Here is a 57,671-nt window from a genome sequence, read left to right as displayed (position 1 = left end):
TCCCTGATGATGTTCGCCGTGCCGGTCATCAACACGCTGTGCGCGACGATCCTGCTCGGCGAGTCCTTCGGTGCGTTGCAGGGGGTGGGCGCGTCGGTGCTGCTGTCGGGGGCCGTGCTCGCGGTCACACAGGGACGGTTGCCGTGGCGGTCGACCGCGCGACCGGGGCCGCGCGAACCGGCTGACGTTGAGCGGCACGCCGACGTGCCGTCGTCCAACTCGGATGAACCCCAGCAAGGTTGACCGAGGAGAACCGACCTGAGACGTCCCCAGGGCACCCGACGGCGTACGGCCCCCACGGGGGTGCTGCACGGGACCCGGCCGAATGCGGCCCGACCGCCGGATTCGCAGGTATCAGCAGATTCCGGGGCGGCGCTCGCCGAGCCTGCGGCGGACAGAGCGGCCGTGGCGAAACGTCAGCGTGACTGCCGACCCCGCCTGCGGTTCCTCCGCTGGGCGAAGTTGACTCGCAGTACCAGCAGTTGCGGTACGAGTACCTCAGTGAAGGCGCCGGGCTGCGGGCGCGCGTACTGGGAAGTCCGTGCAGTGGGGTTCCAGGCCGAGCGGGTGAGCGGGACGGGCGACGGGGCTGGCTGCCGGAAGGACGGCGATCCGTCAGGGTCGTCGCAGCAGTACCAGCGGTTCGCGGTATCCGAAGTAGCAGTTCCGGTCAGTACACCCAGAGGAAATCGGAGGGGACCGCAGAACCCCCAGTCATGAAGGACGGTGGTTTCCGGTCACGCATACGCGATCCCCGCAGGCCCCTTCCCCCGGGGCAGTGCGGAACTGAAATAGCCGGCCACGGCCGGCAGATGGTGATGCAACCCTTTCGGGGCCCCGGAGCCGCAACGGTCCGGGGCCCCTCGCCGCGTCCCTGGCCCACCCCGTGCAGAGGTGCAGAGGGACCACAGTGACGGGCCGTTGGCTTATCGGCGTCTTCGGTTCCGCAGCCGGTCTCTAGTGGCTGAACAGGCCGACGACGTGGCCGTCGTCGTCCACCACCGGCCAGGCGTCCAGGCCGCGGGCATGCATGGCGGCGGCCGCGGCACCGGCGGGCATGTCGGCGGTGGCGAACGGGGCGCGGTCGTGCACGATGTCGCGTATCGGGGTGCGTTCGGTGTACCAGGACCGGGCCTGGAACGGTGCGAGATGCAGGCGGGTCAGCAGCCCGGCGCAGCGGCCGTCCTCGTCGCGGACCAGAGCGTGGTCCGCGCCGGAGCTGAGCAGGATGTCCATGGCCGTGTCGACCATGACGTCGTCGCTGATCTGCAGCTCCGGGTAGGTCATGAGGTCGCCGACCGTGACGGTGGCAGTGGGGTGTTCGAGGGTGATGCTCATGGGGGAGTTCCTTCGCGTCGGTCCCGCCGGGGCCGGCGGCGATCAGGGCGCTGGTAGCGGGAACGTGGGACGGGCCGCCGCGTCGACGGTGGGCCCGTCGTCCGAATCCACCATGGATGTCGGGCCGCCGCGCCGGGCTCAAGTCAATTGTCTGCGGCGGAAGTTGGCGGGGCGGGTGGCGTGCCTCGGGGCCGACAGCTTCCCGTTCTGTGGGGTCGGTGCGGCAGTTGGGTCTCGTCCGCCGGTGACGATGGTGGGCCCGACCCGCCGCAACGGTCCGGGCCCATCCGGGCTGTTACGCGGCGAGGGCGACGCGCCTGGGTGCTGCGCTGCGGCTGCCGGTGTTCTGGGGGTTGCGGCCGGTGGACGTGGGGCGGCGGCGGCCGCGTCCCGCGGAGGCGCTGCGGCGGGGGCGCTCGACGACGGGGTTGGCGATCACGGTGGGGATGCCGGTGGGCACGCGGGCACCGGTGATGCGGGCGAGTTCCTCGTCGCCGGCGTTGACCCGGGTGGTGGTGGGGGTGATGCCGGCGTGGGTCATCATGCGGGCCATCTCGCGGCGCTGGTTGGGCAGGACGAGGGTGACGACGGTGCCGGACTCGCCCGCCCGGGCGGTGCGTCCGCCGCGGTGCAGGTAGTCCTTGTGGTCGCTCGGCGGGTCGAGGTTGACGACCAGGTCGAGCCCGTCGACGTGGATGCCACGGGCGGCGACGTTGGTGGCGATGAGCGCGGTGACCTGGCCGCTGCGGAACTGCTCCAGGGTGCGGGTGCGCTGGGGCTGGGACTTGCCGCCGTGCAGGGCGGCGGCCTTCACGCCGCTGGCGAGCAGGTCCTCGACCAGGCGGTCGGCGCCGTGCTTGGTGTCGATGAACATGATCACGCCGCCGTCGCGGGAGGCGATGTGCGCGATCGTGGCGTTCTTGTCGAAGTTCTGCACGTGCAGGACGTGGTGCTCCATGGTGCTGACGGTCGCTGCGGATGGGTCCACGGAATGGGTGACCGGGTCCTTGAGGAAGCGGCGGACCAGCCGGTCGACGTTGCGGTCCAGGGTGGCGGAGAACAGCATGGTCTGGCCGCCTTCGGCGACCTGGTCGAGGAGTTCGGTGACCTGGGGCAGGAAGCCCATGTCGGCCATCTGGTCGGCCTCGTCCAGGACGGTGACGGCGACTCCGTCCAACTGGCAGTCACCGCGCTGGATCAGGTCCTTGAGCCGGCCGGGGGTGGCGACGACGATCTCCGCGCCCCGGTTCAACTGCTGGGCCTGGCGGCCGATGGACATCCCGCCGACCACGGTCGCCATCCGCAGGCGCACGGCGTGGGCGTAGGGGGTGAGGGCCTCGGTGACCTGCTGGGCGAGTTCACGGGTGGGGACCAGGACGAGGGCCAGCGGGCGGCGGGGTTCGGCCTTCTGGCCGGCGGTGCGGGCCAACACGGCGAGGCCGAACGCGATGGTCTTGCCGGAGCCGGTGCGACCGCGCCCGAGGACGTCGCGGCCTGCCAGCGAGTTCGGCAGTGTGGCGGCCTGGATCGGGAACGGCGAGGTGACGCCCTGGCGGGTCAGCGTGGCGAGCAGGGCCTGGGGCATGTCCAGCTCGTCGAAGGATTCGACGGCCGGCAGTGCGGGGGTGGTGCTGACGGGCATCGCGAACTCGCCCTGCGGCGAACTGCTCTGACGGCTCCTCGAACCGAAGGAGCGCGGGGCGCCGCCGGAGCGGGAACCCGTGCCGGCACCGCTCGCCGAGCGGGATCCGTAGGAGCTGCCACCGGAGCGCGAGCCCGCGGCGGAGCGGGAGTTGGAGCTCTGGTACGAAGAGCGACTGGAGCGGTTCATGCGGGAAACCTTCCTCGGGGCGGCACGTTGCGAGGAAGGATCCGCAGCGCGCGGCGCCGGCGGAGATCGCAAGGAACGGGCCAGAAGTGTGACGGGCGGGGCGTGGACGGGAGAACCGTGCGGCACGTCACCTGCGGTCGCCGCTCACCCGGAACAGCGGGAGCGGGGAACCTCGAACCGTGAGATCTCACGGCAGGGCGCCGATCCGGACGCGGCGCTTGGCGACTCGCGTGGGGATGGCTGCCGGTGGCGGAGCCAGGGGGCCTGAACGGCCGGGTGTTGCATGGCGCAATGCCGAGGGGCCCGCACCGGGCGTGTACGCGGTGCGGGCCCCTCGCTGCTAGGCAGGTGCCGTCACAGTAAGAACTACAGCGGACGAATGTTCTCGGCCTGCGGGCCCTTCTGGCCCTGCGTGACGTCGAACTCGACCTTCTGGCCCTCGAGCAGCTCGCGGAAGCCGTTGGCGTTGATGTTCGAGTAGTGGGCGAAGACGTCCGGGCCGCCACCCTCCTGCTCGATGAAGCCGAAGCCCTTTTCCGCGTTGAACCACTTCACAGTGCCATTAGCCATAAAGAAATCTCCTTCAAGGGGCTGTCCGGAGCCCGCACGGTGCGAACTCCGAGTGCCGCGATGATGACCCACCCGGGGAAGAGCCGGGGAAACGAAAATGCGCCTGCGATACATCAGCAGGCGCACACAAAGTTCATGGGAACCACTACTGCAACTAAGAGGACTCTAGCAGTTCCGGGGTCGCCGCAGTGGATCAATTTTCCCCCGGCGCTTCCAAGGCCTGCGCCCGGGCCCGTGCTCCTACCGTCACGAGACCAGCAATGTCCTTGTATTTGAAGGTAGTTGATGGCATCGGGTGCACTCCTGGCGCAACGAGCGCCGCCGGGACGGCGATGAGGTGGGCGCGGTTTGCTGTGCCCACGGCGGCCTGTGGTGCCGGTCACGCGCAGAACACCCAGCGACACAGCCGTCCCCGCGGCGGCGACGGCAAAATACGCATCCCGAATTCCGACCCGTCTGAATCCGGCTCGCCTGGAGAGGTCAACTTCCGTGATTCCCGGCGCATACTGGACGTGATGACAAATTCAGCAGGACCCCGCCGCCCCCTGTCCACCAGCCCTTTCAAGGTCCGGGTCGAGGCACCGTTGAAGCGTTTCGCCGTGGGTGACAGGGTCACTCACGACCGGTACGGCCTCGGCCGGGCCGTCGGCGTGGAGGGGGACAGCGACATCGCGGTGCTCGTCGACTTCGGTTCACGACGGGAGCGGATCACCCAGCCCTACGCCGCCATGTTCAAACTCTGACCCAGCGGGCTCCGGCGCGGGCCGCCCGTCGCACCGGCTGCGCCGTGTACCTCGCTGCCCACCGGTCGGATACGGGGCCGCAGGTCCGGCGTCGGCTCTCCGTGCGCGCCGGGTGAGGGAGGGCGCCGTTCTGCCATGAGGTGTTCTCTCATTGACGGACGCGTGGCGTCCCGGGCCTCGGGGTGGGTGTCGGGTCTTGACCGAGGTGCCCTCATCTGTGGGTCATGTCGAACCTTGACGTGCTGCTCGTCGACATCGCCGCGATGGTGGAGTCCGAGCACGGCAACCAGATGTCCTTGACGCTGGTGATCCCCGGTGCGGTGATCACCGGCAGGCTCGCGCCGGTGGCCTTGTGGGGGAGCGGGTGGCGGAGGTCCTGGAGGCCTCGGAGCGCCTGAAGCCATTCGCCGCGCTCTTCGCCCGGCCCCCGCCGAACGCCCGGCACGACCCACGCATCTGAGGATGCGTCCCGCAGTGCGTTCTCGCAGTGACGGTGCGCTCTTTCGGCTGAGCGCCCAGGCCGGCGGAGGTCGGACTTCTGAGGCGTCAGACGGCCGAGGCCTGTGCCCCATGTGCGCGAGCGGGCCGCCCGTTTGCGCGCTGGGCTCCCGCCCGATCCCCCGGTTCCCTCGCTCGCCTCCCGTCCGCTGTCGCGGGTTGCGGGGCGCGCGGCCGCGGCTCCTGCGGTGCGATCAACTACCTCCCCCTCGAACACTGAAAAATCTGTGCTGACTGAAGTAGACATCGCACACTGTCATGGTTAGTGTTTCTCTCGTCAGACGCAGTCGAGCAGTATCCGCCAGAGATGATCCGGCGGGATGAAGTACGGAAGTTCGCAGGTCGGCACGGTCGTGGGGTTCTGAAGCCAGGTTGGTGCAGTACGGCGACGGGACCGGCGTCCGGGCCGGGTGGCCCGCAGTGATCAGGGGCCGCCACGAGCGGTATCGCTGGTAGGTGCAGTACCAGAAGCACGAAATCGCGGTACGCCGTGAGAGCAGTCGCGGTACGAGGTATTCCGGTAAAGGCGCCAGGGCTGCGGGCGCGCGTGCCGGGAGTCCGGGCAGTGGGGTTCCAAGCCGAGCAGGCGAGCAGGACGGGCGACGGGGCTGGCTGCCGGACCACGAAGTGGAAGTTCAGCAGGACCGAGAAGTACCCGTGTGAGCAGTACCGAGCAGTTCGCAAGGTCAGTACAGAGGATGAACGGAGGGCGCAAGCGCCATCAGGATCGCCCGGCCCGTGACGCAGTCACCCGGGCGGACACCGCAGACCCCCTTTTGAGTACGAAGGACGGTGGTTTCCGGTCACGCATACGCGATCCCCGCAGTCCCCCTCCCCCGGGGAGTTGCGGAAAAAGAAGCCCGGCCCAGGCCGGTAGATGGTGTTGTTCCCCTTCGGGGCCCCGGAGCCGCTATGGCGCCGGGGCCCCTCGACGCGTTCACCAATAGCCAAGAGAGGTGCAGTGACTACGACGACCGACCGGCCCCACTCCCCAGCCGCCCCCAACTCCTTCGACGACGACGACTACCCCGCCTACACGATGGGCCGGGCCGCCGAGATGACCGGCACCACCGCCGGCTTCCTGCGGGCCCTCGGTGAACAGGGACTCATCACCCCGTTGCGGTCCGAGGGCGGCCACCGCCGCTTCTCCCGCTACCAGCTGCGGATCGCCATGCGCGCCCGCGACCTCGTCGATCAGGGCACCGCGATCGACGCCGCCTGCCGCATCGTCATCCTTGAGGACCAGCTCGAAGAGGCCCTGCGCCTCAACGAAGAACTCCGCCGGTCCGCCGGCGGCCCGACGCCGACCGCGGACACCTGACCCCGCACGGCAGGACCGGCCCGGGGTGAGCAGGCAGTCGCTCCCCCGGGCCTCTCGCATGTTCGGAGTCATCGTCCGGGAGCGGGCTGTTCCGTCTTGGACGGTCATGAGGTGTCGGCTCTGGTGGCGCCTGCACGCCTCTTCCGAGGTCGGTTCGGAACATCGACTGCGTGGGACGCCGCCGCGACCGGTGGCGCCGGGGGTGGGAGACGACGAGGCCGGGCCTCCCGGCCGCTTCCGGTGCGGGGTTCGGAACGTGGAGCGACGCCCATCAGGGGCAGGCGCCACCGCAGGGCCTCGTGGGGCGCCCAGGCGGTGGCGCTCGATTTCCGGGTGAATCCGTCGAAACCGACGACGGACGGTCCGTCCGTGACCTCCTCGGCCGGTCAGGTGCCGGTGCATCGCAACTAAAACGAGTCCATGCAGCCCGTTCAACCAGGTGGGGAGGGGGAGTCGGAGGGGGAGTGCGGAATGGGCGTCGCCCGCTGTCCGTTGCCGGTGGTTCCGTCAGGGCGGCGGCTGGAGGTCGTGCGGCGTCTGGTTGCCGAGGCCACCGCGGCGCATGCCGCCCGTGACGGGGACTGGCGTGAGTTGCTGCTGGTGCGCAACGCCGCGATGGTCACACTGGCGATCACTACGGGCTCCCGTTCCGGGGAGGTATCGGCGATCGACCTGGCCGACTGGCACCGGCGCGCCGTCACCCTTCGCCGCGAACCGGCTGACCGGACCGGCGTTCCAGGAGGAACAGCCGCTGGACGACAGCACGACGGCGCTGCCGCGGATGTGGCCGGCCCGTCGCACCCGCGTCCTTGCAACCTTGGACGGGGCGACGTCCCCGCCGTGTTCGTCTCGCTGCGTCCGAACTCACGCGCGGGCGTGCTCTGGCCGGCCGGGATGCGGCTGCACCGCTACGGCGTCCGCGACGCCTGGCGCCGGATCGCACTTCGCCGGCGCACCGACGGCGACAGTGGACCTGGGTACCGACCCGCCTGGAGCAACTGCGCCGCCCCGGACCGGCCACGGTCACCCCTGCCCGTCATGGCCCGGCCGGCCCGACGAAGTCGGCCTGCGGGCTGGTGACAAGGTCTTGAAACCGCCGCCCCGTCGACCGCCGACCCGGGCCCCGCTGAAATCCCGGTGGCGGGCCGCTGTGCTCCGACGGGGCACTGCGCTGTCCGGCCTCGGGCCGGCGTCGTTGTCGCCGTTGCCGGGACGCCGAGGGGCCTGTTCGAGGTCCACGATGACGGCCTGCACGGCGGTGCCCGGTCGGCCACCGCCGTGCAGCTGCTCGGCCGCTCAGTGGAGGTCGAACCGGTCGAGGTCCATCACCTTGCTCCACGCCGCCACGAAGTCGTGGACGAACTTCCCGTCCGAGTCGTCGCAGGCGTAGACCTCGGCGAGGGCACGCAACTGGGAGTGCGATCCGAAGACCAGGTCGACGGCGGTGGCGGTCCACTTCGGCTCGCCCGTCGCCCGGTCCCGACCCTCGTAGACGTTCGCATCCGACTGCGACGCCTTCCACTCCGTGCCCATGTCGAGCACGTTGACGAAGAAGTCCGTGGTCAGTGCCTCCGGACGCTGCGTGAAGACGCCGTGCCTGGAGCCCTGGAAGCCGGTGTCCAGCACTCGCATGCCGCCGATCAGCACGGTCAGCTCGGGCGCGGTCAGCGTCAGCAGGTTCGCCCGGTCGAGCAGCAGAGTCTCCGGCGACAGCTTCTCGCCGGCCCGCAGGTAGTTGCGGAATCCGTCCGCCCGCGGTTCGAGCACGGCGAACGACTCCACGTCGGTCTGCTCCTGCGAGGCGTCCGTGCGCCCTGGTGCGAACGGGACGGTGATGGTGTGTCCGGCGTTCCGGGCGGCCCGCTCGACTGCAGCACAGCCCCCCAGGACGATCAGGTCGGCGAGCGAGACCTTGCTGCCGCCGGTCCGCGAGCCGTTGAAGTCCCGCTGGATCTCTTCGAGCCGCTGCACCGTTTCGGTTACCTCGGGCAGGTCGTTGGCCTCCCAGTCCCTCTGCGGCGCCAGCCGGATCCGTGCCCCGTTGGCCCCACCCCGCATGTCGGTGCCGCGGAAGCTCGCCGCCGCGGCCCACGCCGTGGTGACCAGCTGGGCGATGCCCAGGCCGGACCGGGTGATCCGGTCCTTGAGCGCCGCGACGTCCTCGTCGGCCAGCGGTTCGCGGCCGGCTGCGGGGACCGGGTCCTGCCACAGCTGCGGTTCGGGGACCCACGGTCCGAGGTAACGGGACAGCGGGCCCATGTCGCGGTGCAGCAGTTTGTACCAGGCCTTGGCGAACGCCTCGGCGAGCTGGTCCGGGTTCTCGTGGAAGCGCCTGCAGATCGGGGCGTAGACCGGGTCCTCCCGCAGTGCGAGGTCCGTCGTCAGCATCATCGGGGCGTGCCGCTTCGACGGGTCGTGCGCGTCCGGAACGGTGCCCTGCGCGGCGGGGTCGACGGGCTTCCACTGACGGGCCCCGGCGGGGCTGGTGGTCAGCTCCCAGTCGAACCGGAACAGGTTGTCCAGATAACCGTTGTCCCACTTCGTCGGCTCGCTGGTCCACGCTCCTTCGAGCCCGCTGGTGAGCGTGTCGGCGCCCTTGCCGCTGCCGTACGTGTTGTGCCAGCCCAGGCCCTGCTGTTCGAGGGGGGCGGCCTCGGGTTCCGGGCCGAGGTACGCCGGGTCGACGGCGCCGTGGCACTTGCCGAAGGTGTGGCCGCCGATGATGAGCGCGGCGGTCTCCTCGTCGTTCATGGCCATGCGCCCGAAGGTCTCCCGGATGTCGCGGGCGGCGGCCAGCGGGTCCGGATTGCCGTTGGGGCCCTCCGGATTCACGTAGATCAGCCCCATCTGCACGGCGCCGAAGGGGCCGGTGAGATTGCGGTCGCCGCTGTAGCGCTCGTCCCCGAGCCAGGTGTCCTCGGGACCCCAGAAGACCTCGTCGGGTTCCCAGACGTCATCGCGCCCGAAGCCGAAGCCGAAGGTCCTGAACCCCATGGACTCCATGGCGCAGTTGCCGGCGAACACGAGAAGATCGGCCCAGGAGATCTTCCGGCCGTACTTCTGCTTGACCGGCCACAGCAGCCGCCTCGCCTTGTCCAGGCTGGCGTTGTCCGGCCAGCTGTTGAGCGGCGCGAAGCGCTGGGCGCCGCTGCCGGCCCCGCCCCGACCGTCCGCGATGCGGTACGTGCCGGCGGCGTGCCAGCTCATCCGGATGAACAGCGGTCCGTAGTGGCCGTAGTCGGCGGGCCACCAGTCCTGCGACTTCGTCATCAACTCGATGACGTCCCGCTTCAGGGCGTCCACGTCGAGGGTGGCGAACTCCGCCGCGTAGTCGAAGTCCTCGCCCATCGGGTCGGATCGGGGCGAGTGCTGGTGCAGTACCTGGAGGTCCAGCTGGTTGGGCCACCAGTCCCGGTTCGTCCGGGGGCGGGTGGAGGTGGGGGCCGGGGAGGGAATTGCTGGGTTTTCGCTTTCGCTGCCGGACACGTTCGCCCCTCTCGTGCTTTGGTTTGCGTTGCTTTGTCCGCATCGTCCCGCATTGTGGAGCGTACGGCGGGAAGAACACGCGGGCTGCCGCCAGGTCACCACGCCCCCGTCGCGAGTCGACCGTGTCGACGCGGGAGGCCGGGCCTGTCCCTTTCCGGTGGGCGCGTTCCGGGGTGCTCGAAGGACTGTGCGCGGGGCGTGGTTGCGGAGCTGGTGCGGGCAGGAGCAGGTGATTCACGCATGCGTCGTGGCCCTGTCCGCCTGCCGACCGGCGTTCGGTTCGTCGGCGCCGCCGCGCTACGCCGCTGATTCCTCGGACTGCGTCCTGATCGGCACCGGGAGGATCCTGCGGTACAGACTCCTGCCTCATCAGCTTGACGGGACCCCCCAGGAGCCCGGGCGCGGCTACGAGGACTACGAATCAGGAGGGTAGGTGCCAGGTGGGTGCGCAGCCGTGCCAATTGGCGGAGCCCTTCATCGCCGACCCGAACTCCTCTCCGGAGGGCCCGGTAGCCCCTCCGTGATCACCGACTCCGTTGCGCGCCAAGCAAGTTGATTTCTTGCGTAACTCCATCAAAGCATTGCGTAGATATGTTCATCGGAATACCTTGGCTCCTGCTCGTCGCCGTCCGAGCGGCTCCGCGCCACCCGCCGAGCTGCCGCCCGCGCACGCCCCGGAAGGGAACCGATGACACCCCCACCCGCCGCGCTTTCGCGCGCCCGCACCGCGCTGATCGCCGCGGCTGTTCTCGCCGCGACCGCTACGACCGCCCTGCCCGCCGCAGCCGCACCCGCCCTCCCGGCGGCTCCCGCCGCTGCCACGCCTGCTGGTGCGACGCTGCCCTTCACCCCCCTCGAAGCCGAGGCCGCGGCGCTGGTCGGCGGCGCGAGCACCGTCGCCCTGACCGCCTCGCCGACCACCGCCTACTCCAGCGCCGCCGTCGAAGCCTCCGGCCATGCGTATGTACGCCTGGCCGCCACCGGGCAGGGCGTGCGCTGGACCAACACCACCGGCGCAGCGGTGAACGCGGTCAACGTCCGCGAGTCCATCCCCGACTCCGCGACCGGCACCGGCACCACCGCCACCCTGAACCTGTACGTCGACGGTGTGTTCCGCCAGGCGCTGAACCTCAACTCCAAGCAGAGCTGGTTCTACGAGGGTGGCGACGGACACTACAACGGCAGCAACCAGAACCCCGCCGACGGCAGCCCCCGCGACTTCTTCGACGAGTCCCGTGCCTTCGTCGCCGGCGCACCCGTCGCGCCCGGCTCCACCATCGAGCTGCGCAAGGACGCCGCGAACTCGGCCGCGTTCTACGACATCGACGTCCTGGACGCAGAGAACGTGGCGCCGCCCGCAGCGCAGCCGGCCGGATCCCTGTCGATCAGCGACTGCGGTGCCGTCGCCTCCACCACGCCGACCAACGGCGCGGCCGCGCCCGGCGCCGTCGACTCCACCGCCGCGATCCAGAACTGCATCAACCAGGCCCAGGCCACGAACCGCACCCTGTGGATCCCACCGGGCACCTTCTACCTGCGCGGCGTCGCCGGACTGAGCGCCCAGAACATCACCATCGCCGGAGCCGGCCCCTGGTACTCCACGGTCTACCGCGACGTGCCGCTGCCCAACAGCACCCCGCTGGCCGCCATGTTCAACCTCACCTCCAGCCGCGTGCAGGGCTTCCGCGTCGACTCCAACGCCCTCAGTCGCGAGATGCCCGACGGCGCGGGCGGCGCCATGGACACCACCGGCGCCAACTGGGTCGCCGACGGCATCTGGAGCCAGCACGTCCTGTCCGGCTACTGGGCCTCCGGATCGGGCGGCACCGTCCGCAACGCCCGGGTGACGGCGGTGTGGGCGGACGGCATCAACGTCAACAACGTGTCGCTGGGCGCCGACCACGGCAACGACCTCACCGTCACCAACAACTTCGTGCGCGGCACCGGAGACGACGCGCTGGCCATCAACTCGGTGAACTACAACACCGATTCGGCCGGTAACCGCACCTACTACACGCCGATGGCCCGCATCACCGTGACCCGCAACACCGCCGTCGCCCCGTGGGGCGGCAAGGGCATCGGCATCTACGGCGGCAGCGGGCACCTGGTGGAGAACAACCTCGTCGCCGACACCGCCCGCTACATCGGTCTGGGTGCGGGCCGCTTCGGCGTCAACGGCAGCGACCTCCTCGGCGCCACCGTCCGCGGCAACACCGTGATCCGCTCCGGCGGCAACGGCTACAGCCAGGGCCAGCCCGCCCTCCACGTCGGCAACGGCGGGGACGGCCAGAACGTCGGCATCGTCGACAACGTCACCGTGACCGGCAACACCGTCATCAGCTCCCTCTACGACGGGGTCGGCTTCTCCGCCTCCACCAACACGCTCGTGCAGGACAACACCGTCACCGCGCCCGGCCGCAACGGCTTCGCCATCGCCCCGCCGTTCTACCCCGCCGCCACCGGCTCGGCGACCCTGACCGGCAACACCGTCACCGGTCTCAGCGCCCCCGGTGCCGCAGCCTTCGTCAACAACTCCCCCGCGTTCACCGTCACGGCCGCCAACAACAGCTGGAACGGCGGCCCCACCACACCGCAAGGCCCCTACGGCGGCGCCCCCGCCCAGGTGCCCGGCACCATCCAGGCCGAGAACTACGACACCGGCGGCCCCGGAGCCGGCTACTTCGTCAATACCGTCAACGGCACCGGCAACACCTATCGCGCCGACGGCGTCGACCTGGAAGCCACCACCGATACCGGCGGCGGCTACAACCTCGGCTGGACCTCGAACGGCCAGTGGCAGCGCTACACCGTCGACGTCGCCGCCCCCGGAACGTACATCGCCACTTTCCGCTACGCCGCCCCCGCGGCCACCACAGGTGCCCTGCACCTGTCCAACGCCGCCGGCGCCAGTCTCACCGGGCCGGTGAACCTGCCCGCCACCGGCGGCTGGCAGACCTGGGGCGAGGCCACCGCCCAGCTCACCCTGCCTGCCGGACGCCAGACGATCACCCTCGCCCAGGACGCCGGCGGATGGAACCTCAACCACCTGCGCCTGGCCTCCTCCGGCACCACCACCCCGTCCGGGGACCTCGCCGCCGCCCGCCCCGCCACCGCCTCCTCCCACTACGACGTCTACAGTCCGGCCAACCTCACCGACGCCGACCGCAACACCTACTGGGAGAGCGTCGGCGCCTTCCCGCAGTGGATCCAGACCGACCTCGGCACCGCCCAGCAGGTCGCCCGCATCGTCCTGCGCCTGCCCACCGGCTGGGGCACCCGCACTCAGACGATCACCCTGACCGGCTCCACCGACGGCACCACCTTCACCACCCTCAAGGCCCAGGCCGCCTACACCTTCGACCCCGCCACCGACAACACCGTCACCCTCACCTTCCCCGCCACCACCGTCCGCCACCTGCGCGTGAACATCAGCGCCAACACCGGTTGGCCCGCCGCCCAACTCTCACAGCTCCAGGCCTACAACCAGTAGCGGCACCCAGACACCCCGGCGGCCCCACCCGGGCCGCCGGGGTGTCTGGCTTCGGGCGTGTGATCGTCGAGTTGGAGTGGTACGACGGACCGCGCGTCGGCTGCCACGGCAGGGAGCCGCAGCCACGTGTGACCGCGTCCGGCGAACGACCTCGCCGCGTCGGAGCGTTCAACGCCGGCGAGCAACCGCAGGGCAACCCCGGTAGTCGGCTTCAGCCACGCTCCGGCCTGGCGTCGTCGCCGGCCCAGGCCGGCGGAAGCCGGAGCGGAAGGACCGTCCCGTGGGGACGGGGATCCGGAGAGGAGGCGGCCCGGTGCAGGGCCAGGACGGGACGGCACACTGACGCCTGCACCGAGGCGCTCTGAAGACGGTTCGTCAGGGGGCGGCGCAGGATGGCCTGCCGATGACGGCTGCCTGCGCGATGACCGTCCTGACGCGGACCTCCTCGGCGGCTCCTGGACGGCGCCGAGGAGGACCGGCGGGTGCCCGGCCAGAGCCTCGTCGAGTTCGTCGAGCCCCGTAGAACCGAGGTCATCGCCGCGCAGCGCCCGCTTAGCCACGTCGTCCGCCCGCCCGGGGCAGGCCCGGCCGCGGTACACCGACGTACGCGCCCCGGCCCAGGATCGGTACACCCGCGATGTCCCACCTGCGGGCGGCGCCCACGGGGAGCAGCGCGACGCACGTCGTCCCACTGCCCATGCGAGGACACCCCGTCGAGCATGGACGCCAGGTACCGATCGACCGTCTGCAGTTCGCTCGTCCCTCGCGGTGCTCCGGTCCAGGTGCAGGTAGCCGATCTCCCCCCGGCTTGTTGGCCTTCTGGATTGGCCCGTCCTGGCGCTGTACCGCGTGGGACCTCTCGGCCTGCTGGGCCGCGCCGGAATGGGCTCGTCGGCTGCGCCTGGCGGGTGGAGCGGGTGGAGCGGGTGGCGTAGGAGGGGGGGCGGTCCACGGGGCCGGTGCGGTGCACCGGTCGGAGGTCCCACTGCTCATCCGACCGGTGCACCGCGGCTCGGGGGTATCAGCTGGGGGTGGTCCACAGCTGGTTGGCGGCCGCGTAGCAGGTCCAGATCTGCAGCCGGGTGCCGTTGGCCGAACTGGGCCCGGCGGCATCCAGGCACTTGCCGGACGCGGGATTGACCAGCTGACCGTTGGACTGGTGCTGCCACACCTGTGCACCGGATCCGTTGCAGTCGTAGAGCTGCACCTTGCTGCCGTCCGCGGTCCCCGCCGCGGTCACGTCCATGCACTTGCCCAGCGCCTTCACCGTGCCGTCGGTGCCGACGGTCCACTGCTGGGCACCGGTGCCGTTGCAGTCGTACAGCTGCACCGCCGCACCGTTGGTGGAACTCGCACCCGCCACGTCCACGCACTTGCCGCCGTACCCGGTGATCCGTCCGGTGGCGCCGCCGGGGGGCGGGGTGACGGGGCCGCTCTGGCCGGCGGCCCACGCGATCTCCTGGAGGAGGAGCTGGTTCTGCTGGGCGCTGGCGAACGTCGACGACAGGGCGGTGTTCGTCGTGTAGTTCATCGCGTTGTGGCCGAAGTTGTTGTACACCATGTGGAAGTTGCGATTGGTCCAGGTGATCGGGTAGTAGCCGCTGTACCAGGTCTGGTTGGGGTCCGTGCCGATCGGGAACGTCGAGGGGTCCATCGAGGCCAGGACGTCGATCGCGGGGTTGTTGCGCAGGTCGTTCTGCCAGCTGTACCACTCGCTGACCGACGAGGTGATGGTAGCGGGGAGCCCCGCTGTGGCCGGGTGGTTCCGGTCGTCGATGCGCAGCGTCTCCTGCGTCGGGCCCCAGGTGTTGGTCTGGAAGGTTCCGGTGCCGAGGAACGTGTTGTGGTACCAGGGCCAGTCGCTGCTGTCGGTGTTGAACGCCGAGACGTGGAACCCGACGAAGCCGCCGCCGTTGGTCACGTAACTCTGGAACGCCGAGCGCTGGGCGGCGGTCTGCGGATAGTTGTCGAGGAACATCACCACCTGGTACTTGGCCAGGTTGGCGGTGTTGAGCTGGCTCCAGTCGGTGGTGGCGGTGTAGGTGAAGCCGTGGGTGGCGCCCTGCTGCGGGAACCAGGAGTTGGCCTCGCGGTCGAAGCTGATGTGCGCGGCGTCGTACGTGCCGTCGTAGAAGGCGAGCACCTTGAACGGCGTGGCGGCCCGGGCATGGTGCGCCGGCGCCGCCTGCAGTCCCAGCACGACGGCGCTCAGGGCGAGGAGCCGGAGCAGCAGCGTGCCCGTCCGGCGTATGGTCCGCCGGGGTGTCCTCGGGTGGGGTCTGGTCATGGCAGTGTCCTTTCCTCGGGTCGGACAGCGGTCGAAGGGGGCGGTGCATCCGGTGCTGCTCGGGGCGCGGACCGGGCGCGCCCCGCGTGGCGTCGCGGCCGGCCGCTCCGTCCCGCCCAGTGCCTCGTGGTTGCCGGGCCGGGCAGGCCGCAGGGTTGACGGTCCGCCGTGCAGCCTGCGGGTCGGCAGCCGAAGACCGGCTCGCCGCCGGGAACTTCGGTGGCGAGCAGACCGGAGTCTGCGCGTGTGCACGACACCACGTCAATGCTTTTGACAGGAAACCTTCCTGACAGTCAGTCTTGTCAAGGCTTTGACGCACTGCGGAGCGTTTGCGACCTGGGCCTTCACAAGTCGCACGAAAAGTTCGCCAGTTTCCGCTACCAGGCTTGGCTTCCCTGCAGAGGTTGAATCCCCGGCGGCGAGTCGGTGGGAGTGCGACCCCCAGGGGCCCGCCGCCGAGGAGGGCGGCGGTCAGTTCCTCAGGGCGCCGGCACCGGTTCGGCGGGCGGCGAACTCGCGGCGCGAGTGACACCGAGCTGCCGGCCGCCCTCGACGAGGCCGAGCCGGTCGTCCCGGCGACCGAATGGCCCCGTACCGGCAGGCTGACCCGGCGGCCCTGGTGGGCCATCCCGTCAACCCACTGCTGGTCGACTACCGCACCAACCTGAACCCCGAACCCTGGCACGCGGCCGGTTGGACTGCCCGCCGGCTCGGACCCCCCGGCAAGTAGCGGCAGGTCATGGAGCCTCTGGGGGCCGGCAGCCGCTTCGAGGCCGGCATCAAGGCCGCCCAGAGGCCGGGAGCGGAGAAGGCCGGCGGTCACACGAACGGGTGAGCCGTGTGCGTCTCGGGCATTCGCTGCCAGAGGATTCCCCGTCTCAGGTCTAGAGTCCGTTGGCGTGTCACAGACGATCTCCGACGAGTCCGTTCCCCCGTACATCGACCCGACGCGGCCGAGCATCGCCAGGGTGTACGACGCCTTCCTGGGCGGCACCGACCACTACGAGGTGGACCGTGATGTGGTTCGAGGGGTGCTGAAGGCCGCCCCCGAAGCCGTGGACCTCGCGGTCGAGAACCGCGCCTTCCTGATCCGCACCTGCCGGTACCTGGCCGCCCAGGGCAAAATCACCCAGTTCCTGGACTGCGGCTCGGGCCTGCCCACCGCCGAGAACACCCACACCGTGGTGCAGCGCGCCAACCCGCAGGCACGGGTCGTCTACGTGGACAACGACCCGATGGTGCTGGCCCACAGCCGCGCCCTGCTGGAGGGCGACGAGCGGACCGCCGTCGTCGCCGGGGACATCTTCGACCCCGAGGCCCTGCTGCGGGACAGGACCGTACGGACCGCACTGGACTGGGACAGACCGATCGCGCTGCTTCAGCTGGGCACGCTGCACCACTACAACGGCGAGGGCGTACGCACCCGCCAGGACATGATGCGCGCCTACATCGACGCGCTGCCGTCCGGCTCGTACGTGGCGATCAGCCACTTCCTGGACCCGGAGGACGAACACAGCGGGACCGCCCGGAAGATGGAGGACATGTTCCTGCACAGCATGATGGGCAGTGGCGTCTTCTCCACCCACGACGAGCTGGCACGGCTCTTCAACGGCCTGGAGCTGCTTGCTCCCGGCCTCGTCCGGTGCTGCGACTGGCGGCCCGACGACCCCCGGCCGAAGCCGCTGACCGCCGGCCGGCGCTGGAAGTCGCCGACGGGCGCCCCGCCGGCGAAGACCACTGGTACCGCAGCGGAGCACGGCGCCGGCGCCGCATTGTCCACGGGCTTCGCGTCGGCGTGCGGATCGCACCCGGGATCACCGTCAACGGCATCCAGGAAGGGGACACCGAGGAGATCCATCCCGCGCTGATCACCGCCCTGGCCGATACCGGACTCGCCTACCTGCACGTGGTCTTCGCCGATCCGGACCAGCCCCCCCTTCCAGGAGATCCGAAAGACCTGGACGGGCATGCTGATCGCCAACCCGGTCCTCGGCTGGGGACAGCCCCTGCCCGCCGACGGCGGAAAGCGTGAAGGCGAGCGACTCCTCGCGGCAGGAGCCGACCTGGTCTCGCTGGGCCGCTCCTTCCTCGCCAACCCCGACCTGGTCGAACGACTGCGCATCGGTGCGCCGGTCAACCAGGTCAGGGACGAAGGCCTGATGTACACGGGCGGCGAGACCGGCTGCACCGACTGTCCGGCACTGGCCCCAGCTGGGCACCGAACTGCGATTCCCGAGCCCGTTGGACTGTGAAGCCACAACTCCTCCTGGCACGCCGCCAGGCGGTGTACGGCGCCGGGGCCGCGCTGCTGCACCGCGCTCAGGGAACTGCGGAGGTGCATGCGGACCTGAGCATCGACAACCTGCTGCGCCTGCTCCGCGACGTCTCCTCGGTGGCTTTCCCCGGCGAGACACCGCACAACAGGATGTCCCGCCCGGTGGGTGGGCCGGGCGGGACGGGTGTGCGTTTTCAGGTGCGGCGGTCGGTCAGGCGGCGGTGGGGGTGGTTCGTAGGGCGGTGCGGAGCAGGGCGGTGATGGCGTCTGCGTGGTCTTCCAGGAAGAAGTGGCCGCCCTCGAACAGGTGGAGGGCGATCTCCCGGGCGGACCAGTCCTGCCAGGCGGCGCCTTGGGCTCGGGAGACCCGTGGGTCGCGGGTGCCCACCAGGACGCTCACCGGGCAGTGGACCCGGCTGCCCGGTACCGGGCGGTAGGACTCGACGGCCCGGTAGTCGGTGCGGACCAGCTCCAGGGTGTACCGCAGCAGCTCCCGGTCCTCGGTGATCAGCGGGCCGACGGCGCCGAACGCCTGCAGTTCCGCGAGTAGTTCGGCGTCGCCGAGCTCGTGCACGGTGTGCGGGCGGCCCAGGCCGATGCCCGGGGCGGTGCGGCTGGAGACGATCAGCGCGGTCGGAGTCACACCCAGGCGTTCGAGGCGCAGGGCGGTCTCGAAGGCGATGCTCGCCCCCATGCTGTGGCCGAACAGGGCGAGCGGCTCGTCCAGGTGCGGTTCGAGGGCTTGCACCACGAGGTCGGCGAGCCGGTGGATGTCGGTGACCGCCGGTTCGTGGAAGCGGTCCTGGCGGCCGGGGTACTGGACGGCCACCACCGGGAGGTCGGGGGCGAGCGCCTGTGAGAGGAAGCGGAAGGCCGACGCGGATCCGCCGGCGTGCGGTAGGGCGACCAGCCGGGTGCCGCCGCCTGTCGTGCTGGTGAAGCTCCGTAGCCAGCTCGGGGTCGGAGTTGGAGTCGGAGCCGGGGCCGGGGCCGACCCCCGGGCAGGGGCAGGGGCAGGGGCAGGGGCAGGGGCAGGGGCAGCGGCAGCGGCAGGGGTCGCGGCCTCGGTGAGGACGGGTGTCACAGGGCCCTCCCGGCGGGCTGCGGCACGGTCCAGGAGTCCTGGCCGGCGAGCAGGGTGGCCAGGTCGCCTTCGCCGTGGCGCCGGACGGCTTCGTCCACTTGCGCGTTGAGCTGCCGGTCGTAGGCAGGGCGCTCGATGTCGCGCAGTACACCGATCGGGGTGGGGGTGGAGAGCCGGGAGAGGGCGAAGGCGCGGGTGGGGTCGGGGTCGGTGACGTCGTGGACGGTCTCCTCGCCGTCCGGGGTGAGCCGGTACGGCTGCCCGTGTTCGAGGCGGAGCAGGGCGGTGTCGCGGGTGGCCGGGTCCTTGAGGGTCTCGAAGGCGCCGTCGTTGAAGATGTTGCAGTTCTGGTAGATCTCCACCAGGGCGGTGCCCTCGTGCTGCGCCGCGGCCCGGAGTACGGACTGCAGGTGCTGGCGGTCGGAGTCGATGGTGCGGGCGACGAAGCTCGCCTCCGCGCCGATGGCCAGCGACAGCGGGCGGAAGGGTTCGTCCAGTGAGCCCATCGGGGTGGACTTGGTGATCTTCCCGGCTTCGCTGGTCGGGGAGTACTGGCCCTTGGTGAGGCCGTAGATCCGGTTGTTGAACAGCAGGATCTTCAGGTTGACGTTGCGCCGCAGCGCGTGGATCAGGTGGTTGCCGCCGATCGACAGGGCGTCGCCGTCACCGGTGACCACCCAGACCGAGAGGTCGGGGCGGGCGGCGGCGAGGCCGGTGGCGATGGCCGGGGCTCGGCCGTGGATGGAGTGCATCCCGTAGGTGTTGAGGTAGTAGGGGAAGCGGGAAGAGCAGCCGATGCCGGAGACGAAGACCATGTTCTCCCGTGCGATGCCCAGTTCCGGGAGGAAGGACTGGACGGCGGCGAGGATCGCGTAGTCCCCGCAGCCGGGGCACCAGCGCACCTCCTGGTCGGACTTGAAGTCCCTTGCCGTGAGCTGCAGTTCAGTGGGCATCGGTGGGCTCCAGGCCGATCTCGGACTCGATGGCGGCGGCCAGCTGGTCGGCCTTGAACGGCATGCCGGAGACCTGGGTGAACGATCGGGTGTCGACCAGGTACTTGGCGCGCAGCAGCAGGGCGAGTTGGCCGAGGTTCATCTCGGGGACGAGCACCCGGTGGTAGCGGCGCAGGACGGCGCCGAGGTTGGCGGGGAAGGGGTTGAGGTGGCGCAGGTGGGCCTGGGCGACCTTGCCCCCGCCGGCGCGTACCTGGCGTACTGCGGCGGCGATCGGGCCGTAGGTGGATCCCCAGCCGAGGACCAGGACGCGGGCGTCGCCGTCCGGGTCGTCGACGTCCAGGCTGGGGACGGAGATGTTGTCGATCTTGGCCTGCCGGGTGCGGACCATGAAGTCGTGGTTGGCCGGGTCGTAGGAGATGTTGCCGGAGCCGTCCTGCTTCTCGATGCCGCCGATCCGGTGTTCGAGGCCGGGCGTGCCGGGCACCGCCCAGGGGCGGGCGAGGGTGGCGGGGTCGCGCTGGTAGGGCCAGAAGGTGCCGTCGGGCCGGTTCGGCTCGGTGGCGAACTCAACGCGAAGGTCGGGGAGTTCGTCGAGCTCGGGGATCCGCCAGGGTTCGGAGCCGTTGGCCAGGTAGCCGTCCGAGAGCAGGAAGACGGGGGTGCGGTAGGCGAGGGCGATCCGGGCTGCCTCGACGGCCATGGTGAAGCATTCGCTGGGGGTGGCGGGGGCGACGATCGGTACCGGGGCCTCGCCGTTGCGGCCGAACATGGCCTGCAGCAGGTCGGCCTGCTCGGTCTTGGTGGGCAGGCCGGTGGACGGGCCGCCGCGCTGGACGTCGACGATCAGCAGCGGGAGTTCGACCGAGACGGCGAGACCGATGGTCTCGGACTTGAGCGCCACGCCGGGGCCGGAGGTGGTGGTGACGCCGAGGGCGCCGCCGAACGCCGCCCCCAGGGCGGCGCCGATGCCGGCGATCTCGTCCTCGGCCTGGAAGGTGCGTACCCCGAAGTTCTTGTGCTTGGACAGCTCGTGCAGGATGTCGGAGGCCGGGGTGATCGGGTACGAGCCGAGGAACAGCGGCAGTTCGGAGCAGCGGGCGGCGGCGACCAGGCCCAGGGAGAGGGCCAGGTTGCCGGAGATGTTGCGGTAGCGGCCCGGCCGGAACGCCTTGGCCGCCGGGGCGACCTGGTAGGAGACGGCGAAGGACTCGGTGGTCTCGCCGTAGTTCCAACCGGCGCGGAACGCCGTGATGTTGGCCTCGGCGATGTCGGGCTTCCCGGCGAACTTCCGGCGCAGGAAGGTCTCGGTGCCGTGGGTGGGCCGGTGGTACATCCAGGACAGCAGGCCGAGGGCGAACATGTTCTTCGCCCGCTCGGCGTCCTTGCGGGCCAGGCCGCTGTCCTTCAGCGCCCCCACCGTCAGATGGGTGAGGGCCACCGGGTGGACGCGGTAGGCGGTGAGCGTCCCGTCGTCGAGCGGGTCGGTGGTGTAGCCGACCTTGGCCAGCGCGCGCTTGGTGAACTCGTCGGTGTTCACGATGATCTCGGCGCCGCGCGGCAGATCGGACAGGTTGGCCTTGAGCGCGGCCGGGTTCATCGCGACCAGCACGTTCGGCGCGTCGCCGGGCGTGAGGATGTCGTGGTCGGCGAAGTGGAGCTGGAAGGAGGAGACGCCGGGCAGGGTGCCGGCGGGGGCGCGGATCTCAGCGGGGAAGTTCGGCAGTGTGGAGAGGTCGTTGCCGAACGCCGCCGTCTCGGAGGTGAAGCGGTCACCGGTGAGCTGCATGCCGTCGCCCGAGTCGCCGGCGAAGCGGATGATCACCCGGTCCAGCGACCTGACGGGCTTGGCGGCCGGCTCGGACCGCACGGGACTCTCGACGATCATGGCAGTCCTTAGACGAAGACGAGTTGGGTGGCGGCGTCCCAGGACGACAGCGGGACGTAGCAGTAGCGGGCGCTGGCGGTCGAGATCAGCGGGACGCTCTCCTGATCGGCGAGCAGCACCGAGTGGCAGGCCGCCAGCACTTCGGACCCGACCACCCGCCGGTCGACGCAGCCGGCGTACAGGCTGCCCGCGGTGAGCGCGAAGTCGGCGGTCGGCTGGCGGATCTCGATCCCGGGGCGGTCGAGGAGATCGCGCAGGGCGTCGGTCCCGTCGTCCGGGTGGTCGAGCCGGCACTCGTTGTCCCAGCAGGTGCGCATGCTGGAGCTGACCGAGAACGCGGCCATCGGGACGGTCAGGTGCAGGTCGCCGGTGCGCACCTGCTTGCGGAGCTCGACCGCGGCCGGCGAGTGGCCGGACGCGAGCTGGTACAGGGCTCCTGAATCGACTACGGCGTGCCGGGTCTCGGTCGCCGACGTTCGGTCCATCGCTACCACCTGTTCTCCAAGCGATTCGTGATCGGTGGGGACGTGCGCGCGCCGGGCCGGCTCAGCGGCTCTCGACGCGCATCGTGCTGGTGACCGCCCGGACCTGGCTCAGCCCCGCGACCGCCTCGACGGTCGCGGCCAGGGCGGCGTCCGTGGCCCGGTGCGTGACCACGGTGAGGGAGGTGCCTGTCGACCCGCGGTGTTGGCGGACGGTGTCCACCGAGACGCCGTGCTCCGCGAAGACCGCGGCCACCGCGGCGAGCACACCGGGGCGTTCCTCGACGTCCAGCTCGATGTGCCGGCTGGTGACCACCTCGCCCATCGGCCGGACCGGGAGCTCCCGGTAGACGGCGTCGCCCGAGCCGGCCGTCCCGGCGAGCCGGTTGCGGCAGGCGCCGACCAGGTCGCCGAGGACGGAGCTGGCGGTGGGGGCGCCGCCCGCACCGGGCCCGTAGAACATCAGCCGGCCGGCCGCGTCCGCCTCCACGAGGACGGCGTTGTAGGCGCCGCGGACCGAGGCCAGCGGGTGCTCGCGGGGGATCATCGCCGGGTGGACCCGGACGGTGACGGACTCGCCGTCCGGGTGGCGCTCGCAGATGGCCAGCAGTTTGACCACGCTGCCCATGGCCCGGGCGCCGGCCATGTCCGCGGCGGTCACGCCGGTGATGCCCTCGACGAAGACCTGGTCCGTGGTGACCCGGGTGTTGAAGGCCAGGCCGGCCAGGATCGTGGCCTTCGCCGCGGCGTCGTGGCCCTCCACGTCGGCCGTCGGGTCGGCCTCCGCGTAGCCGAGCGTGGTGGCCTCCTTGAGCGCCGCCTCGTACTCCTCGCCGGTGGAGTCCATCTTGTCGAGGATGAAGTTGGTGGTGCCGTTGACGATCCCGATCACCCGGTTCACCCGGTCGCCGGCCAGCGACTCCCGCAGCGGCCGGAGCAGCGGGATCGCCCCGCCCACGGCGGCCTCGTAGAAGAGGTCGGTGCCGGCTTCCCGGGCGGCCCGGTGGAGTTCGGCGCCCTGGGCGGCGATCAGCGCCTTGTTGGCGCTGACCACCGAGGCACCGTGCCCGATCGCGCTGCGGATCAGCGCGCCCGCGGTCTCGATGCCGCCGATGGCCTCTACCACGACGTCCAGGTCGCCCCGGGCCACCAGGGCGGCGGCGTCGGTGCTGACCAGGTCCTCGGGTACGCCGGGGCGGAGCCGGTCGGGCCGCCGGACGGCGATGCCGACCAGTTCCACCCGGGCCCCGATCCGGGCCGTCAGGTCGTCCTGGTGGAGCGCGAGATGACGCGCCACCTCGGCGCCTACGACGCCGCATCCGAGGAGAGCTACTTTGAGTGTGCGCACCTTTCCGACCCCGTTCTGCTGTGGAAGTTGGGTTGTCGCAGCCGTTGCCGGCCGGGTGCCCGCCGGTCAGGCGAGCTGGGCGGCCAGGGCCTCGACGGTCGGCGTCCGGAAGGCCTGGGTGAGCCGCAGCCGGATCCCGGTGGACCTGCGGATCTCGCCGATCACCTGGGTGGCCAGCAGGGAGTTGCCGCCGAGGTCGAAGAAGCTGTCGGTGACCTCGATGCCCTGTTCGGGGAGGTCCAGGAAGCGCGCGAACAGGCCGACCAGCAGCAGTTCGGCCAGGCTGCTCGGTGCCCGGCCGGTGCGTTCGGCGGCGGCCCCGGGGCGGGGCAGCGCGGTCCGGTCCAGCTTCTCGTTGGGCGTCAGCGGCAGCTCGGCGAGCTGGACGAAGGCGCTCGGCACCATGTAGTCGGGCAGTTCGCGGGCCAGTCGCTCGCGCAGCCGCTCCGGGTGGGGCACCGCCCCGGCCGCCGGTACCAGGTAGGCCACCAGCCGCTGGTCGCCCGGGATGTCCTCGCGGACGATCACGGCGGCCTGGCCGACCTCGGGCTCGCGGAGCACGGCCGACTCGATCTCGTCCAGCTCGACCCGGAAGCCGCGGATCTTCACCTGGTGGTCGATCCGGCCGAAGAACTCCATCATCCCGTCGGCCCGCCAGCGGGCCAGGTCACCGGTGCGGTACATCCGCTCGCCGGGGACGAACGGGTCCTCGACGAAGCGCTCGGCGGTGAGTTCGGGGCGCCCGAGGTAGCCCTCGGCCACCTGGACGCCGGCCAGGAACAGCTCGCCGAGGACGCCCGGGGGCAGTTGGCGGCGCTGGTCGTCCAGGACGTAGAGGCGGGTGTTCCAGACCGGGCGGCCGATCAGCACCGGGCCGGGGTCCGGCTTGGGCGGGCAGAACATCGAGGAGACGTCCACCGCGGCCTCGGTCGGCCCGTAGACGTTGAGCAGCCGGGCCTTCAGGACCGAGGCGAACCAGGCCTGCAGCTCAGCCGGCAGGGCCTCGCCGCCGCAGACCACGTGGCGCAGGCTGGTGCAGCCGGCCGCCTCCGGCTCCTGGAGGAAGACCTTCAGCCCGGAGGGGACGAAGTGGCAGACGGTGATCGACTCGGCGCTGATCGTCTCGGCCAGGTATGCCGGGTCGCGGTGCCCGTCCGGGTCGGCGACCACGATCTCGGCCCCGGCGATCAGCGGCCAGAACACCTCGCGCACGGTGACGTCGAAGCCGGCCGGGGTCTTCTGCAGCAGCCGGTCGCCGGCCCCGAGCGGGATCTCGGACTGCATGTGGTGCAGCCGGTTGGTGATCGACCTGTGCGCGACCACCACGCCCTTGGGGCGGCCGGTCGAGCCGGAGGTGTAGAGCACGTACGCCGGGTTGTCCGGGGTCAGCGGGGCGAGCCGGTCGGCGTCGCCCGGGTCGCCCGGGTCGGCGGCGGCCAGCTCCTGCCGGGTGGCCTCGTCGTCCAGCACCACGAGCCGGGCCGCGCTGTGCACGGAGTCGGCCAGTGCGGCGACGGTGAGCACCTGGGTCGGCCGGGCGTCGTCGAGCACCTGGGTGATCCGGTCCACCGGGTAGCCGGTGTCGACGGGCAGGTAGGCTGCGCCGGTCTTGACGACGGCCAGCGCGCCGACGATGTAGTCCACCGACCGGGGCAGCACCATGGCGACGATGTCGCCGCGCCGGGCGCCGCCGCGGAGCAGGACCCGGGCGAGCCGGTTGGCCCGCTCGTTCAGCTCGGCGTAGCTGAGCCGGACGTCGTGGTACCGGACGGCGGGGCGGTCGGGGTGGGCGGCAGCGCTCGCCTGGACCAGCTCGGGAAGGGTGGCGGTCGGGACCGGGTGGCCGGTGGCGTTCCAGCCCTCGATCAGGGTCAGGTCGGCGGCGGACAGCAGCTCGGTGCCGACCGCCCCGGCTACGGGGTCGAGGATGTCGGTCATGTGCGTTCTCCTGCGAGGGACGGGAGGATGGTGTCGAAGGTCGCTGCGGCGGGCGCGGACAGCAGCCGGGCGGTGGTCTCGGCCACCCGGCCGTCCTCCAGCAGGGCCGCGGTGGTGGTGTCGAAGCCCAGCTCCCGGCCGGCGTACCGGGCGCCGGGGCTGGAGCCGGCCGAGGTCAGCGCGGTGGCGGCGGCCCAGCCGGGCTCGGGGGCCAGCTGCCGGGCCGCGGTCAGGTAGCGGACGTAGCTGCGGAAGAGGTCGAGCAGCTCCTCGCTGTCCTCCTCGTCCAGGCCGAGCCGTTCGAAGGCCTCGCCGGCCGCCGCCTCGTAGACCGCCGTGATGCCCGCGGCGGCCGCGGCGAAGTCGGTGACCCCGGCGGCGTGGACCGCCTCGGCCCGGGCCCGGTACGCCGCGCGCTCGGTCTCGGAGAGCACGGCCATCGCGTCGAGCGCCTTCAGGAAGTCCCGCAGCACGCTGCCGTGGTCGACCGGCTCGGGGTCGAAGAGCAGCACCTGCGGGCGGAACCCCTGCCGCTCGGCGATCCGGTCGGCCAGCTCTCCGGTGAACACGGCGCCGACGCAGTAGCCGAGCACCGCCTCGACCGGGCCGGCGGCGGCCGGCGGGCGCTGCCACAGCCGCAGGTAGTGCTCGGCGGTGGTGTCCGGTCCGGTCTCCGGCTGGACGGCGTGCCAGAGCGCCAGGCCGGCCAGCGCCGGCTGGGCGGCGAGCCGGTCGAAGCCCGCCTCGGGCCGGCCGGCGGAGTCGTAGTCGACCGCGAGGACGGTGGCGCCGTCGCCGTCGCCGATCCGGCGCCAGCCGGGCTGCGCGGTCACGACCACACCTCCAGGGCCTTGAGCAGCTCGGTCTCCTCGGCGTCGGTCAGGCCGGCCTTGCGCTCCCGGTCCAGCCCGAGCCGGCGCTCGTCGGCGAGCACGTCGCGCAGGGTCTGCTCGGCCGGCCGGGGGCGCAGGCCCGCGGCGAGCGCCCGGCCGTTGTCGTGGGCGCAGAACCCGGAGTCCTCGTCCGGCATCCACAGCGGCATCGACTTGGGGCCGCGCCAGTACTCGACCTGCTCGGCCGTCAGCACCGGGACGGGGACCGGCACGAGCTCGGTGTCCGGCGCGCCGACCGTCCCGACCACCCGGCCGAAGAAGTCGCCGAGCCGGTGCGCGGTGCCGACGCCGTTGAAGACGCCGCCGAGGCGCTGCTCGCCCGCGTCGACGATCCAGTGGGCCAGGTCGCGGACGTCCAGCCACTGGGTGATCTGCCCGGCGGCGTCGGGCACCGCCACCCGCCCGCCGCGGGAGATCCGCGCGGGCCAGTAGCCGAACCGGTCCGAGACGTCCCCCGGGCCCACGATCAGCCCGGAGCGGACCACGAACGCTCGTTCGCCGAGCTGCTCCAGGACGGCCTGCTCGCTGGCCGCCTTGATCGCCCCGTACAGGTACGGGTGCTGGATCCGTTCCTCCGGCGGGGCCTCCTCGGCGATCGGCTCGTGCAGCGCCGCGGTCTCGTCCTGCCCTGCGGTCACCGCGTCCGCGTAGACGTTGATCGAGGAGACGAAGGTCCAGTGGCCGGCTTGGGCGCCGACCGCGCGCAGCGCGTCCAGCACCCAGCGGTGCGACATGGTCGCCACGTCCACCACGGCGTCGAACCGCTCCCCGGCCAGCACCTGCACGCTGTCCGGCTCGTTGCGGTCGACCTTCACCAGGCGGGCCCCGTCGGGTACCCGGCCGGAGCTGCCGCGGGCCGCGCAGACCACCTCGTGGCCGCGGCGTACCGCCTCGGCGGCGACGGCGTGCGAGAGGAAGACCGTCCCGCCCAGGACCAGGACCCTCATGCCGACGCTCCGGTGAACGGGCACACCCCGGCGGGCACGGCGGCGGCCTCGGCTGCCGTCACGGGCTCCTCGACCACGGGCTCCTCGACCACGGGCTCCTCGGCCACGGGGTCGGCGGTGCGCGGCAGCCGGCGCGTGTAGCGGATCGGCAGCGAGGCCAGGCCGCGGCTCACCGAGTTGTCGTACACCCAGTCCAGCTCCTCCTCGGGCACCGCGAGCTCGATGCCCTCCAGGCGGCGGAGCAGGGTCGGGAAGACGAGGTGCCCCTCCAGCCGGGAGAGCGGGGCACCCGGGCAGAAGTGCGGGCCGTGGCCGAAGGTCAGGTGGCGGTTGTTCCGGCGGGTGATGTCCAGCGTGTCCGGGTCCTCGAAGACCTTGGGGTCGCGGTTGGCGGCGGCGATCAGCAGGTGGACGAAGGCCTCCTTGCCGATCTCCACCCCGGCGATCTCCATGTCCTGGGCGGCGACCCGGAGGGTGCCCCGGTAGCTGGGCGCCTCGAAGCGCAGGAACTCCTCGACCGCGGAGACCACCAGCTCCGGGTTGCCGCGCAGCAGTTCCAGCTGCTCGGGGTGGGTGAGCAGGGCCGACAGGCCGTTGCCGATCAGGTTGGTGGTGGTCCGCTGCCCGGCGATGATCACCAGCGACATGGTCGAGGCGATCTCGTCGGTGGTGAACACGTCCTCGTCGGCGGCCCGCAACAGCTGGCTGACCAGGTCCTCACCGAGGTCGGCGCGGCGGGACTCCAGCAGGTCCAGCAGGTACTGCTGGTACCGGGCGCTGACCTCCTTGAGCCGGCGGTTCTCCTCCTCGGTGTGGTACGGCGCGCCGCCGAGGACCGGGGCCCAGCTGTAGAGCATCGCCCGGTCCTCGATCGGGACCCGCAGGTACTCGAAGATGACCATCACCGGCAGGACCCGGGCGAACTCCATCAGGTCGACCTCGCCGGACTCCGGGAAGGCGTCGATCAGGTCGTCGGCGATCTCGAGGATGCGCGGGCGCAGGGTCTCCATCCGGCGCGGCACGAAGGACTTGCTGACCAGCTTGCGCAGTCGGGAGTGGTCCGGGGCGTCCGCGATCAGCAGGTTCTTGGCCTGGACCGGGCTGGCGTCGAGCAACTGGTCGCGGAACCACTTCGGGGCGTTGTCCAGCGACTTGGAGATCCGGCTGTCGCCGAAGGCCTTCAGCGCGAGCTCGTAGTCGGCGACGATGTACGCCTCGGCGCCGGGCGGGTGGTTGATGCCGCGGACCGGGCACTGCTCGCGCAACTGCGCGTAGACGGCGTTGCGGTCGGCCAGCGGGTCGGTGAAGAACTCCGGGGGGAGGATGCTGCTGTCAGTCATGGTCCGACTCCTGTGGATGGGAGGGGCGGTGGTGGTGCCTCAGGAAGTGATCTCGTCGAGCGGACGGAGCGTGCGCACTCCGCGGGTGAAGGTGGGCAGGGTGCCCAGCGCGGCGACGACCGCGACCATGACGAACACCCAGAACGAGCCTCCGGTTTCGAAGATCGCGCCGACCGCCAGCACCCCGATCGGCGAGGCGACCATCGAGGTGAAGACGATCGCCCCGAGCACCCGGCCCTGGATGTCGTCGGGCACCAACTTGGCCGCGTAGGTGAGGAACAGGGCGCTGATGATCGGGCCCCGGACGAACACGCAGGCGATGATCACGCCGAGCGGGGCCACACCGGGCACCACGGCCAGCGCCATCGCCGCGATCGGGCCGATCCCGTAGCCGACCATGAAGACCAGCGACGGCGGCGTGCGCCTGATCACCCCGCCGGCCACCAGCGAGCCCAGCAGACCGCCGGCGCCGGCCAGGGCCAGGGTGATGCCGGTGAACCCGTCGGAGGCGCCGCGGTCCTTGGCGGTCGCGATCACCGCCAGGAAGATCCCGGTGGTGTTGAACGCCATGTTGGAGAGCGTGATGCTGATCATCAGCGGCCGCAGCACCGGGTGGCGGAACAGGTACCGGAAGCCCTCCATGGTGCCGCGGCCGGCCGAGGTGGCGGCGCGCTTCTCCGCGGGCGGCACCTTGACCAGCATCAGCAGCAGGTTGGAGACCACGAAGGCCACCGCCGAGCTCACGAAGGGCAGCGCCCGGGCCAGCCCGAACAGCCAACCGCCCACCGGCGGACCGGCGGTGATCGCGCCGAACCAGCGGATCTGGTTCTGCGCGGTCGCCTCGGTCAGCTGGGACGGCCGGACCAGCTGCTTGATCAGCGCCATCTGGGTCGGCATCGTGATGCCGAAGCAGGCGGCGGAGAGCAGCGCCACCGCGAAGGTGACCGCGATCGGGACCGTGCCCACCGCGATCATCCAGCAGAACGCCCCGAGCAGCACCGCACGGACGGAGTTGCACAGCATCAGCATCCGGCGCCGGTCGAAGCGGTCCGCCAGGGTCCCGCCGACCACCGACAGCACGCCGGTGGCCAGCAGCTGGGCCGAGCCCACCGCCCCGGCGTAGGCCGCCGAACCGGTGGTGGACAGCACCAGCAGCGGGTAGGCGATGTCCGCGGACTGCTCGGCGACCGCCGCCAGTGTCTCGGCCACCCAGAAGGCCTGCCAACTGCGGTTGCGCAGCAGGGATCCGCGCTCGGCCGCCGGGCTCCCGGCCACCGGTTCGGCCGCGGTCCCGGTGATCGGGGGTGCGTCATCGATCGCCATGGTGTTCTCCTTCCGTCGGCGACGGCTCGACCGCCGCGGCCGCGTCCGCGAGTGCCGCGGACAGCTCTTCGGCGAGCGGGCCCACCAGCGGCGGCCGGAGCATCGACCAGTGGTCGCCCCCGACCGCGCGGACCCGGACCCCCGCGGTGTACATGGCGCCGATCCGGCGCTCCAGGCGCTGCGCCCCGGCCGGGCCGGTGTCCACCTTGAAGACCACGACCGGGCAGGTGGCCGGCCGCGGCCGGTAGCGGGACAGCAGCCGGAACTTGTCCAGCAGCAGCCGACGCAGCGCCGGGTTGCGCCGGACGGCCCGGCCGGCGGCTCCGAGCCCGAGGTACGCCCCGCCGAGCAGCCGGGCGTGGCCCAGCAGGAAGTCGGGGGTCGCGCCGAAGGCCTGGCCGGGCCGGCCCGGCAGGTAGGAGTCCAGGCAGACGAGCAGGTCCACCTCGGCCCCGCGGGCCCTCAGCCGGGTGGCCGTCTCGTGCGCCACGACCGAGCCGAAGGACCAGCCGCCGAGCGTGTACGGGCCCTCGGGCTGCACCGCGAGCAGCGCCTTGACGTGGTGGGCGGCGATCTCCTCGATCGTCTCCCGCCCGCTGTCGGCGTCCACCGGCTCCAGCGCCACGACCGGCCGGCCGGTGTTCAGGGCCTGCGCCAACTCCTGGTAGCTCCAGGCGGATCCGGCGGCGTCGGCGACCAGTACGACCGGCCGGCCGGTGCCCTCGCGCAGGGTGACCGCGCCGACCAGCGGGGGCGGTCCGGTCAGGGCCCGCTGCTCCTCGGCCAGCGCCAGCAGCCGGCCGAAGGTCGCCTCCCGCATGAACTCGGCGGCCACTACGGAGATCCCGGCCCGCTCACGGAGGAGGCTGAGCAGCGACAGCACGGTCAGCGACTCCCCGCCGAGGGCGAAGAAGCCGTCCTGGTCGCGGACCGACGCCACGCCGAGGGTGCGGCACCAGAGCCGCTCCAGCAGCGGGCGCAGCGCGTCGGGGTCGTCCGCTCCGGCGGCCGCGGCGACGGGCTCGGCCGGTTCCAGCTCGGGGTCGTCCTCGGCGAAGGGGTACCCGGGCAGCGGGACCAGGGCGGGACGGGTGCCGTCGGCGGTCAGCGGCGGCTCCAGGACGTCGAGTCCGCGCTCCCAGAGGGAGCCGAGTGCCCGCTGCAGCCCGAGTTCGCCGTCCTCGGGCCGACCGAGTACCGGCACGGCCGCCCGGCTGCCGTCCCAGTCCTGGCTCCAGCGCAGGACGCTGAGCATGGTGGCGCCGGGGCCGAGCTCCAGGAAGGTGTCGCAGCCGGAGTCGATCAGGGTCGACATGCCGGCGTCCAGCAGGACCGGTCGGCGCACCTGCGAGGCCCAGTACTCGGGGGTGGTCACCGCCGCCGGGTCGGCGAAGCCACCGCTGACGTTGGAGACCAGCGGGACGCCCGGCAGCTGGGCGGGGACGGCGGCGACCAGTTCGGTCAGCCGCTCCGCGACGGGCAGCAGGATGTCGCAGTGCGCGGCCCGGTCGACGTTGAGCACGCGCGTGTCCAGCCCGGCCAGGGCGTCCCCGTCGAGCAGTTCGGTCATCGCGGCGGCGGGCCCGGACAGCACCACCCCGCCGCGGGCCAGCATGGAGAGGGCGATCGGCCCGTCCAGCCGGACACGCGCGGTGACCTCTGCGAGCGGTGCGTTGACCGCCACCATCCGGCCCGGCTCGGTGGCGCGCAGGGCGAGCGCCCGCTCGTACACCAGCCGCATTGCGTCCTGCGGGGCCCAGACGCCGGCCACGGTGGCCGCCGCGTACTCGCCGGCGCTGTTGCCGAACATGGCGGCGGGCTTGACGCCCCACTCCTGGAGCTGGTGGCCCAGCGCGTAGCCGAGCGTGAACAGCCCCACCTGGTGATTGACGAACTCGTCGAACCACTCGGCGGGCGCGGCCTCGCCCGCCACCAAGGGGGAGAGGTCGAGGCCGAGGCCGGCGGCCGCGGCGTTCAGCTCGTCGAAGGCCCGGGCGAAGTCCGGGAGCCGGCGGTAGGCGTCGGTGCCCGCGGCGTGCCGCAGCACCCCGTGGCCGGGGAAGAGGAAGGCGACCTTGTTCAGGCCGTCGCCGCGGACCGGGTCCGGGGCGGCCAGCAGCGCCTCGGCGGCGCTGTCCCGGTCGGCGACCGCGACGCCCTGCCGCAGCGGGTGCAGCCGCCGCTCGGCGAGGGTGCGGGCGACGTCCGGCAGCTCCAGCTCCGGTTCGTCGCGCAGCCGTTCGGCGAGGCGGGTGCGCATCCGGCGCAGCGCCTCGGGGGTGGTGGCGGAGAGGGTGAGCACCCGCGGTCCGCGGTCGGCGGCGGCCCGCCGGCGCGGCGGTGCGGCCTCCAGCACGACGTGTGCGTTGGTGCCGCCGACGCCGAAGGCGCTGACGCCGGCGGTCCGCCGCTCCGGGGCCCAGGACCGGGTGGTGGTGCTGACCCGGAAGTGCGAGGAGTCCAGGTCGAGCAGCGGGTTGGGGTCCTCGTAGTGCAGGGTGGGGACCAGCTCGCCGTGTTCGAGCATCAGCACGGTCTTGATGAAGCCGGCGACGCCGGCGGCGGTGCTGGTGTGCCCGATGTTGCTCTTGACCGAGCCGAGCCAGCAGGTCTCGGCTTCCTCGGCGGACAGCTGGAAGGCCTCGGTGAGCGCGGCCACCTCGACCGGGTCGCCGAGCCGGGTCGCGGTGCCGTGGCACTCGACGTAGCCGATCTGCCCGGGGTCCACCCCGGCCACCTTGTGGGCGTGCCGGATCACCTCGGCCTGGCCGGGGATCGACGGCGCGGTGAAGCCGAGCTTCTCGGCGCCGTCGTTGTTGATCGCCGAGCCGCGGACCACGGCCGCGATCCGGTCGCCGTCACGCAGCGCGTCGTCGAGCCGCTTGAGCACCACCACACCGACGCCCTCGCTGGGGACGGTACCGCCGGCCCGGGCGTCGAAGGGACGGCAGTGGCCGTCGGGCGAGAGCACTCCGCCCGGCTCGTGGTGGAAGCCCCACTCGCCCTTCGGCGAGACGGCGACGCCGCCGGCCAGGGCCACCTCGCACTCGCCGCCGAGCAGGCTCTGCACGGCCAGGTGAATGGCCGTCAGCGAGGTGGAGCAGGCGGTCTGGACGGTGACGGCCGGGCCGCGCAGGCCCAGTTTGTACGCCACCCGGGTGGCCACGAAGTCCTTCTCCAGGCTGATCACCCGGGCCAGCGGGCTGAGGTCGGGGCTGGGGGCGGGGGTCCGGTCGGAGCCGGCGTAGACGCCGATCCGGCCGGTGAAGCGGGTCGGGTCGAGCCCGGCGTCGTCGACAGCGGTCGCCGCGCACTCCAGGAAGACCCGTTGCTGCGGGTCGATCACTGCGGCCTCGGCCCGGGGGTAGCGGAAGTAGCCCCAGTCGAAGGTGCGGGAGCCCGCCAGGACGCCCTTGGACCCGACGAACTCGGGCCGCCGGACGTACTCCGGATCCGCACCGGCCGCGAGCAGCTCGTCCACGTCGAAGTGGGTGATCCCCTCGACGCCGGCCCGCAGGTTCGCCCAGAACTCCCGGACGTCCGACGCTCCCGGGTACCGGCAGGCCATTCCGATCACGGCGATCGCACGGTCGGTTACCACGGCCGCCACCTCCTCTCGACGGTCCGGCCGGTCACTTGGCCGCCGCCTTGTCGGCGAGCGCGCGCACTCCGGTCGGGGTGGGGTTGAGCAGGAACTCGCGGAGCTTGAGGGTGACCCCGAGCTCCTGCTTGATCAGGCGGATCAGCTGGACGGCGGCCAGCGAGGTGCCGCCGATCCGGAAGAAGTCGGTGTCCCGGTCGACCGCGGGGACGTCCCGGCCGTGGCCGCCCGCGCGCTCGATCGCGGCGGCGAACAGGGCCGCGACCCGCTCGGCCGGGTCGGCCCCGACGGCGGGTCCGGCCGGCCGCGGCCGGCCGGTGCCGGCCGGGGCGGCCGCGGCGAGGATGGCCTTGCGGTCCACCTTGCCGTTGGCGGTGACCGGCATCCGCTCCAGCAGGGCCCACAGCACCGGGACCATGTAGCCGGGCAGCCGCCCGGCGAGCAGGTCGCGCAGTTCGGCGGCGTCCACCGAGGAGCCCGGTACCGGGACGACCGCCCCGACGATCCGCTTGCCGGCGCTGTCGTCGTCGGTCACCACCATCACGGCGTCCTGGACGTCCGGGTGGGTGGCGAGCACGTCGCTGATCGCGCTGAGCTCGATCCGGTAGCCGCGGATCTTGACCTGGTGGTCGGAGCGGCCGAGGAAGGAGATCCGGCCCCGGGTGTCGAGGCGGACGACGTCGCCGGTGCGGTAGAGGCGCTCGTCGACCTCGGGGGAGAACCGGCCGAAGCGGCGGGCGGTCTCCGCCTCGTTGTGCACGTAGCCGTCGGCGAGGCCGTCGCCCGCAGCGTACAGCTCGCCCACCGCGCCCGGGGGGACCCGGCGGCCGCGCTCGTCGAGCACGTACACCCGGGTGCCCGGGATCGGGCGGCCGATCGGCAGCGGGCCGTCGATGTCCTCGGGGCGGCGTACCGAGTGGGTGGTGGTGAACGTGGTGTTCTCGGTCGGTCCGTAGCCGTTGGTGATCACCAGGCCGGGGTGGCGGGCGAGCATCCGGGCCGCGTGGTCCTGCGGAACCACGTCGCCGCCGGTGAGGAGCTGGCGCAGCCCGCCGAGGCCGTCCGGCGCGAACTCGGCGACCAGCCGGAAGAGTCCGGCGGTCAGCCAGGCGACGGTGATCCCGCGTTCGACCAGGAAGGCGCCCAGCTCGGACGGGGAGGGCAGTCCGGCCGGGTGGACCTCCAGGGTGGCGCCGGTGAGCAGCGCGCCCCACAGCTCCAGGGTGGAGGCGTCGAAGGCCAGCGGCGACAGCCGCAGCATCCGCTCGCCGGGGCCGAGCCGGACGTAGTCGACGTCCAGGACCAGCCGCAGCACGCCGCGGTGCGGGACGCTGACGCCCTTGGGCTCGCCGGTGGAGCCGGAGGTGAAGGCGATGTAGGCCTGCCGCGCGGGGTCCGCGGCGGGGTGGTCCGGATCCCCGTCCGGCGCGGGGCGCCAGGCCGGGTCCCAGGTGTCGACGGTCGCGATCCCGGCCAGTGCCTCGTGGGTGCGGGCGTCCGCCGGGACCAGCGCGGCGGCCGGGGCGGCCTTGGCGGTGATCTGCCGGGTGTGCGCCGCGGGCAGGGCGAGGTCCACGCCGACGTAGGCGGCGCCGGCCGACACCGTGCCGAGCACGGCGACCGCCTCGGCGACCGAGCGCTCCAGGCCGATCAGGACGGTGTCGCCCGGTACCACGCCGGCCGCGCGGAGCAGCCGGGCCTGCTCGGCGACGGCTGCCGCGAGCTGGGTGTAGGTCAGTTCGGTGTCGCCCTCGCGGACCGCGACGGCGTCCGGGTGGCGCCGGGCGGCGGCTCGGAACGCCTCGTCCAGGGAGGTGGCGGGTACCTGCTGGGTGGAGTCGTTCAGCCGGTCGAGCAGGGTGCGGCGCTCGGGTGCCAGGCAGCGTACCTGCTCCAGCGCGGAGTCGGCGGTGGCCAGTTCGGCGACGGCGGCGCGGAAGTCGGCGACGAACGCCTCGGCCTCGGCGCGGTGCCAGACCGCCGTGGCGTACTCGACGTGGCCCGCGTAGGCCGGCTCGGAGCGGCCCACCAGGAGGGTGAGGTCGAACTGCGAACCGCCGCCGTGCCCCTCCTCCACCCGGACCACCAGGGCGTCGGTGCGCAGCCGTTCGGGGACCAGCTGGTCGTGCATGCCGAAGCAGGCCTGGACCAGCGGGTGGCAGCCGAGGGTGCGCTCAGTGCCGAGGCGGGCGACCAGTTCGTCGAAGGGGAGCTGGCCGGCGTCCATCGCGAGGGCCACCGAGTCGTGCACACCGCGCAGGTAGCCGGCGGTGTCCGCGTCGTCGTCGACGTCGATCAGCACCGGGACCAGGTTGCCGGCCACGCCGACCAGCCGGGCCAGCTCGCCGGTCTCGCGGCCGAGCAGCGGTACGCCGACCAGCAGTCGGCGGGTGCCGGTCCAGCGGCTCAGGGTCAGGCCGAACGCGCCGAGCAGGAAGGAGAACGGGGTCACGCCCAGCTGCCGGGCCCGCCCGGTCACCGCGGCGCTGACGCCGGTCCCGAGGTCCAGCGGCAGCCGGTCGCCGGCCGCGTCCTGGATCGCCGGGCGCTGCCGGTCGGCGGGGAGTTCCAGCACGGTCGGTATGCCGGCCAGGTGCCCGTTCCAGAACTCGGCCTGGCGCTGCCACTCGCCGGCCGCGCGGAGCTCCTCCTGGCGCCGGATCAGGGCGCCCAGCGGGACGGCCGGCTGCTGGTCCGCCGCCGCTCCGCCTTCCAACTCGCGGTAATGGGCGAAGAGTTCGTCGAGCAGCAGGCCGACAGCGGTGCCGTCGAGCAGCATGTGGTGGGCGATCAGGGTGAGCGCCCCGCCGCCGACCGGGTTGGCGAAGAACAGCAGCCGCAGCGCCGGGGCGGCGGCCAGGTCGAAGGGCTCCGCCCCGCGCCGGGCCGAGACCCGCCGGACGTAGTCCTCGAACTCGGTGTCGAGGACGTCGTGCTCCAGGTCGACCAGTTGCGGCGTCACCTCGTCCAGGACGTGCCGGACGGCTTCGCCGTCGCGCTCCCGGAAGACCGTGCGCAGCCCCTCGTGGCGCCGGGCGGTGCGGTCCAGCGCCTCCTGGAGCAGGCCCTGGTCGAGCTTGCCCTCCTCGACGAAGCAGGTGAACACCAGGTTGTAGGGGGATCCGCCGGTGATGCTCTCGATCAGCCACATTCCGCGCTGGGTGTAGGACAGCGCGTCGGTGGCGGCGGCCGGGCCGCCGACCGGCGCCGCGGGGGACTCCGCCGCGTCGGCCAGCACCTCGGCCAGCGGGCGGCTGCCGAGCAGGTCCCGCATCGCCAGCCGCAGCCCGAGCCCCTCCTGGGCGGTGGCCGCGAGCCGCATCGCCCGGAGTGAGTCCCCGCCGAGCTCGACGAAGCTCAGCGTCCCGAGGTCTGCACCGGCCGGCTGGAGGCCGAGCGCGGAGCACGCCATGTCATGAAGCGTCATCAGTTGCTCTCCAAGAAGGAAGGGGTCGGTGGACGCGGCTCGCGTGTCGCCCGGGGGCAGGGCCCGGCGGTGGGGCGCAGGGCCCGCCGCGGCGGGGGTCAGCGCGCGGCGGCGGCCGCCCGGGCCGCGCCCAGCAGGCGGTCGCGGCTGCCGGCGGCGCCGGAGCCGGCCGGCGAACCGGCGGTGGCCAGCAGCTCGGCGTGGCCGCGTACCGTGCCGGCCCGGAACAGGTCCATGGTCTTCAGGGCACGGCCGGTGGTCTGGATGAGGCGCTCCACGAGCATCACCACCAGCAGCGAGTCGCCGCCGGCCTCGAAGAAGTTCACGTCGTCGCCGACCGAGTCGAGCTTCAGCACCTCCTGCCAGAGCGACCGTACGAGCTCCAGTCGGGCGGCCGGGTCGTCCAGGTCGACGGCGGGGGTTGCGGCTACGGTCACGGGTTCCTCCAGGGAGTGGGCGATGAGTGCGGCGTTGTGCCGCATCGCGTCGAGAAGTCGGCGGATGTCGGTGGCGTCGAACAGCGCCCGGGTGAAGTCCACGGACAGCTGGAGCCGCCGGCCCCGCGGGGTGTCGTCCACCCGGACGAACAGGGCGAGGTCGTACTTCATGGGGAGGCGGTCGAGCGGCAGCAGCCGGCCCACCACCCCGTGGCCGAGGTCGAGGTCGCGCGGCGACTCGTTGAGGTTGACCAGCACCGCCGACAGCGGCGGCCAGATCACGGTCCGTTCCGGCTTGAGGCCCGCGGTCACGGCGTCCAGCGGGACGTCGGCGTCGATGAACGCCTCCATCGCGCCGATCCGGGCGCCGGCCAGCAGCTCGCCCCAGGTGGTGCGGTCCCCGTCGAGGGTGACCCGGAGCATGGCGGTGTTCATGAACATCCCGACCACGTCCGCGATCGCCGGGTCGTCCCGGCCGGGCCAGCCGAAGGCGATCACGAAGTCGCGCTGCGTGCCGATCCCGGCGAGCGTGCCGGTGAGCAGGGCGACCCCGAGCGCGAACGGGGTGCAGCCCGCCGCGGCGGCGGTGTCGAGCAGCGCGCCGGTCAGCTCCTCGTCCAGGTCGATCGCCAGCGTCCCGCCGTCGAGGTCGGGGTCGGCTCCGGCCGGAACCGGGCGGCGGAACGGGAAGTCGACCTCCAGTGGTGCGCCGGCCAGGCGCTCCAGCACGTCCGGCAGCCGTTCGGCCAGCTCCTCGGTGCCGGGCCCCACGGTGACCTCGCCGGGGTGCGGCGGTACCGGCAGCGCCGGGTCCACCCCCCGGGCGAGGGCCCGGTAGACCTGCTCGACCTCCCGCAGGATCAGCGAGTGCGACCAGCCGTCACAGACGATGTGGTGCACCGTCAGCACCAGCCGGACGTCCTCGGGCCCGAGCACGATCAGCTCCGCCCGGGCCGGGGCCTCGGCCGCCAGGTCGAACGGCGCGTAGCACAGCACATCGACCAGCTCCGGCAGTTCGGCCTCGGTCCAGCCCTCCGCGGCGGCGTCGATCACGCCGGCCCGGGCGGGCTCCAGGTCGGTGCGGTACTCGACCCGCTTGCGCTCCGGGTCGAGCCGGAAGCGCGAGCGCAGCGCCGGGTGCCGGTCGAGGACCCACTGCACGGCCGCGGCCAGCCGGGGGGCGTCGACCGGGCCGGTGAAGCGGACCACGGTGGGGATCAGGGTGGTGCGGCGCAGCTGCTCCACCCGGTCGAGCACCCACAGCCCCTTCTGCGCGGGGTTGGCGGGATACCAGCGGTCGTCGGCGCTCCGGGTGCCGGCCTCGCTCGCGGTCGTGGTCGCGGTCATCCCGGGCTCACTTCCGCCGACGGGCCGTGATCGGCACGTACTTGTAGCCGGAGGCGAAGTTGGACACCAGCCGCTCGGGCGTCCCGGCCAGCCGGAAGTCCTGGTAGCCGGCCAGCAGTTCCTCGAACAGGATCGAGACGGTGACCCGGGCGACGCTGTGGCCGACGCAGTAGTGCGGGCCGATGCCGAAGGCCAGGTGCTTGTTGGGCTTGCGGCGGATGTCGAAGGTGTGCGGGTCGTCGAACACCTCCTCGTCGCGGTTGGCGGCGCCGAGCCAGACCACCACGGCCTCGCCGGCGCCGATCTCGGTGTCCCGGACGACGGTGTCCTCGGTCGCGTACCGCAGCACGTGGTTGACCGGCGACGCCCAGCGCAGCGCCTCCTCGTACGCGGTGGTGTGGACCTCCGGGTGGGCCGCCCAGTCGGTGAGCACGTCGGTCTCGGCGAACTCGGCCATCACGAAGGTCGGCGCGTGCGGGGTGGTGACGTTGGCGCCGAGCAGCAGGCTGTAGCAGTTGGAGACGACCTCGGCCGCCGACATCTGCCGGTCCTCGAAGGTGGTGGAGATCAGGGTGCTCAGCAGGTCGTCGCCGAGGTGTTCGCGGCGGTGCCGGGTGAGGTCCTGGAAGTAGCCGAAGAGCTCGCGGTGGGCCTCCGTCAGCGTCGCCTCCTTGCCGTCCGGCCCCTGGAAGTCGGGGTCGTCGGCAGCGATGCAGATGGTGGTCAGGCGGGTGAGCCAGTCCCAGTCCTGCTCGGGCAGGTCCATCATGGTGCCGGTCACCGACATCGGCAGGCCGAGCATGGCCGCGCCGAAGTCGAACACGCCGCCGTCGCCCAGGGGTTCGAGCAGCTCGCGGACGATCGGGGTGATCATGCTGCGCTGGCGGCCGATCGCCTTGCTGGCGAGGGCGCGCTTCAGCCGGGCCTGCCGCGGGGTGTGCCGGGGCGGGTCGGTGACGGCTAGCTGCTGGCCGCCGGCCGGGTCGTCGGTGCCGAGGATGTCGAGCAGGGTGCCCCGCTCGGAGGTGAAGGTGGCGGCATCGCGCAGGACCAGGTCGGAGTCGGCGTACTTGACCACCGACCAGAATCCTCGGTCCGTGTCGACCTGGTGCCAGCCGAGCGTCTGCTCGGCGCGCATCCGCTGCCAGATCCGCCAGGCGTCCCCGTCGCTGTAGAGCCGGGGGTCGATCAGGTCTGCTGCCGCGCCGCCGGTGACCGGGCACCGGGATACGGGCGCATCGTGGGTAATGATGGCCGGATTCCTTTCCGGGAGATCAAATATGAACTCATGTCCATCTCGCGGCTCGAAGTCAAACATGGACTCCAGTTCATGTCAATGGGATCCTTGGGCGATGGAAGGCCGGTCCCGGCCCGCCCCGTGCGCAGACTGACGAACTGTCAGAACTGTTGCGCCAGAAGGTGGGTCATGTACCGTCGGGACCCCCAACCCCCTGTCACCGCGCCGGTCCGCACCCCGGCGCGGCCTCCGCCACGACTGAATGAGGAGCCGGACCATGCACTACCGCACCCTGGGTGGCAGCGGCATCGAGGTCAGCGCGTACTGCCTCGGCACGATGAACTTCGGGTTCGTCGGCAACCCCGATCACGAGGACTGCGCCCGGATCGTCCACACCGCGCTGGACCACGGGATCAACTTCGTCGACACTGCGGACATGTACTCGGCCGGCGAGTCCGAGACCGTGGTCGGCAAGGCGCTCGAAGGGCGGCGCGACGAGGTCGTGCTCGCCACCAAGTTCCACTTCCAGATGGGCGAGGGTCGCAACCGCAGCGGCAACTCGCGCCGCTGGATCGTGCAGGCCGTGGAGGAGAGCCTGCGGCGGCTGCGGACCGACTGGATCGACCTCTACCAGGTCCACCGCCCCGACCGCTCGACCGACCTGGAGGAGACCCTCGCCGCGCTGAGCGACCTGGTTCGGGCCGGGAAGATCCGCACCTACGGCCTGTCCACCTACCCCGCCGAGGACCTGGTCGAGGCGCACCACCTGGCCGAGCGCCGCGGCCTGCTGCGCCCGCGCACCGAGCAGCCGCCGTACTCGCTGCTGGCGCGCGGCGCCGAGGCGGCGGTGCTGCCGACCTGTCAGCGGCTCGGCATGGGCGTGCTGACCTGGAGCCCGCTCGCCTTCGGGTTCCTCTCCGGCGGCTACCGGCAGGGGCAGCCGGTCGACCTCACCCGGGGCCGCGCCGCCGTGGTGCCGAGCCGGTTCGACCCGAGCGTCCCGGGCAACGTCCGGAAGCTGGAGGCGGTCGAGCGGTTCACCGAGCTGGCCGACGAGCTGGGCTGCACCCTGCCCGAGCTGAGCATGGCCTTCGTGACGGCGCACCCCGGCGTCACCTCGGCGATCATCGGCCCGCGCACCCTGGAGCAACTGGAGGCGACGCTGAAGGGCGCCTCGCTGCTGCTCGACGACGCGGCGATGGACCGGATCGACGGGATCGTCCCGCCCGGCGTCAACCTGTACGACCCGAACGCCTCCTGGCCGCCGCCGGCCATCGCCGACGCCGCGCTCCGCCGCCGTCCGCTCGCCGGGCGCAGCGCCGCGCCGTCCGCCGTGCCGACCCATTGACATTGAATTTGAGTCTATGTTTGCCTGGTGAAGAACAAATGCACTCAAGTTCAAGTTCCGTGAACTGCCGACTGGAGGCTGCCATGTATGCGATGTCCCACCCCCATCTGCCGCAGGAACAATTCGAGGTCCCGGGCGGCGAGATGGCCCGGATGGAGAGCTACGAGCACAGGTCGGCTCCGGCCGGCGGATCCCTCGGCGGTGCCCACGCGCCGGACGGGGTCGGCAGCAGCGGCGACGCCCCGTACCTGCGCGGGCTCTAGGCGGCGTCTTCAGACTTCCGTCGTTCGCCCGTAGGGCGGCCGGGCGGCGTTGGGGTGTGTGCCCCAACGCCGCCCGGCAGAGGGGAGTTTGACGACGCGCCCCAGGGTCTGTCCGGCACCCCTTCTGAGGAGGAACAGCACGTGGCCTATGTGATCGCGCAGCCCTGCGTGGACGTCAAGGACAAGGCGTGCATCGACGAATGTCCCGTCGACTGCATCTACGAGGGCGCCCGCTCGATGTACATCCACCCCGAGGAGTGTGTCGACTGCGGAGCCTGCGAACCGGTCTGCCCGGTCGAGGCCATCTTCTACGACGACGACCTGCCGGACGAGTGGGAGGGCTACCGGAAGTCCAACGCCGGCTTCTTCGACGTACTCGGCTCGCCCGGCGGCGCCGCCAAGCTCGGCGCCGCCGAGCGGGACCACCCGTTCGTCGGCGGGCTGCCGCCGCAGAGCCCGGCCGGCTGAGCCGCCGGTCCGCCGGTGCCGCAGACCTGCTGACGCCCCCTGATCCGTTGAAACCCTGACCTGCTGAACCCCTGACCCCTGCCTCTGCCCCAGCGACGGCCTGAATCGGAGACGGACCATGGATGCGCGCGGTGAAGTTCCGATCCAGGCCGGGACACGGCGAGACCGCAACCGGCAGCGCGTCCGGGACCGGGTCTACGCCTCGGCCATGACCCTGATCAGCGAGAAGGGCTACGCCGGCGCCTCCGTGGAGGACATCGCGGAGCACGCCGACGTGGCGCGCGGCACCTTCTTCAATCACTTCCCGCGCAAGGAGGCCCTGATCAGCGCCTGGGTCGAGGCGCGACAGGAGCGCCTGATGGAGCGGCTCACGCTGGCGGGCCTCGGGCGGTGGGGCTCCGGGCGGGAGCGGCCGGGCTCGGCCGAGGGGATGCGGCAGTGCCTGGCCGTGCTCGGCGCCCTCAACGAGGAGGAGCCCGAGCTCAGCCGGGCGATGCTCACCGCCTGGGTGCAGACCGGGCGGCCGTTGGAGGAGGAGCCCTACCTGGGGGAGATCCTCGCGGAGCTGGTCGAGATCGGCAGGGCCCGTGGGGAGATCGCCACCGGGCTCAGCTCCCAGCAGGTCGGCCAGGCGCTGCGCGACCTCTACCTGGGCGCGCTCTACCGGTGGACCCGGCGGGCGGCCCGGGGCGAGGGGCCGGGCCGGCTCAGCAGTGAGCTGGCGTCGGTGCTGGAACTGGTCCTGCACGGCCTGGCCGTCCCCGAGTGCCGGGCCGCTGACGGGTACGTGGACGTCGTGGCGGGCTGTCTTGCTCCCGCCGGAAGTCGTCGGCCGGCCGAGGCGGAAGTGCGTCAGGACCGCCTCGACTCCGAGGGGGGCGGCATGGTGGCGGCCCACCGGTTGGATCTGGCGCTGCTGTGCGACGACGAAGGCAACAGCGTGCGCATCACCGTGCTCGGCCCCTTGCCCGGTGCGGCCGGTGGGCTCGCTGCGGAGATCGTCGTCGACACTCCGTTCGTGGCCGGCCGCCTGGCCCTCTCGCTGTGCCGGTCCCGGCTCACGTCCTGGGCCGAGGCCCTGGACCGCCTGGAGGCCGGTGAGGATGTCGCCCTGACGCATGTCCGGCGCGGGCCCTCCGTCTTCATCCGCCTGAACGGCGTGCGGGACTGCCCCGAGGTCGTGGTGGACGACGATCTCGCCTCGATGGCGACCGTGCGGGTGCCCGTCGATCTGCCGTCCGACTGGGTCGCCACCCACCGGGGCCGGTTGGCCGCCGTCCTCGATGCCTGGGACGGGCACCTGTCACAGAACTGAGTTCAGCCTGCGCCGGCACGCCGTGTCCGAGGACTCCTCGGAGTACGCGGCGGTCGGCATTTCGGTATCAAGCGTCAGATTTTGCTCCCCTCACGGTACTTCGCTGATGCGGTTCGAAGGATGGACTCCAAGTCCATCGACAGAACCCCGTGAACAAACTTGAGTTCCGGTGTAAGTTTGGATCCAGATCGCCCTTGAGTCGCGCTCTGTCATGCACACTACCGGTCTTCTCCTACCGAGATGGGGCCAACCCATGGAGCACTCACACCAGCACGCAAGTACCGAGGTCGCCGTCGTGGGCATGGGGTGTCGCTTCCCAGGAGCGGACGATCCGGAGCAGCTCTGGGAGAACCTGATCGCCCAGCTGGACTCGATCACCGTGGTGCCCGCGGAACGGTTCGACGTCGGGGCCGACTACGACCCCACCCCCGGTGTCCCCGGCCGGACCGCCTCCCGGCACGGCGGCTTCGTCGCCGACCCCTTCTCCTTCGACTACGGCTTCTTCGGCATATCGCCCGCCGAGGCCCGGGTCATCGACCCCCAGCAGCGGCTGCTGCTGCACGCCACCTGGGAGGCGTTCGAGGACGCCGGCATTCGCCCGTCGACCCTGGCCGGCACCCACGCTGGCGTGTTCATCGGCCAGGCGACCGCCGAGTACTCGGAGGCGACCCGCTCCGACACCGGCCCGAACGTCCGTGACGTGGCGGGCAGTCGGCTGCGCGCCGTCACCGCCGGGCGGCTCTCCTTCGCCTTCGACCTCTTCGGCCCCAGCGTGGTGCTCGACACCGCCTGCTCCTCCTCCCTGGTCGCCGTGCACCAGGCCCGGCAGAGCCTGCTCGCCGGGGAGTGCGACCTCGCCCTCGCCGGCGGCGTCAACTTCGTCATCTCCCCGCACGACGCCATCGCCTACTCCCAGGGCAGCATGCTGTCGCCCGCCGGCCGCTGCCGCTTCGGCGACGCCGGTGCCGACGGCTTCGTCCGCAGCGACGGCGTCGGCGTGGTCGTGCTCAAGCGACTGTCGGACGCCGAACGGGACGGGGACCGAATCCTCGCCACCCTGCTCGGCAGCGCCGTCACCAACGACGGCCGGGGCAGCGGACTCCTGCTGCAGCCCGCGATCAGCGGCCAGATCGACATGCTGCGCGCCGCCTGTCGCACCGCCGGCATCTCCCCGCAGGACCTCGACTACGTCGAGGCGCACGGCACCGGCACCGCGGTCGGTGACGCCGTCGAACTGCAGGCGCTCGCCGCCGCCACGGCCCGCTCGCGCGCCCGCCCGCTGCTGACCGGCTCGGTGAAGACCAACATCGGCCACGCCGAGTCCGCGGCCGGCATCGCCGGGCTGATCAAGGCCGTGCTGATCGCCCGGCACGGTGTCATCCCGGCCTCCCTGCACTGCGTGGAGCCCAACCCGGTGATCGAACAGCACGGGCTCGGCGTCGCCGTCGTCACCGGCACCACCCCGCTGCGCAGGAGCGCCGACCGGGCCCGGCTCGGCGTCAGCTCCTTCGGCATCTCGGGCACCAACGCCCATGTGGTGGTCGGCGAGTACCTCCCCGCCCCGGCCACCCCGGTCGCCCCCGCCGTGTCCGCGCCCGCCCCGAGCCGCCGCGGCACCGCCGAACAGCTGCTGGTGCTCAGCGCCCGCTCGGCCCGCTCGCTGACCCGGCTGGCCGAGGACTGGGCGACCCACCTCACCGACGGGCCCGGCCGCGAGCTGCCGCTCGCCGACCTGTGCGCGGCCGCCGCGCTGCGCCGCGACGTCCACCCGTACCGGCTCTGGGTCCGCGGCGACAGCCACCAAGTGGTGGCCGAGCGCCTGCGAAAGCTGGCCGCCGGGACGGCGATCCCCGAGGGCGGCACTGCCGAGGCGGGCTTCGGCGGGCCCCGCCGACTGGCCTTCGTCTTCCCCGGCCAGGGCGCCCAGTGGCCCGGCATGGGCCGCCGGCTGCTGGAGACCTCCCCGGCCTTCCGGGAGAAGCTGATGGAGTGCGACGCCGCGATCGACCGGGAGCTCGGCTGGTCGGTGGTCGACCTGCTCAGCCACGTCGACGAGTTCCCCACCGACATGGACCGGGTCCAGCCCTCGCTCTGGGCGGTCGGCGTCGCCCTGGACGCGGCCCTGCGCGAGGCCGGCCTGACCCCCGAGGTGTGCGTGGGCCACAGCATGGGCGAGGTCGCCGCGGCCCAGAGCGCCGGCGCCCTCGACCTGGCGGACGCGGCCGCGGTGATCTGCCGCCGCAGCCGGCTGATGCGCCGGCTCGCCGGGCGCGGCGCCATGCTCGCGGTCGAGCTCTCCGCCGAGGGTGCCGAGGAGGTGCTCGCCTCCGACCCGGAGTTCGCCGCGGTGTGCGTGGCGGCCCGGAACTCCCCGTCGTCCACCGTGCTGGCCGGCCCGCCGGCCGCGCTGGCCACGATCGCCGGGCGGCTGCAGGGCGCCGGAGTGCTCTGCCGCCTGGTCAAGGTCGAGGTGGCCTCGCACTCCCCGGACATGGACCTGATCGGGGCCGACCTGCTGGCTGCCCTGGACGGCCTGGCGCCGCGCCCGGCCCGGACCGAGCTGATGTCCAGCGTCACCGCCGCCCCCGTCACCGGCGAGGAACTCGACCCGGGCTACTGGCTGGACAACCTCCGCCGCCCGGTCCGCTTCCTCGACGCGGTCCGGCACCTGGCCAAGGCCGACACCGTGTTCCTGGAGGTCAGCCCGCACCCGGTGCTGACCGCGGCGATCGACGAGACGGTCACCGAGGGCGGCGGCGCGGCGGCCGCCGTCGCCACCCTGCGGCGCGGCGGCGACGAGACGGTGCTGCTGCTGGAGGCGGTCGGCCGGGCGTTCGCCCAGGGCGCCGCCGTCGACTGGTCGCGCTGGTACGGCTTCGAGCCCGCTGCGGTGCCGCTGCCCAGATACCCCTGGGACGCCACCCGGCTGCGCCGGGCCGCGGCGACCGACGTGCCCGCGCCGCTGGTGCGCGAGTACCGGCTGGACGGCTTCGGCCTGCCGGGCACCGGCGCCGGGGTGGCGGTGCGCGGTACGGAGCCGGTCTTCCCCGCCGTCTTCCTGGAGGCCGCGCTCGCCGCCGCCGACGAGGCCGCACCCGGGACGCGGTTCGTGCTGACCGGGGTGCGGCTGGGCGATGCCGGGCTCACCCTCGCCGACGTCCCGGCCGCCGTGCTGGTCGTCACCGTGGACGCGCCCGCACCGGACGGGTCCCGCGGGGTCCGGGTGGAGGCGAGTCTGGGCACCGGGGCGCCCCGCGAGCTCTGCGCGGGCGGCCGCCTGGAGCCGGCCGCCGGCGCCGCGCCCGACCGGCGCGAACTGTTGGAGACCAGCCTGGCCCGGCACCGCGAGTACCTGTCCGCCGACGCCCTGTACGAGGGTGCCGCGCAGCGCGGCTTCCAGGTCGGGGCGGGGCTGCGGAAGGTCGAGCACCTCTGGCGGCGCGGCGGCCGGGTGGTCGCCATGGTGCGCCGCGAGGGTGCCGCAGCGGCCGTCGGCTGGGAGGCCGGGCTGCTGGCCATGCTGGCCGGTTACCCGTCCGGCGCCGGCTACCTGCCGGTCGGCTTCGGCACCGTACGGCGCCACGTCGCCCTCCCCGACGAGTACTGGAGCCTGTGCCGCGTCACCCCTGGCCCGGGCGGCCGGTCGGCCCGCGGCGACGTGCTGCTGCTCGCCACCGACGGCTCGGCGCTGGTCGAGTTCCTGGACATCGAGCTGGTCGCTCCGGCACCGCGCCCCGGCCCCCGGCCCGCCGCGCGGGTCGCCCCGTCGGTCGCCCCGCCGACGGTCGAAGCTGGCGCGGTTCCGGCGGCGGCCGGGACCGCCGGGCCGGCCCCGGCCCCCGCCGCGCGCGCCGCGAACGACGTGGTGCTGCACCGGGTGTCCCGGCTGCTCGACCTGCCCGAGGCGGAGATCGACCGCCGCCGCTCGCTGCGCGACCTGGGGCTGGACTCGCTGATGGCCGCACAGCTGCGGGCACAGATCCGCTCGGACTGCGGAGTGGACCTCACCGCCGGCCGGCTGCTCGGCACGGAGAGCCTCAACGGCCTGCTGGCGACGATCGGGTGAGACCTCTCACAGCCCGACCCGTATTTGCCGGAGTACAACTTCGACTGTGAATCATAGTTAAACTGAGGTGCACCGAGTCGGGGGGGAGTGTGCCCTCCCCGACACGACACCATCGATCGGAGACCCCGTTGAACTCCACGCGAGCTGAAGCCGCGCCGGAGGCGGCGCCCCTCGGGCGCCGCGAGCGCAACAAACTTCGGGTCAGAGAGCGCCTCTACACCGCCGCGCTCACGCTGTTCACCGAACAGGGCTACGACGAGACCTCGATCGACGAGATTGCGGAACGCGCCGACGTCGCACGCGGCACCTTCTTCAACTACTTCCAGCGCAAGGAGGACCTGCTCGGGACGTGGGGCGAGATGCGCCGCGACCAGCTGCGGGACTCGCTCGCCGCGGACGCGCTGGGCGCCGGTGCCACTCGGACCCGGTTGCAGGCCTGCATGCGGGCCCTCGGGAAGATGAACGACGAGGACCAGAAGGAGACCAGGGCCGTGCTGATGGCCTGGGTGCGGGCCGGCCGGCCACTGCTCGAAGAGCCGTACCTCGCAGAGCTGTTCTCCGAACTGGTCGCCGACGGCGTGGTCCGCGGCGAGTTCCGCGAGGGCACCGACGCCGACCGGGTCGGCCACGCCCTGCGCGACCTCTACCTCGGCACCCTGTACCGCTGGTGCATGCAGCCCGGCCGCAAGGGGGCGCTCTCCAAGGAGCTGCTCGCCATCCTCGACATCCTGCTGTACGGGGCCCTCGCCCAGCCCGCCCCCGCCCGGGCCTGACCGGCCCCTCCGCGCGGGCCCGACCGGTGCCGCCTCCCCGCAGGAGGCGGCACCGCCCGTTCACGCCCCGGCCGCCGCGCCGAGCTGCCCGAAGAAGGCCCGGATGTCGGCGGCCAGCAGCTCCGGCTGCTCCATCGCGGCGAAGTGGCCGCCCCGGTCCAGCTCGGTCCAGCGCACGATGTTGTTGGTCCGCTCCGCGATGTGGCGCAGGACCAGGAAGTTCTCCGCCGGGAACAGCGCCACGGCGGTCGGCGCGGTCGACGGCTCGGCCGGCCGTCCCCAGTAGTCGGCGTGGGTGCGCTCGTAGTACAGCCGGGCCGAGGACCCGGCCGTCCCGGTGAGCCAGTACAGCATCACGTTGGTGAGCAGTTGGTCGCGGTCGACGGCGTCCTCGGACCGGTCCGCAGTGTCCGTCCACTCCTTGAACTTCTCGGCGATCCAAGCCAGCTGACCGACCGGTGAGTCGGTGAGGGCGTACGCGAGGGTCTGCGGCCGGGTGGTCTGGAGGTCCGCGTAGCCCTTGCGCTCTCGGTTCCACTCGCGAAGCCGCTCCCAGGAGGCCAGCGTCCGGTCCTGTTCCCGGGGAGAGAGCCCGGCGAGCTCCTCCTCGGTGGGCTCGCTCTCCGCCGCGCCGCCCGGGATCAGGTTCAGGTGCACGCCGATCACCCGCTCGGGGTGCACCCGGCCGAGCTCCCGGGAGATCGCCGAGCCCCAGTCGCCGCCCTGCACCCCGTACGCGTCGTAGCCGAGACGCCGCATCAGCTCGGCGAAGGCCGCCGCCATACGCCGGTACTCCCAGCCGGTCTCCCGGGTGGGGCCGGAGAACCCGAAGCCGGGCAGGCTCGGGATCACCAGGTGGAAGGCGGGCGCGGAGCCCGCGCCGTGCGCCCGCGGGTCGGTGAGGGGTCCGATGAGCTCGGTGAACTCCACGATCGAACCGGGCCAGCCGTGGGACAGCAGCAGCGGTACCGCGTCAGGCTCCGGTGAGCGGACGTGCAGGAAGTGGATGTCGGCGCCGTCGATCACCGTGGTGAACTGCGGCCACTGGTTCAGCCTCGCCTCTGCGGCCCGCCAGTCGTAGGTGTGCCGCCAGTAGTCCGCCAGCTCCCGCAGGTAGTCGCCGGGGATCCCGTAGGCCCAGCCGACGCCGGGGAGCTCGTCCGGCCACCGGGTTCGGTCCAGGCGCCGGCGGAGGTCCTCCAGGTCGCTCTCCGGCACGTCGATGCGGAACGGGCGGATGGCTTCGTCGGGCGTCGTCATGTGCCCCGATCGTAGTCGCCCGAACACGGTCAAGAGCGCCGAACGGCGTCATCCGCGCCCGGGTGCCGCGTGACCGTCGGCGGTCGGCGCGCAGAGATGGAAACGACGCCGCCCGGGCGGAGCGCGTCTCGGGTGTGGTGGTTCAGCGGCCGATGTGCACGGCGCAGATGTCGTCGCGGCGCTGGGGGTCAAGGGGTCGCAGGTTGTCGCCGGACCACATCGGCCATGGTGCCGGTGGTTCTTTTGTTCGCGCCTGCTCGTATGCGGCCAGTTGCCGGTGCGGGCATGGGTGCTGACGCCAGCTTGCTGGGCGCGGCATACCGGCTGTTTGACGACGGCGCGGTCCGCGTTGGTCCCTCTTCGAGGGTGACGGCGGCTGACGTGAACGGCGTCTGCGGGAAGGCCGGGTACAGCGCCCGGTGTGTGGTGGTCCAGGAGTAGAGGGACCCGCGCCCGGAGCACAGGGCCCACCGCACCTGCGCGCTGCTGCAGTCATGGCACAGGTACCGCGGGACGGCGAGGTAGTCATGTGCTGGACGGCCCCCGGTGGCGGCTCTCTGCCTGCCGCGCATGCAGGCGTGGGCGATTGAAGGCCACCGATTCCCTCGGTCACCCCTGAAGGAAAATGTGGATCACTGCGCCGGAGGAGTCGTGTTGGTTGGAAGACGGCTCACAGGAGCGGTTGGATGTCCCCCCGGGTGAACGTCCGGCCGGCGCCGCGGGCGGTCAGGCCGCCCGACGGGATGCCGGAGCGGTGCCGAGGGCCGTCCGCGGGGGAGGGGCTGGAGGCCGGGTCGGGCTCGGCGAGGGACATCCTGGAGACGATCCGGTATCGGTCGCCGCGATAGACGGAGTGCAGGTACTCCACGGGTCGGCCTGTGCGGTCGGTGGTCAGCCGCTCGAAGCGCAAGGCGGGTGAGAGCACCGGCACGCCGAGCAGCTTGGCCTCCTGCTGGCTGACCACGGTCGGCTCGATCGCCTGGATCGCCTCGTGCACCTTGACGCCGTGCGCGGTGCCGAGCAGCTGGTAGAAGTCGCCTCTCTCCATGTCCGCCGGGGCCAGACCTGGGACGAGCTCGGCGGGGACGTGCAAGTGCTCGATGGCCATGGGCTCGTCGTCGACCAGGCACAGCCGGGCGACGCGGACGATGTGGGCGGCAGGGGTGAGGCGCAGTTTGCGGCCGATGCCGGCGCCGGCCGGGAGGGTGGTGAATTCCATGACGCGGCTGGCCCAAGTGCCGGAGGCCTTCGGGAGGCTGAAGCCCGGCCCGCCGCCGGCCGGTGCCAGCTCCTGGGTGATCTTGGCGGGGGCGAGGAACATGCCGCGGCCGTGCTCGCGGACCAGGAGCCCGGCCGCCACCAGTTCGTCGACGGCGGCCCGAAGGGTGGGGCGGGAGACGCCGAACCTCTCGCAGAGCGTCCGCTCGGACGGGATGCCGTCGCCGGGCATGCCGGCGTCCACCAGTTCCCGAAGGCACTCGCGCACCCTCGTCCGCTTCGCCCTCGCTTGGGGCGTCCCCTCGACCATCACCGTACCCTTCCGCTCGACCTAATCAGACCAGTTCCCGGACTTTACCAGTTGGATCACGCCCCGCAGTGGCCACTGAGTGCACTTGTTCCGCCACAAGTTCGCTGGTCACAAGGAAGATACGGGCCAGGAAGAGGTCTTGACCACTCTCCCCCAACTATGTCACCTTCTCCTCACGGCTTACCAGTTGCCCGACTGGCAAGCTATCCAGCCCTCCCCCATCAAGGTGGCACTACCGTGAGAACCCCCGCGCGTCCGCGCCTGCTCCCCATCGCCGCCGCCCTGGCCCTCGCCCTGACTGGCGCGGCGCTGGCCGGCTGTTCCTCCACCTCGTCCGGCTCGTCCAGCCAGGCGGCCGACAAGCCCGCCAAGCTGACAGTGTGGATCATGAAGGACAGCCTCACAGACGGCTACCTGCAGCGTTTCAAGGCCGACTACGAGGCCGGCCACGCGGGCACCACCCTGGACATCCAGATCCAGGAGTGGGACGGCATCGGCCAGAAGGTGACCAGCGCGCTGGCCAGCAAGGACGCCCCGGACGTCATCGAGGTCGGCAACACCCAGGTCGCCCAGTACGCCGTCAGCGGCGGCGTACACGACCTCAGCGACAAGACCGCCGAGCTCAACGGCAAGGACTGGATCCCCGGCCTCGCCGAGCCCGGCAAGATCGACGGCAAGCAGTACGGCATCCCGTGGTACGCCGCCAACCGCGTGGTCATCTACAACAAGGACCTCTTCGCGCAGGCCGGCATCACCACCCCGCCGAAGACCCGCGACGAGTGGATCGCCGACACCACCAAGCTCAACACCGCTGGCAACGACGGCATCTACCTGGCCGGCCAGACCTGGTACGCGCTCGCCGGGTTCGTCTGGGACGAGGGCGGCGACCTCGCGGTCAAGGGCTCCGACGGCAAGTGGAAGGGCGCGCTGGACACTCCGCAGGCCCAGGCCGGCATCGGCTTCTACAAGCAGCTGCAGGCGCTCGGCAAGGGCCCGAAGGACGCGGACGAGGCCAAGCCGCCGCAGGCCGAGGTGTTCGCCCAGGGCCACACCGCACAGCTGATCTCCACCCCCGGCGGGGCCAACGCGATCATCAAGGCCAACCCTGCGCTCAAGGACAAGCTCGGCTTCTTCCCGATCCCCGGCAAGAGTGCCGACAAGCCCGGCGCGGTCTTCACCGGCGGCTCCGACCTGGTGATCCCCGAGTCCTCCCAGCACCAGGCCGCAGCCTACGAGGTGGTCAAGGCGCTGACCGGCGACAAGTGGCAGACCGACATGGCCAAGGAGATGAGCTACGTCCCCAACCGGACCTCGCTCGCGAGCGCGCTGGCCGGCAACGACGGCGCCGTGGCGATGGCGGCCGGGGCGGTCAACGGTCACGCCACCCCCAACTCGCCGAACTGGGCGGCCGTCGAGGCCAGCAACCCGATCAAGCAGTACATGACCCAGGTGCTCACCGGCAGCGACCCGGCCACGGCCGGCAAGACCACCTCCGATGCCATCACCAAGGCCCTCAACAGCACGTCCTGACAGGACACATGCCCCAGCAGTCCACCGGCGCCGCCCCGGCCACGGCCGGCGCGACCGCCACCGGGGCCACGATCAATGGCCTCAACAGCACGCCCTGACAGGAGAGTTACCGCCGTGTCCACCGCTCCTCCCCCTACCCGTACCAGGGTCTGGCCGTATCTGCTGGTCGCCCCGACCGTGGTGGGCGCGGCGTATCTCCTGGTCTATCCGCTGCTGCGGAACCTGCTGATCTCCATCCAGCACTTCCGGATGGCCGAACTCATCCGCGGCGGCGCCCCGTTCGTCGGCCTCGACAACTACACCGCGCTGCTCGGCGACCCGGAGTTCTGGGCCGTGGTCCGCCGCACCCTGGGCTGGACCGCCGTGAACACCGCGCTGATCACCGGACTCGGCACCCTGATCGCCCTGATGCTGGTCAGGCTAGGCCGGCGCATGCGCCTCGCCGTGATGAGCGCCCTGGTGCTCACCTGGGCCACCCCCGTGATCGCCGCCACCACCGTCTTCCAGTGGCTGTTCCAGTCCCGCTTCGGAGTGGTCAACTGGACACTTGACCAGTTGGGGCTGCACCAGTTCCACGACTACGCCTGGTTCGCCCACGGGAACGCCACCTACGTCATCCTGGTGGCGCTGATCGTCTGGCAGTCCGTCCCGTTCGCCGCCCTCACCCTCTACGGCGGCCTGACCACCATCCCCGGGGAGCTCTACGAGTCCGCCCGCCTCGACGGCGCCGGTCCCTGGCAGACCTTCCGCCTGGTCACCTTCCCGATGCTGCGACCGCTGTTCGTACTGGTCACCTCGCTGGAGGTGATCTGGACCTTCAAGTGCTTCGCGCAGATCTGGGTGGTCAGCCAGGGCGGCCCGAACGGCGCCACCACCACCCTGCCCGTCTACGCGTTCCAGATCGCGCAGTCCCTGCACAAGTACGACCTCGGCTCGGCCGCTTCCATGCTGACCGTGCTGATCCTGCTCGCCGCGCTGGTCGCCACGCTGCGCCGGATGTACCGCCAGGAAGGCGAGGAGACCCCGTGACCGCCACCGCCCTGCGCAGGCTGCGCCGCGCCCCGTTGAACCTTGCCGCGCTTGTCGTCCTCGTCACCTCGGCCTTCCCGGTCTACTGGATGGTGATCACCGCCTTCAAGCCGACCACCGAGATCCAGTCCGAAACCCCGACCTTCCTCCCGCTGCACCCCACCCTCGACCACTTCGCCACTGCCGTCTCCGCCCCCGGCTTCGGTACCTACTGGCGCAACAGCCTGTATGTCACCCTCGGCGCCGTCCTCCTCGCCCTGGTCGTCGCGCTGCTCGCCGCCTTCGCGGTGGGCCGGATGCGCTGGCGTGGACGCCGGGCTTTCATCCTGATGGTGTTCATCGCCCAGATGGCCCCGTGGGAGGCGCTGCTGATCCCGATGTACGTGATCGCCCGGGACACCGACATGCTCGACAGCCTCAGCATGCTCACCCTGGTCTACTTCATGACCACCCTGCCGTTCACCATCGTCACCCTGCGCGGTTTCCTCGCCGCCGTCCCCGCCGAGCTGGAGGAAGCCGCCCTGGTCGACGGCTGCACCAGGCCGCAGGCCTTCCGCCGGATCACCTTCCCGCTGCTCGCCCCGGGCCTGCTGTCCACCTCGCTGTTCGGGTTCATCACCGCCTGGAACGAGTTCGCGTTCGCCAACACCCTGATCATCAAGAACCAGGACGCCCGCACCCTGCCGGTCTGGCTCTCCTCCTTCGCCAACGTCTTCGGCACCGACTGGGGCGCCACCATGGCCGCCGCGAGCCTGTTCATGCTCCCCGTCCTGATCGTCTTCCTGTTCCTGCAGAACAAGGTCACCACCGGCATGACCGCCGGCGCCGTCAAGGGCTGAATCCGCCCCTCTCTGGAAAGAACACCATGATTCTGCCGACCCCGGTCGAGGTCGCCTCCACTGCCGGACGCTTCGTGCTCACCGAGCACACGGCCGTCCACGCCCCCGGTGAGGCCGCGCCCGTCGCCGACCTGCTGCGCACCCTGCTCGCCCCCGCCACCGGGCTCCCGCTGCCCGGCTCGCCCGACGGTACCGTGGTCCTCGCCCTCGACCCCGCAGTCGAAGGCGCCGAGGGCTACCGGCTGAGCGTCACCCCCGAACGGGTCCTGCTCACCGCCGCCCGGCCGGCCGGACTGCGGCACGCGGTGCAGAGCCTGCGCCAACTCCTGCCGCCCGACGCCCTGCTGGACCACCGCGTCCAGGGCGTCGAATGGACGCTGCCCTGCGTGGAGATCGCCGACCGTCCCCGGCACCCCTGGCGCGGCGTCATGGTCGACGTCGCCCGGCACTTCCAGCCGATCGACCTCCTGCTGCGCACCGTCGACCGGCTCGCCCTGCACAAGCTCAACGTCCTGCACCTGCACCTCACCGACGACCAGGGCTGGCGGATGCCGGTCGACGCCTACCCCCGGCTCACCGAGGTCGGCTCGGTCCGGGCCCGCTCGATGCTCGGCCAGGCCGGCTCCGACCGCTTCGACGACCGACCGCACGGCGGTGCCTACACCAAGGCCGAACTGCGGCACCTGGTGGCTTACGCCGCCGAGCGGGGCGTGCGGGTGGTGCCGGAGATCGAGATGCCCGGCCACGTGCGAGCCGCGCTCGCCGCCTACCCACACCTGGGCAACCACCCCGAGCGCCAGCTCGACGTGTGGACCGAGTGGGGCGTGTGCGAGAACATCCTCGCCGTCCACGACGAGGTGCTGGACTTCTGCCGCACGGTGCTTGACGAGGTCATGGACGTCTTCCACTCCCGGTACATCCACCTCGGCGGCGACGAATGCCCCACCATCGAGTGGGAGACCAGCCCCGCCGCGATCGCCCGGGCCGCCGAACTGGGCCTGGCCACCCCGGCCCACCTGCACGGCTGGTTCCTCGGCCAGGTCGGCGCCCACCTGATGGCCAACGGCCGCCGCCCGGTCTGCTGGGCCGAGTACCAGGGCGGCGGTGCGCTGCCGGTGGAGTTCACCGTGATGCCGTGGCGCGACGCCGAGCACGGCCTGGACGCCGCCCGGTACGGCCACGACATCGTGATGGCGCCGCACCTCTCCACCTATCTCGACTACCCGCAGTCCGACGCCGCCGACGAGCCGCTCGGCCAGGCCAAGTTCGTCGTCGACCTGCCCACCGCCCACGCCAACGAGCCCGCTCCCGACCACTGGGGCGAGGCCGAACAGGCCAAGGTGCTCGGTACCCAGGCCCAGCTGTGGACCGAATTCGTCACCACCGCGGAGCACTTCGACTACCTCGTCTACCCGCGCCTGTGCGCCATCGCCGACCGCGCGTGGAACCCGGCCAGCGACTACACCCGCGACTTCCTGCCTGCCCTCACCCGCCACCGCCCGCGGCTGGCCGCCCTCGGCGTCCACCACGCGCACCGGCCCTGAGACCAGGTGCCGACGGCGTCAGCCGACGACACCTTGCACCACCCCGCACCACCGGTCCCCGGCCCGTCGGCTCCAGCCGACGACGCCACCCCCACGGAAAGGGATTCACGTGTCAGCACGATCTCGCTCCAACTCCCGGCTCGGATCCGCCGTCGCGCTTGCCGCGGCAGCCGGTCTCGCCGCCGCGGTCCTGACGGTCGCGCCGGCGTCCGCGGCGACCGACGCGCTCAGCGTCCAGTACCGCACCAGCGCCAGCGGCGCCACCGCCGACCAGTCCGAGCCCTGGCTGCAGGTCACCAACACCGGCACCACCACCGTGCCGCTGAGTACCGTCACCCTGCGGTACTACTTCAAGTCCGACAACCCGTCGGCAACCTACCGCTTCGCCTGCTCCTGGGCGGTGAAGGGCTGCGGCAACATCACCGGCACCTTCGGCACCCTGGCCAACCCCACGGCCACCGCCGACCGTTACCTGGAGATCGGCTTCACCTCCGGCGCCGGCTCGCTCGCCCCCGGCCAGTCCACCGGCGACATGCAGCTGCGCTTCTACCGCGCCGACTGGCAGACCCTCACCCAGTCCGACGACTACTCGTTCAGCGGCACCCAGACCTCCTACGCCAACTCTTCCAAGATCACCGCGCAGGAGAACGGCACACTGATCTGGGGCACCGCCCCGGCCGGCAACAACCCGTCGCCGTCGCCGTCCCCGACCGGCTCCACCTCCTCCCCGTCCCCGTCGCCGACCGGCTCGACCTCCACCCCGCCGGTCGACCCGAACGCCCCCGCGCTGTTCGACGACTTCAACTACGCCACCAGCAACGACGCGGCCGTCCAGGCGCACGGCTGGACCGTCAAGTCCGGTCAGGGCGGCCCCGGCGTGTCCGGCGCCACCTGGTCCCCGCAGGACATCACGTTCCAGTCCTCCGGCGGCAACAGCATCATGAACCTCCGCCTCACCACCGACGGCACGGCCTCCGGCACCAAGGAGACCGAGATCCAGACCACGGCGCGGAAGTTCAAGAACGGCACCTACGCCGCCCGGGTCAAGTTCAACGACACCCCGACCGGTGGTCCCGACGGCGACCACGTCAACCAGACCTTCTTCACCTTCACCCCGCTCAACGCGCCGATGGACCCGAACTACAGCGAGCAGGACTTCGAGTACCTGCCCAACGGCGGCTGGGGCGAGCAGGGCAACATCATGTACGAGACCTCCTGGGAAACGTACAACCCGGACCCGTGGAACGCCGTCAACGCCCACGGCCAGCAGCGGCAGTCCTACGACGGCTGGCACGACCTGCTCCTGACCGTCGACAACACCAGCATCACCTACTTCATCGACGGCCAGGTCGTCGCCACCCACGGCGAGCCCTACCTGCCCGAGACGCCGCAGTGGATCGACTTCAACCACTGGCTGATCGACCTCAGCGGCCAGTACTCCAACACGCCGCGCTCCTACGACCAGCAGGTCGACTACGTGTACTTCGTCAAGGACCAGGTCCTCACCCCGGCCCAGGTCTCCGCGAAGGTCTCCGGCTACCGCACTGCCGGCACCACCTTCACCGACACCGTCCCCGCCACCGGCTGACCGCACGAAATACCGTACGCCGGCCGCCCGATGGGC

Annotated in this window: 39 protein-coding genes and 1 pseudogene (1 of these 40 running past the window's edge); 18 read left to right on the top strand and 22 right to left on the bottom strand. The window is 72.0% G+C overall.

Going from position 1 to position 57,671, the window contains the following annotated elements; all coding sequences use genetic code 11:
* A protein-coding gene (locus ACFUK0_RS13225; RefSeq protein ID WP_380249356.1) for a DMT family transporter crosses the window boundary here: on the top strand, positions 1-243 show its 3' end. Its footprint begins 759 nt before the window's first position; only the last 243 of its 1,002 coding nucleotides appear in the window; its start codon lies off the left edge, out of view; the stop codon is at positions 241-243.
* Positions 244-957: 714 nt separating this feature from the next.
* Here the strand turns inward: ACFUK0_RS13225 and ACFUK0_RS13220 are convergent.
* From ACFUK0_RS13220 to ACFUK0_RS13210, 3 genes are all read right to left on the bottom strand, one after another.
* Positions 958-1,338, bottom strand: coding sequence for a CBS domain-containing protein (locus ACFUK0_RS13220; protein ID WP_380249354.1), 381 nt, complete (start codon positions 1,336-1,338; stop codon positions 958-960).
* Positions 1,339-1,633: 295 nt separating this feature from the next.
* Complete coding sequence (locus ACFUK0_RS13215; RefSeq protein ID WP_380249352.1) at positions 1,634-3,169, bottom strand: DEAD/DEAH box helicase; 1,536 nt, start codon at positions 3,167-3,169, stop codon at positions 1,634-1,636.
* A gap of 366 nt (positions 3,170-3,535) precedes the next feature.
* Complete coding sequence (locus ACFUK0_RS13210) at positions 3,536-3,739, bottom strand: cold-shock protein (RefSeq protein ID WP_030918248.1); 204 nt, start codon at positions 3,737-3,739, stop codon at positions 3,536-3,538.
* A gap of 515 nt (positions 3,740-4,254) precedes the next feature.
* Here ACFUK0_RS13210 and ACFUK0_RS13205 point away from each other — a divergent pair.
* The 3 genes from ACFUK0_RS13205 (at position 4,255) to ACFUK0_RS13195 (ending at position 6,301) form a co-directional block, all read left to right on the top strand.
* Positions 4,255-4,482 carry a hypothetical protein gene (locus ACFUK0_RS13205; RefSeq protein WP_380249349.1) on the top strand — a complete coding sequence of 76 codons (228 nt, stop codon included), beginning with the start codon at positions 4,255-4,257 and terminating at the stop codon, positions 4,480-4,482.
* Positions 4,483-4,706: 224 nt separating this feature from the next.
* Complete coding sequence (locus ACFUK0_RS13200) at positions 4,707-4,880, top strand: hypothetical protein (RefSeq protein ID WP_380249347.1); 174 nt, start codon at positions 4,707-4,709, stop codon at positions 4,878-4,880.
* Positions 4,881-6,019: 1,139 nt separating this feature from the next.
* On the top strand, positions 6,020-6,301 hold the full coding sequence (locus ACFUK0_RS13195) for a MerR family transcriptional regulator (protein ID WP_380249380.1): 282 nt from the start codon (positions 6,020-6,022) through the stop codon (positions 6,299-6,301).
* A 1,296-nt stretch (positions 6,302-7,597) separates the two neighbouring features.
* Here ACFUK0_RS13195 and katG read toward each other — a convergent pair.
* The gene (katG, locus tag ACFUK0_RS13190) at positions 7,598-9,787 is read right to left on the bottom strand and encodes a catalase/peroxidase HPI (RefSeq protein ID WP_380249345.1); all 2,190 of its coding nucleotides are present in this window, start codon (positions 9,785-9,787) and stop codon (positions 7,598-7,600) included.
* Positions 9,788-10,475: 688 nt separating this feature from the next.
* Here katG and ACFUK0_RS13185 point away from each other — a divergent pair.
* On the top strand, positions 10,476-13,277 hold the full coding sequence (locus ACFUK0_RS13185; protein WP_380249343.1) for a carbohydrate-binding protein: 2,802 nt from the start codon (positions 10,476-10,478) through the stop codon (positions 13,275-13,277).
* Between the two features lie 1,021 nt (positions 13,278-14,298).
* Here the strand turns inward: ACFUK0_RS13185 and ACFUK0_RS13180 are convergent.
* Positions 14,299-15,564 (bottom strand): ThuA domain-containing protein, encoded by a 1,266-nt coding sequence (locus ACFUK0_RS13180; RefSeq protein ID WP_380249341.1) that lies wholly within the window; start codon positions 15,562-15,564, stop codon positions 14,299-14,301.
* An 899-nt stretch (positions 15,565-16,463) separates the two neighbouring features.
* On the opposite strand from ACFUK0_RS13180, the gene ACFUK0_RS13175 reads away from it, so the two are divergent.
* Both ACFUK0_RS13175 and ACFUK0_RS13170 read left to right on the top strand, forming a co-directional pair.
* Positions 16,464-17,432 carry an SAM-dependent methyltransferase gene (locus ACFUK0_RS13175; protein WP_380249339.1) on the top strand — a complete coding sequence of 323 codons (969 nt, stop codon included), beginning with the start codon at positions 16,464-16,466 and terminating at the stop codon, positions 17,430-17,432.
* Positions 17,351-17,816 (top strand): annotated as a pseudogene (locus tag ACFUK0_RS13170) (alkene reductase); the annotation flags it as partial. The gene ACFUK0_RS13175 and the pseudogene ACFUK0_RS13170, both read left to right, overlap by 82 nt.
* Positions 17,817-18,050: 234 nt before the next feature.
* On the opposite strand, the gene ACFUK0_RS13165 reads toward ACFUK0_RS13170, so the two are convergent.
* The 14 genes from ACFUK0_RS13165 to ACFUK0_RS13100 form a co-directional block, all read right to left on the bottom strand.
* On the bottom strand, positions 18,051-18,923 hold the full coding sequence (locus tag ACFUK0_RS13165; protein WP_380249337.1) for a thioesterase II family protein: 873 nt from the start codon (positions 18,921-18,923) through the stop codon (positions 18,051-18,053).
* Positions 18,920-19,876 (bottom strand): 2-oxoacid:ferredoxin oxidoreductase subunit beta, encoded by a 957-nt coding sequence (locus ACFUK0_RS13160; protein ID WP_380249335.1) that lies wholly within the window; start codon positions 19,874-19,876, stop codon positions 18,920-18,922. The genes ACFUK0_RS13165 and ACFUK0_RS13160 overlap by 4 nt, the downstream gene beginning before the upstream one ends.
* On the bottom strand, positions 19,866-21,764 hold the full coding sequence (locus tag ACFUK0_RS13155; RefSeq protein WP_380249333.1) for a 2-oxoacid:acceptor oxidoreductase subunit alpha: 1,899 nt from the start codon (positions 21,762-21,764) through the stop codon (positions 19,866-19,868). The genes ACFUK0_RS13160 and ACFUK0_RS13155 overlap by 11 nt, the downstream gene beginning before the upstream one ends.
* Before the next feature lie 8 nt (positions 21,765-21,772).
* Positions 21,773-22,249: a hypothetical protein gene (locus ACFUK0_RS13150; protein ID WP_380249331.1), complete on the bottom strand. Its 477-nt coding sequence runs from the start codon at positions 22,247-22,249 to the stop codon at positions 21,773-21,775.
* A gap of 61 nt (positions 22,250-22,310) precedes the next feature.
* Complete coding sequence (locus tag ACFUK0_RS13145) at positions 22,311-23,594, bottom strand: homoserine dehydrogenase (protein WP_380249329.1); 1,284 nt, start codon at positions 23,592-23,594, stop codon at positions 22,311-22,313.
* Positions 23,595-23,660: 66 nt separating this feature from the next.
* Complete coding sequence (locus ACFUK0_RS13140; RefSeq protein ID WP_380249327.1) at positions 23,661-25,532, bottom strand: amino acid adenylation domain-containing protein; 1,872 nt, start codon at positions 25,530-25,532, stop codon at positions 23,661-23,663.
* Positions 25,529-26,365: a hypothetical protein gene (locus ACFUK0_RS13135; protein WP_380249325.1), complete on the bottom strand. Its 837-nt coding sequence runs from the start codon at positions 26,363-26,365 to the stop codon at positions 25,529-25,531. The genes ACFUK0_RS13140 and ACFUK0_RS13135 overlap by 4 nt, the downstream gene beginning before the upstream one ends.
* Positions 26,362-27,372: an NAD-dependent epimerase/dehydratase family protein gene (locus tag ACFUK0_RS13130; protein ID WP_380249323.1), complete on the bottom strand. Its 1,011-nt coding sequence runs from the start codon at positions 27,370-27,372 to the stop codon at positions 26,362-26,364. Before ACFUK0_RS13130 ends, ACFUK0_RS13135 begins: the two co-directional genes overlap by 4 nt.
* The gene (locus ACFUK0_RS13125) at positions 27,369-28,712 is read right to left on the bottom strand and encodes a cytochrome P450 (RefSeq protein ID WP_380249321.1); all 1,344 of its coding nucleotides are present in this window, start codon (positions 28,710-28,712) and stop codon (positions 27,369-27,371) included. The genes ACFUK0_RS13130 and ACFUK0_RS13125 overlap by 4 nt, the downstream gene beginning before the upstream one ends.
* 39 nt (positions 28,713-28,751) lie before the next feature.
* On the bottom strand, positions 28,752-30,035 hold the full coding sequence (locus tag ACFUK0_RS13120; RefSeq protein ID WP_380249319.1) for an MFS transporter: 1,284 nt from the start codon (positions 30,033-30,035) through the stop codon (positions 28,752-28,754).
* The gene (locus tag ACFUK0_RS13115) at positions 30,022-33,636 is read right to left on the bottom strand and encodes a type I polyketide synthase (RefSeq protein WP_380249317.1); all 3,615 of its coding nucleotides are present in this window, start codon (positions 33,634-33,636) and stop codon (positions 30,022-30,024) included. Before ACFUK0_RS13115 ends, ACFUK0_RS13120 begins: the two co-directional genes overlap by 14 nt.
* 31 nt (positions 33,637-33,667) lie before the next feature.
* Entirely contained in the window at positions 33,668-37,063 is a 3,396-nt protein-coding gene (locus ACFUK0_RS13110) for an amino acid adenylation domain-containing protein (protein WP_380249315.1), read from the bottom strand.
* A 98-nt stretch (positions 37,064-37,161) separates the two neighbouring features.
* Entirely contained in the window at positions 37,162-38,847 is a 1,686-nt protein-coding gene (locus ACFUK0_RS13105) for a condensation domain-containing protein (RefSeq protein WP_380249313.1), read from the bottom strand.
* 7 nt (positions 38,848-38,854) lie between these two features.
* Positions 38,855-40,165: a cytochrome P450 gene (locus ACFUK0_RS13100; RefSeq protein ID WP_380249311.1), complete on the bottom strand. Its 1,311-nt coding sequence runs from the start codon at positions 40,163-40,165 to the stop codon at positions 38,855-38,857.
* Positions 40,166-40,361: 196 nt separating this feature from the next.
* Between ACFUK0_RS13100 and ACFUK0_RS13095 the strand changes: the two genes are divergently transcribed.
* The 6 genes from ACFUK0_RS13095 to ACFUK0_RS13070 all read left to right on the top strand — a co-directional run bounded on the left by ACFUK0_RS13095 (position 40,362) and on the right by ACFUK0_RS13070 (position 48,317).
* Positions 40,362-41,432: an aldo/keto reductase gene (locus tag ACFUK0_RS13095; RefSeq protein ID WP_380249309.1), complete on the top strand. Its 1,071-nt coding sequence runs from the start codon at positions 40,362-40,364 to the stop codon at positions 41,430-41,432.
* A 92-nt stretch (positions 41,433-41,524) separates the two neighbouring features.
* Entirely contained in the window at positions 41,525-41,695 is a 171-nt protein-coding gene (locus ACFUK0_RS13090) for a hypothetical protein (protein WP_380249307.1), read from the top strand.
* Positions 41,696-41,836: 141 nt separating this feature from the next.
* Positions 41,837-42,163: a ferredoxin gene (fdxA, locus tag ACFUK0_RS13085; protein WP_380249305.1), complete on the top strand. Its 327-nt coding sequence runs from the start codon at positions 41,837-41,839 to the stop codon at positions 42,161-42,163.
* A 208-nt stretch (positions 42,164-42,371) separates the two neighbouring features.
* Positions 42,372-43,478, top strand: coding sequence for a DUF5959 family protein (locus ACFUK0_RS13080; RefSeq protein WP_380249303.1), 1,107 nt, complete (start codon positions 42,372-42,374; stop codon positions 43,476-43,478).
* 253 nt (positions 43,479-43,731) lie between these two features.
* Positions 43,732-47,544, top strand: coding sequence for a type I polyketide synthase (locus ACFUK0_RS13075; protein ID WP_380249301.1), 3,813 nt, complete (start codon positions 43,732-43,734; stop codon positions 47,542-47,544).
* 128 nt (positions 47,545-47,672) lie between these two features.
* Positions 47,673-48,317 (top strand): TetR/AcrR family transcriptional regulator, encoded by a 645-nt coding sequence (locus ACFUK0_RS13070; RefSeq protein WP_380249299.1) that lies wholly within the window; start codon positions 47,673-47,675, stop codon positions 48,315-48,317.
* Positions 48,318-48,377: 60 nt separating this feature from the next.
* Here ACFUK0_RS13070 and ACFUK0_RS13065 read toward each other — a convergent pair whose 3' ends face one another.
* The 3 genes from ACFUK0_RS13065 to ACFUK0_RS13055 all read right to left on the bottom strand — a co-directional run bounded on the left by ACFUK0_RS13065 (position 48,378) and on the right by ACFUK0_RS13055 (position 51,105).
* The gene (locus tag ACFUK0_RS13065; protein ID WP_380249297.1) at positions 48,378-49,577 is read right to left on the bottom strand and encodes an epoxide hydrolase family protein; all 1,200 of its coding nucleotides are present in this window, start codon (positions 49,575-49,577) and stop codon (positions 48,378-48,380) included.
* A 188-nt stretch (positions 49,578-49,765) separates the two neighbouring features.
* On the bottom strand, positions 49,766-50,149 hold the full coding sequence (locus ACFUK0_RS13060) for a Zn-ribbon domain-containing OB-fold protein (protein ID WP_380249295.1): 384 nt from the start codon (positions 50,147-50,149) through the stop codon (positions 49,766-49,768).
* Positions 50,150-50,247: 98 nt separating this feature from the next.
* The gene (locus tag ACFUK0_RS13055) at positions 50,248-51,105 is read right to left on the bottom strand and encodes a GntR family transcriptional regulator (RefSeq protein WP_380249293.1); all 858 of its coding nucleotides are present in this window, start codon (positions 51,103-51,105) and stop codon (positions 50,248-50,250) included.
* A gap of 237 nt (positions 51,106-51,342) precedes the next feature.
* Between ACFUK0_RS13055 and ACFUK0_RS13050 the strand changes: the two genes are divergently transcribed.
* From ACFUK0_RS13050 to ACFUK0_RS13030, 5 genes are all read left to right on the top strand, one after another.
* Entirely contained in the window at positions 51,343-52,635 is a 1,293-nt protein-coding gene (locus ACFUK0_RS13050) for an extracellular solute-binding protein (protein WP_380249291.1), read from the top strand.
* Between the two features lie 75 nt (positions 52,636-52,710).
* Positions 52,711-53,664, top strand: coding sequence for a carbohydrate ABC transporter permease (locus ACFUK0_RS13045; RefSeq protein ID WP_380249289.1), 954 nt, complete (start codon positions 52,711-52,713; stop codon positions 53,662-53,664).
* Positions 53,661-54,503, top strand: coding sequence for a carbohydrate ABC transporter permease (locus tag ACFUK0_RS13040; RefSeq protein WP_380249287.1), 843 nt, complete (start codon positions 53,661-53,663; stop codon positions 54,501-54,503). The genes ACFUK0_RS13045 and ACFUK0_RS13040 overlap by 4 nt, the downstream gene beginning before the upstream one ends.
* 26 nt (positions 54,504-54,529) lie before the next feature.
* Positions 54,530-56,047, top strand: coding sequence for a beta-N-acetylhexosaminidase (locus tag ACFUK0_RS13035; RefSeq protein ID WP_380249285.1), 1,518 nt, complete (start codon positions 54,530-54,532; stop codon positions 56,045-56,047).
* Positions 56,048-56,156: 109 nt separating this feature from the next.
* Entirely contained in the window at positions 56,157-57,635 is a 1,479-nt protein-coding gene (locus ACFUK0_RS13030) for a cellulose binding domain-containing protein (protein ID WP_380249283.1), read from the top strand.
* Positions 57,636-57,671 lie beyond the last annotated feature (36 nt).

Origin of the sequence: Kitasatospora sp. NPDC057223, assembly GCF_042669755.1 — a bacterium.
Lineage (GTDB): Bacteria > Actinomycetota > Actinomycetes > Streptomycetales > Streptomycetaceae > Kitasatospora.
Note: the sequence above shows the minus strand (reverse complement) of the source record. Positions and strands in the feature narration are given on the sequence as shown.

Bases quoted from the DNA above. Each gene is read 5' to 3' on its own strand.
- ACFUK0_RS13100 (WP_380249311.1), bottom strand. From the start codon at position 40,165: ATGTTTGACTTCGAGCCGCGAGATGGACATGAGTTCATATTTGATCTC.
- ACFUK0_RS13150 (WP_380249331.1), bottom strand. From the start codon at position 22,249: ATGGACCGAACGTCGGCGACCGAGACCCGGCACGCCGTAGTCGATTCA.
- ACFUK0_RS13220 (WP_380249354.1), bottom strand. From the start codon at position 1,338: ATGAGCATCACCCTCGAACACCCCACTGCCACCGTCACGGTCGGCGAC.
- ACFUK0_RS13210 (WP_030918248.1), bottom strand. From the start codon at position 3,739: ATGGCTAATGGCACTGTGAAGTGGTTCAACGCGGAAAAGGGCTTCGGC.
- ACFUK0_RS13045 (WP_380249289.1), top strand. From the start codon at position 52,711: ATGGCCTCAACAGCACGCCCTGACAGGAGAGTTACCGCCGTGTCCACC.
- ACFUK0_RS13120 (WP_380249319.1), bottom strand. From the start codon at position 30,035: ATGGCGATCGATGACGCACCCCCGATCACCGGGACCGCGGCCGAACCG.
- ACFUK0_RS13205 (WP_380249349.1), top strand. From the start codon at position 4,255: ATGACAAATTCAGCAGGACCCCGCCGCCCCCTGTCCACCAGCCCTTTC.
- ACFUK0_RS13110 (WP_380249315.1), bottom strand. From the start codon at position 37,063: ATGACGCTTCATGACATGGCGTGCTCCGCGCTCGGCCTCCAGCCGGCC.
- ACFUK0_RS13075 (WP_380249301.1), top strand. From the start codon at position 43,732: ATGGAGCACTCACACCAGCACGCAAGTACCGAGGTCGCCGTCGTGGGC.
- ACFUK0_RS13140 (WP_380249327.1), bottom strand. From the start codon at position 25,532: ATGACCGACATCCTCGACCCCGTAGCCGGGGCGGTCGGCACCGAGCTG.
- ACFUK0_RS13055 (WP_380249293.1), bottom strand. From the start codon at position 51,105: ATGGTCGAGGGGACGCCCCAAGCGAGGGCGAAGCGGACGAGGGTGCGC.
- ACFUK0_RS13200 (WP_380249347.1), top strand. From the start codon at position 4,707: ATGTCGAACCTTGACGTGCTGCTCGTCGACATCGCCGCGATGGTGGAG.
- ACFUK0_RS13180 (WP_380249341.1), bottom strand. From the start codon at position 15,564: ATGACCAGACCCCACCCGAGGACACCCCGGCGGACCATACGCCGGACG.
- ACFUK0_RS13185 (WP_380249343.1), top strand. From the start codon at position 10,476: ATGACACCCCCACCCGCCGCGCTTTCGCGCGCCCGCACCGCGCTGATC.
- ACFUK0_RS13125 (WP_380249321.1), bottom strand. From the start codon at position 28,712: ATGACTGACAGCAGCATCCTCCCCCCGGAGTTCTTCACCGACCCGCTG.
- ACFUK0_RS13095 (WP_380249309.1), top strand. From the start codon at position 40,362: ATGCACTACCGCACCCTGGGTGGCAGCGGCATCGAGGTCAGCGCGTAC.
- ACFUK0_RS13035 (WP_380249285.1), top strand. From the start codon at position 54,530: ATGATTCTGCCGACCCCGGTCGAGGTCGCCTCCACTGCCGGACGCTTC.
- ACFUK0_RS13105 (WP_380249313.1), bottom strand. From the start codon at position 38,847: ATGACCGCGACCACGACCGCGAGCGAGGCCGGCACCCGGAGCGCCGAC.
- ACFUK0_RS13130 (WP_380249323.1), bottom strand. From the start codon at position 27,372: ATGAGGGTCCTGGTCCTGGGCGGGACGGTCTTCCTCTCGCACGCCGTC.
- ACFUK0_RS13060 (WP_380249295.1), bottom strand. From the start codon at position 50,149: ATGCGCGGCAGGCAGAGAGCCGCCACCGGGGGCCGTCCAGCACATGAC.
- ACFUK0_RS13080 (WP_380249303.1), top strand. From the start codon at position 42,372: ATGACCCTGATCAGCGAGAAGGGCTACGCCGGCGCCTCCGTGGAGGAC.
- ACFUK0_RS13065 (WP_380249297.1), bottom strand. From the start codon at position 49,577: ATGACGACGCCCGACGAAGCCATCCGCCCGTTCCGCATCGACGTGCCG.
- ACFUK0_RS13160 (WP_380249335.1), bottom strand. From the start codon at position 19,876: ATGCCCACTGAACTGCAGCTCACGGCAAGGGACTTCAAGTCCGACCAG.
- ACFUK0_RS13090 (WP_380249307.1), top strand. From the start codon at position 41,525: ATGTCCCACCCCCATCTGCCGCAGGAACAATTCGAGGTCCCGGGCGGC.
- ACFUK0_RS13195 (WP_380249380.1), top strand. From the start codon at position 6,020: ATGGGCCGGGCCGCCGAGATGACCGGCACCACCGCCGGCTTCCTGCGG.
- ACFUK0_RS13215 (WP_380249352.1), bottom strand. From the start codon at position 3,169: ATGAACCGCTCCAGTCGCTCTTCGTACCAGAGCTCCAACTCCCGCTCC.
- ACFUK0_RS13155 (WP_380249333.1), bottom strand. From the start codon at position 21,764: ATGATCGTCGAGAGTCCCGTGCGGTCCGAGCCGGCCGCCAAGCCCGTC.